This is a genomic window from Streptomyces mayteni (assembly GCF_054783955.1).
This window is the reverse complement of the sequence record NZ_BAAGPR010000027.1, coordinates 1-56,543: the sequence shown is the minus strand read 5'-3', so window position 1 is coordinate 56,543 and position 56,543 is coordinate 1. Positions and strand designations below refer to the sequence as shown.

Annotated in this window: 47 protein-coding genes and 4 pseudogenes (1 of these 51 running past the window's edge); 25 read left to right on the top strand and 26 right to left on the bottom strand. The window is 72.8% G+C overall.

Features of this window, described 5'->3' with window-relative positions; all coding sequences use genetic code 11:
- Window positions 1–751, top strand: partial view of a helix-turn-helix transcriptional regulator gene (locus ACYVPE_RS15170; RefSeq protein WP_461034095.1) — the 3' portion only. The gene continues 149 nt to the left of window position 1, outside the view; 751 of the gene's 900 nt are visible here — the last part of the coding sequence; the start codon falls outside the window, past its left edge; its stop codon occupies window positions 749–751.
- A 7-nt stretch (window positions 752–758) separates the two neighbouring features.
- On the opposite strand, the gene ACYVPE_RS15165 is transcribed toward ACYVPE_RS15170, so the two are convergent.
- The 3 genes and pseudogenes from ACYVPE_RS15165 to ACYVPE_RS15155 all read right to left on the bottom strand — a co-directional run bounded on the left by ACYVPE_RS15165 (window position 759) and on the right by ACYVPE_RS15155 (window position 2,237).
- Window positions 759–1,172, bottom strand: a complete 414-nt coding sequence (locus tag ACYVPE_RS15165) for a TetR-like C-terminal domain-containing protein (RefSeq protein WP_461034094.1) — start codon at window positions 1,170–1,172, stop codon at window positions 759–761.
- A gap of 6 nt (window positions 1,173–1,178) precedes the next feature.
- Window positions 1,179–1,250, bottom strand: a pseudogene (locus tag ACYVPE_RS15160) (TetR family transcriptional regulator); the annotation flags it as partial.
- Window positions 1,251–1,316: 66 nt separating this feature from the next.
- Window positions 1,317–2,237, bottom strand: a complete 921-nt coding sequence (locus tag ACYVPE_RS15155) for a GntR family transcriptional regulator (protein WP_461034093.1) — start codon at window positions 2,235–2,237, stop codon at window positions 1,317–1,319.
- A 137-nt stretch (window positions 2,238–2,374) separates the two neighbouring features.
- On the opposite strand from ACYVPE_RS15155, the gene acnA reads away from it, so the two are divergent.
- Complete coding sequence (acnA, locus tag ACYVPE_RS15150) at window positions 2,375–5,047, top strand: aconitate hydratase AcnA (protein ID WP_461034092.1); 2,673 nt, start codon at window positions 2,375–2,377, stop codon at window positions 5,045–5,047.
- A gap of 69 nt (window positions 5,048–5,116) precedes the next feature.
- On the opposite strand, the gene ACYVPE_RS15145 is transcribed toward acnA, so the two are convergent.
- The 3 genes from ACYVPE_RS15145 to ACYVPE_RS15135 are packed head-to-tail and all read right to left on the bottom strand — an operon-like array spanning window position 5,117 to window position 9,196.
- A complete protein-coding gene (locus tag ACYVPE_RS15145) occupies window positions 5,117–6,208 on the bottom strand; it encodes an ABC transporter ATP-binding protein (protein ID WP_461034091.1) in 1,092 nt (363 codons plus the stop codon).
- Window positions 6,201–7,976, bottom strand: coding sequence for an ABC transporter permease (locus tag ACYVPE_RS15140; protein ID WP_461034090.1), 1,776 nt, complete (start codon window positions 7,974–7,976; stop codon window positions 6,201–6,203). Before ACYVPE_RS15140 ends, ACYVPE_RS15145 begins: the two co-directional genes overlap by 8 nt.
- A gap of 47 nt (window positions 7,977–8,023) precedes the next feature.
- Complete coding sequence (locus ACYVPE_RS15135) at window positions 8,024–9,196, bottom strand: ABC transporter substrate-binding protein (protein ID WP_461034089.1); 1,173 nt, start codon at window positions 9,194–9,196, stop codon at window positions 8,024–8,026.
- A gap of 227 nt (window positions 9,197–9,423) precedes the next feature.
- Here ACYVPE_RS15135 and ACYVPE_RS15130 point away from each other — a divergent pair, with 227 nt between their 5' ends.
- Genes ACYVPE_RS15130 through ACYVPE_RS15120 form a run of 3 tightly spaced genes read left to right on the top strand, consistent with a single transcriptional unit; the run spans window position 9,424 to window position 11,548 of the window.
- On the top strand, window positions 9,424–10,485 hold the full coding sequence (locus ACYVPE_RS15130; protein ID WP_461034088.1) for an Ldh family oxidoreductase: 1,062 nt from the start codon (window positions 9,424–9,426) through the stop codon (window positions 10,483–10,485).
- A complete protein-coding gene (locus ACYVPE_RS15125; protein WP_461034087.1) occupies window positions 10,482–10,784 on the top strand; it encodes a putative quinol monooxygenase in 303 nt (100 codons plus the stop codon). The genes ACYVPE_RS15130 and ACYVPE_RS15125 overlap by 4 nt, the downstream gene beginning before the upstream one ends.
- 50 nt (window positions 10,785–10,834) lie before the next feature.
- Window positions 10,835–11,548 carry a FadR/GntR family transcriptional regulator gene (locus ACYVPE_RS15120; RefSeq protein WP_461034086.1) on the top strand — a complete coding sequence of 238 codons (714 nt, stop codon included), beginning with the start codon at window positions 10,835–10,837 and terminating at the stop codon, window positions 11,546–11,548.
- Window positions 11,549–11,575: 27 nt separating this feature from the next.
- Here ACYVPE_RS15120 and ACYVPE_RS15115 read toward each other — a convergent pair whose 3' ends face one another.
- A complete protein-coding gene (locus ACYVPE_RS15115; RefSeq protein ID WP_461034085.1) occupies window positions 11,576–12,583 on the bottom strand; it encodes a hydroxyacid dehydrogenase in 1,008 nt (335 codons plus the stop codon).
- Between the two features lie 134 nt (window positions 12,584–12,717).
- On the bottom strand, window positions 12,718–13,812 hold the full coding sequence (locus ACYVPE_RS15110; protein WP_461034084.1) for a LacI family DNA-binding transcriptional regulator: 1,095 nt from the start codon (window positions 13,810–13,812) through the stop codon (window positions 12,718–12,720).
- A gap of 153 nt (window positions 13,813–13,965) precedes the next feature.
- Between ACYVPE_RS15110 and ACYVPE_RS15105 the strand changes: the two genes are divergently transcribed.
- Genes ACYVPE_RS15105 through ACYVPE_RS15095 form a run of 3 tightly spaced genes read left to right on the top strand, consistent with a single transcriptional unit; the run spans window position 13,966 to window position 16,196 of the window.
- Window positions 13,966–14,997 carry an LLM class flavin-dependent oxidoreductase gene (locus ACYVPE_RS15105; RefSeq protein WP_461034083.1) on the top strand — a complete coding sequence of 344 codons (1,032 nt, stop codon included), beginning with the start codon at window positions 13,966–13,968 and terminating at the stop codon, window positions 14,995–14,997.
- A gap of 40 nt (window positions 14,998–15,037) precedes the next feature.
- Window positions 15,038–15,421 (top strand): VOC family protein, encoded by a 384-nt coding sequence (locus ACYVPE_RS15100; protein ID WP_461034082.1) that lies wholly within the window; start codon window positions 15,038–15,040, stop codon window positions 15,419–15,421.
- 28 nt (window positions 15,422–15,449) lie between these two features.
- Window positions 15,450–16,196, top strand: a complete 747-nt coding sequence (locus ACYVPE_RS15095; protein WP_461034118.1) for a methyltransferase domain-containing protein — start codon at window positions 15,450–15,452, stop codon at window positions 16,194–16,196.
- Window positions 16,197–16,252: 56 nt separating this feature from the next.
- On the opposite strand, the gene ACYVPE_RS15090 is transcribed toward ACYVPE_RS15095, so the two are convergent.
- Together ACYVPE_RS15090 and ACYVPE_RS15085 are read right to left on the bottom strand one after the other, a co-directional pair.
- Window positions 16,253–18,046 carry an ABC transporter ATP-binding protein gene (locus tag ACYVPE_RS15090; protein WP_461034081.1) on the bottom strand — a complete coding sequence of 598 codons (1,794 nt, stop codon included), beginning with the start codon at window positions 18,044–18,046 and terminating at the stop codon, window positions 16,253–16,255.
- 196 nt (window positions 18,047–18,242) lie between these two features.
- Complete coding sequence (locus ACYVPE_RS15085) at window positions 18,243–18,620, bottom strand: DUF2255 family protein (protein ID WP_461034080.1); 378 nt, start codon at window positions 18,618–18,620, stop codon at window positions 18,243–18,245.
- 205 nt (window positions 18,621–18,825) lie between these two features.
- On the opposite strand from ACYVPE_RS15085, the gene ACYVPE_RS15080 reads away from it, so the two are divergent.
- Window positions 18,826–19,707, top strand: a complete 882-nt coding sequence (locus tag ACYVPE_RS15080; protein ID WP_461034079.1) for an LLM class F420-dependent oxidoreductase — start codon at window positions 18,826–18,828, stop codon at window positions 19,705–19,707.
- 55 nt (window positions 19,708–19,762) lie between these two features.
- On the opposite strand, the gene ACYVPE_RS15075 is transcribed toward ACYVPE_RS15080, so the two are convergent.
- From ACYVPE_RS15075 to ACYVPE_RS15065, 3 genes are read right to left on the bottom strand one after another with little or no spacing between them, the layout of a single operon-like run.
- Entirely contained in the window at window positions 19,763–20,635 is an 873-nt protein-coding gene (locus tag ACYVPE_RS15075) for a carbohydrate ABC transporter permease (protein WP_461034078.1), read from the bottom strand.
- 20 nt (window positions 20,636–20,655) lie between these two features.
- Entirely contained in the window at window positions 20,656–21,618 is a 963-nt protein-coding gene (locus ACYVPE_RS15070) for a carbohydrate ABC transporter permease (RefSeq protein ID WP_461034077.1), read from the bottom strand.
- A 60-nt stretch (window positions 21,619–21,678) separates the two neighbouring features.
- Entirely contained in the window at window positions 21,679–22,959 is a 1,281-nt protein-coding gene (locus ACYVPE_RS15065; protein ID WP_461034076.1) for an ABC transporter substrate-binding protein, read from the bottom strand.
- Between the two features lie 118 nt (window positions 22,960–23,077).
- Between ACYVPE_RS15065 and ACYVPE_RS15060 the strand changes: the two genes are divergently transcribed.
- Window positions 23,078–24,100: a LacI family DNA-binding transcriptional regulator gene (locus tag ACYVPE_RS15060; RefSeq protein WP_461034075.1), complete on the top strand. Its 1,023-nt coding sequence runs from the start codon at window positions 23,078–23,080 to the stop codon at window positions 24,098–24,100.
- A 286-nt stretch (window positions 24,101–24,386) separates the two neighbouring features.
- A complete protein-coding gene (locus ACYVPE_RS15055) occupies window positions 24,387–25,562 on the top strand; it encodes an aldose epimerase family protein (RefSeq protein ID WP_461034074.1) in 1,176 nt (391 codons plus the stop codon).
- A gap of 238 nt (window positions 25,563–25,800) precedes the next feature.
- Here ACYVPE_RS15055 and ACYVPE_RS15050 read toward each other — a convergent pair whose 3' ends face one another.
- Window positions 25,801–26,985: an RNA-guided endonuclease InsQ/TnpB family protein gene (locus ACYVPE_RS15050; RefSeq protein ID WP_461034073.1), complete on the bottom strand. Its 1,185-nt coding sequence runs from the start codon at window positions 26,983–26,985 to the stop codon at window positions 25,801–25,803.
- A gap of 167 nt (window positions 26,986–27,152) precedes the next feature.
- On the opposite strand from ACYVPE_RS15050, the pseudogene ACYVPE_RS15045 reads away from it, so the two are divergent.
- Together ACYVPE_RS15045 and ACYVPE_RS15040 are read left to right on the top strand one after the other, a co-directional pair.
- A pseudogene (locus ACYVPE_RS15045) lies at window positions 27,153–28,180 on the top strand (alpha-L-arabinofuranosidase C-terminal domain-containing protein); the annotation flags it as partial.
- Between the two features lie 168 nt (window positions 28,181–28,348).
- The gene (locus ACYVPE_RS15040; RefSeq protein WP_461034072.1) at window positions 28,349–29,392 is read left to right on the top strand and encodes an NAD(P)-dependent alcohol dehydrogenase; all 1,044 of its coding nucleotides are present in this window, start codon (window positions 28,349–28,351) and stop codon (window positions 29,390–29,392) included.
- Window positions 29,393–29,576: 184 nt separating this feature from the next.
- On the opposite strand, the gene ACYVPE_RS15035 is transcribed toward ACYVPE_RS15040, so the two are convergent.
- Window positions 29,577–29,858, bottom strand: coding sequence for a hypothetical protein (locus tag ACYVPE_RS15035; protein WP_461034071.1), 282 nt, complete (start codon window positions 29,856–29,858; stop codon window positions 29,577–29,579).
- Between the two features lie 124 nt (window positions 29,859–29,982).
- On the opposite strand from ACYVPE_RS15035, the gene ACYVPE_RS15030 reads away from it, so the two are divergent.
- The 4 genes and pseudogenes from ACYVPE_RS15030 to ACYVPE_RS15015 all read left to right on the top strand — a co-directional run bounded on the left by ACYVPE_RS15030 (window position 29,983) and on the right by ACYVPE_RS15015 (window position 32,841).
- Window positions 29,983–30,870 (top strand): helix-turn-helix domain-containing protein, encoded by an 888-nt coding sequence (locus tag ACYVPE_RS15030; RefSeq protein ID WP_461034070.1) that lies wholly within the window; start codon window positions 29,983–29,985, stop codon window positions 30,868–30,870.
- Window positions 30,871–30,882: 12 nt separating this feature from the next.
- On the top strand, window positions 30,883–31,092 hold the full coding sequence (locus ACYVPE_RS15025; protein WP_461034069.1) for a DUF397 domain-containing protein: 210 nt from the start codon (window positions 30,883–30,885) through the stop codon (window positions 31,090–31,092).
- A gap of 55 nt (window positions 31,093–31,147) precedes the next feature.
- Window positions 31,148–31,597 (top strand): annotated as a pseudogene (locus tag ACYVPE_RS15020) (hypothetical protein); the annotation flags it as partial.
- Window positions 31,598–31,731: 134 nt separating this feature from the next.
- Window positions 31,732–32,841 (top strand): hypothetical protein, encoded by a 1,110-nt coding sequence (locus ACYVPE_RS15015; protein ID WP_461034068.1) that lies wholly within the window; start codon window positions 31,732–31,734, stop codon window positions 32,839–32,841.
- Between the two features lie 206 nt (window positions 32,842–33,047).
- Here the strand turns inward: ACYVPE_RS15015 and ACYVPE_RS15010 are convergent.
- Window positions 33,048–33,365 (bottom strand): annotated as a pseudogene (locus ACYVPE_RS15010) (uridine kinase family protein); the annotation flags it as partial.
- A gap of 213 nt (window positions 33,366–33,578) precedes the next feature.
- Between ACYVPE_RS15010 and ACYVPE_RS15005 the strand changes: the two are divergent.
- The 4 genes from ACYVPE_RS15005 (at window position 33,579) to ACYVPE_RS14990 (ending at window position 36,262) form a co-directional block, all read left to right on the top strand.
- Entirely contained in the window at window positions 33,579–34,406 is an 828-nt protein-coding gene (locus ACYVPE_RS15005; RefSeq protein WP_461034067.1) for a DUF3592 domain-containing protein, read from the top strand.
- A 189-nt stretch (window positions 34,407–34,595) separates the two neighbouring features.
- Complete coding sequence (locus ACYVPE_RS15000) at window positions 34,596–35,363, top strand: NPP1 family protein (protein ID WP_461034066.1); 768 nt, start codon at window positions 34,596–34,598, stop codon at window positions 35,361–35,363.
- A 108-nt stretch (window positions 35,364–35,471) separates the two neighbouring features.
- On the top strand, window positions 35,472–35,612 hold the full coding sequence (locus tag ACYVPE_RS14995; protein WP_461034065.1) for a hypothetical protein: 141 nt from the start codon (window positions 35,472–35,474) through the stop codon (window positions 35,610–35,612).
- Window positions 35,600–36,262 (top strand): DsbA family oxidoreductase, encoded by a 663-nt coding sequence (locus tag ACYVPE_RS14990; protein ID WP_461034064.1) that lies wholly within the window; start codon window positions 35,600–35,602, stop codon window positions 36,260–36,262. The genes ACYVPE_RS14995 and ACYVPE_RS14990 overlap by 13 nt, the downstream gene beginning before the upstream one ends.
- A 12-nt stretch (window positions 36,263–36,274) precedes the next feature.
- Here the strand turns inward: ACYVPE_RS14990 and ACYVPE_RS14985 are convergent, their stop codons facing one another.
- Window positions 36,275–38,185, bottom strand: coding sequence for a hypothetical protein (locus ACYVPE_RS14985; protein ID WP_461034063.1), 1,911 nt, complete (start codon window positions 38,183–38,185; stop codon window positions 36,275–36,277).
- Window positions 38,186–38,396: 211 nt separating this feature from the next.
- Between ACYVPE_RS14985 and ACYVPE_RS14980 the strand changes: the two genes are divergently transcribed.
- Window positions 38,397–40,544, top strand: a complete 2,148-nt coding sequence (locus ACYVPE_RS14980; RefSeq protein WP_461034062.1) for a tetratricopeptide repeat protein — start codon at window positions 38,397–38,399, stop codon at window positions 40,542–40,544.
- Here the strand turns inward: ACYVPE_RS14980 and ACYVPE_RS14975 are convergent.
- Window positions 40,492–41,811: a hypothetical protein gene (locus ACYVPE_RS14975; protein WP_461034061.1), complete on the bottom strand. Its 1,320-nt coding sequence runs from the start codon at window positions 41,809–41,811 to the stop codon at window positions 40,492–40,494. The genes ACYVPE_RS14980 and ACYVPE_RS14975 overlap by 53 nt on opposite strands.
- 808 nt (window positions 41,812–42,619) lie before the next feature.
- Complete coding sequence (locus tag ACYVPE_RS14970; protein ID WP_461034060.1) at window positions 42,620–43,978, bottom strand: NAD(P)/FAD-dependent oxidoreductase; 1,359 nt, start codon at window positions 43,976–43,978, stop codon at window positions 42,620–42,622.
- Between the two features lie 212 nt (window positions 43,979–44,190).
- On the opposite strand from ACYVPE_RS14970, the gene ACYVPE_RS14965 reads away from it, so the two are divergent.
- On the top strand, window positions 44,191–45,066 hold the full coding sequence (locus ACYVPE_RS14965; protein ID WP_461034059.1) for a hypothetical protein: 876 nt from the start codon (window positions 44,191–44,193) through the stop codon (window positions 45,064–45,066).
- A 21-nt stretch (window positions 45,067–45,087) separates the two neighbouring features.
- Here the strand turns inward: ACYVPE_RS14965 and ACYVPE_RS14960 are convergent, their stop codons facing one another.
- Window positions 45,088–45,678 (bottom strand): CGNR zinc finger domain-containing protein, encoded by a 591-nt coding sequence (locus ACYVPE_RS14960; RefSeq protein WP_461034058.1) that lies wholly within the window; start codon window positions 45,676–45,678, stop codon window positions 45,088–45,090.
- 385 nt (window positions 45,679–46,063) lie between these two features.
- Between ACYVPE_RS14960 and ACYVPE_RS14955 the strand changes: the two genes are divergently transcribed.
- Window positions 46,064–46,741, top strand: a complete 678-nt coding sequence (locus ACYVPE_RS14955) for a GntR family transcriptional regulator (RefSeq protein ID WP_461034057.1) — start codon at window positions 46,064–46,066, stop codon at window positions 46,739–46,741.
- On the opposite strand, the gene ACYVPE_RS14950 is transcribed toward ACYVPE_RS14955, so the two are convergent.
- The 5 genes from ACYVPE_RS14950 to ACYVPE_RS14930 form a co-directional block, all read right to left on the bottom strand.
- Complete coding sequence (locus ACYVPE_RS14950; RefSeq protein ID WP_461034056.1) at window positions 46,728–48,170, bottom strand: OFA family MFS transporter; 1,443 nt, start codon at window positions 48,168–48,170, stop codon at window positions 46,728–46,730. The two genes, ACYVPE_RS14955 and ACYVPE_RS14950, sit on opposite strands and share 14 nt — an antisense overlap.
- Before the next feature lie 112 nt (window positions 48,171–48,282).
- Window positions 48,283–50,490 carry an acetate--CoA ligase family protein gene (locus tag ACYVPE_RS14945; RefSeq protein WP_461034055.1) on the bottom strand — a complete coding sequence of 736 codons (2,208 nt, stop codon included), beginning with the start codon at window positions 50,488–50,490 and terminating at the stop codon, window positions 48,283–48,285.
- A gap of 3 nt (window positions 50,491–50,493) precedes the next feature.
- The gene (gene frc / locus ACYVPE_RS14940) at window positions 50,494–51,723 is read right to left on the bottom strand and encodes a formyl-CoA transferase (protein ID WP_461034054.1); all 1,230 of its coding nucleotides are present in this window, start codon (window positions 51,721–51,723) and stop codon (window positions 50,494–50,496) included.
- 11 nt (window positions 51,724–51,734) lie between these two features.
- Entirely contained in the window at window positions 51,735–53,429 is a 1,695-nt protein-coding gene (locus tag ACYVPE_RS14935) for a thiamine pyrophosphate-binding protein (protein ID WP_461034117.1), read from the bottom strand.
- 299 nt (window positions 53,430–53,728) lie between these two features.
- Window positions 53,729–54,463, bottom strand: coding sequence for a MerR family transcriptional regulator (locus ACYVPE_RS14930; protein ID WP_461034053.1), 735 nt, complete (start codon window positions 54,461–54,463; stop codon window positions 53,729–53,731).
- 101 nt (window positions 54,464–54,564) lie between these two features.
- On the opposite strand from ACYVPE_RS14930, the gene ACYVPE_RS14925 reads away from it, so the two are divergent.
- A complete protein-coding gene (locus ACYVPE_RS14925) occupies window positions 54,565–55,815 on the top strand; it encodes an erythromycin esterase family protein (RefSeq protein ID WP_461034052.1) in 1,251 nt (416 codons plus the stop codon).
- 162 nt (window positions 55,816–55,977) lie between these two features.
- On the opposite strand, the gene ACYVPE_RS14920 is transcribed toward ACYVPE_RS14925, so the two are convergent.
- Window positions 55,978–56,543, bottom strand: a 566-nt coding sequence (locus ACYVPE_RS14920) for a zinc-binding dehydrogenase (RefSeq protein ID WP_461034051.1), incomplete at its 5' end; no start/stop codon positions are given.

Below are 56,543 nucleotides of genomic sequence, written 5' to 3'. Positions count from 1 at the left end.
CACCCTGGCCGGGATCAGCATCGACTACTACGTCCGGCTGGAGCGGGGCCGGGAGACCCGGCCGAGCCCCAGCGTGGTGGACGCGCTCGCCCGCGCGCTGCGTCTTGACGAGGACGAGCACGGCCACCTCCGCAACCTGGCGGCCCGCGCCGCCCGGTACGCGCCAGAGCCGCCGGCCTCGCCCGGCCGCACGGTGCGCCCGCACCTGAAGCTGCTCCTGGAGACGCTGCGCCCCAACCCGGCCTACGTCGCCAGCCGCGCCATGGACCTGCTCGCCACCAACCCGGGCGGGCTCGCCCTCTACGCCGGCATCGAGGACTGGCCGGTCAAACAGCGCAACCTGGCCCGCTACCTCTTCCTGCACCCCGCCGCGCGCGACGTCTTCGACGACTGGGAGAACCAGATCCGGTACTGCGTCGCCGGTCTCCGGGCCCTGGCCGGCACCGACCCCGACGCCCCCGACCTGGCCAACCTCGTCGGCGAACTGCTGCTGAAGAGCCGCGACTTCGCGAGCCTGTGGGAGCGCTACGACGTCCGTGGCCGGCCCTACGGCCGCAAGAAGGTCTTCCACCACCCCACCGTGGGCACCATCAGCCTCGGCTACCAGGGGATGGAACTGGAGGGCACCCAGGGGCAGCGGCTCGGGGTGTACGTCGCGGAGCCGGAGACCCCCGACTACGACGCCATGCTGCTGCTCGACCTGACGGCGCCCCGGGCGGCCGCCGAGCAGCCGGCGGAGCGGCAGGGCTGAGCGCCGGTCAGTCCGGCCGCAGCGCCCTGAGGGCCTGGTCGACGAGCGCGTCGGCGTACTCGGGGGTGAGCGGCCCCGAGCGGAGCAGCCACCGCTGGAAGAGCGGGGCGTAGAGCAGTTCGAGCGCCAGGTCGAGGTCGGCGTCGGCCGCGCGCTGCCCGGCGCGCTGCGCGGCGCGCAGCCGCTCCCGCTTGGCCTCCTCGACCGGCGCCGCCAGCTTCTCCTGGTACTGGGCGGCCAGTTCTGGATCCGCGGAGATCTCCATGGTGAGCGCCCTGATCGGCCCCTCGAAGGCGGGGTCGGCGAACTCGGCGACGGTCGCGCGCAGCACGGCCCTGAGGTCGGCCTCGATGTCGCCGGTGTCCGGGAGCACGATGCCCTCCGCGCCCTGGCTCAGCGTCAGGAACGCGTCGAAGACCACCGCTCCCTTGGACCGCCACCACCGGTAGATGGTCTGCTTGCCGACGCCGGCCCGCGTCGCGATGCCCTCGATCGAGAGCTTGGCGTAGCCGAGCTCTACCGGCGTGGGAGCACCTCAGCCGGAAGGCCGCCGGCTGACGGGCGGTCAGTCGGCCGCGTCCCCGCCCGCGATGCCCGTCTTGCGGGCCCGGACGGCGTCCAGGTGGTCGCGGAGGAAGTCGGCGGCCGCCCGCCGCCGGCCGCTCTCCACCAGGTCGAGGAGGCGGAGGTGCTCCCTGGCCTGACCGACGAGCCGGGTGCGGTCGAGCTGGTGGCGGTACTCGATCAGCCGGCGCTGCCGGTTCTGGCGGCGCAACGCGTCGGCGAGGAAGGGGTTGTTCGCGCAGCCGACCAGCATCTCGTGGAACTCGGCGTTCACCTGGAACAGCTCGGCGCGCGGCAGCAGCAAGGCGTCCCCGGTGAGCAGCGCCTCCTGCCGCGCCCGGTGCCTGGCGAAGGCGTCGGCGTCGGGGGTGAAGCCGGGTTCGAGGAGCGCCGCCGGCTCGATGATCATCCGGAACCGGTAGCTCTGGTCGTGCGCCTCGGCCGTCGCGAGCACCGGCCGGAACTCCCAGCCGCGCCCCGTGCGGCCGCTGATCAGGTCCTCGCCGGCCATTCTGGTCAGCAGCCGGCCCGCCTGGCGGGGCGTCAGGCCGTAGCGGCGGGCCACGTCGGCGGTGGTGAAGGGGCCGGTGAGCCGGCCGCCCAGGTGGTCGTCCGCCAGTCGGAAGTAGGCGTCGTCCTCCGGCGCGGCCTCACCGGCGAGGCCGGCGCGGGCCAGCGACTCGGCCGGCCTGGCCAGGAAGTAGCCGCGGTGTGGCTCCTGTCTGAGGATGCCGAGCTCGGCGAGCAGTGCCATGGCCTTGCGCACCGGGGTCCTGGAGACGCCGAGCGGTCCCGCCGCCCACTGCTCCGTGACATGGGCGCCGGCCGGGAGCCCGCTCTCGTGGATGAGCTCGACGAGCCGGGTCGCGACGGGCGTCGTGACCCCCGGCCGCACCGCCCGCTCCCCGCCGTCCGCGGTCATTCTCGTCCAGCCTCCCTCGTCCGCTGCGGAAAGTGTACGGATCCGCCGGAGGGTACGGGTGCGGGATCGTCCGCCGTGCTGGGAAGGGGCGGGCCGCGGGGTTTTGTATCGATGTGCTCGTTCGTACAATCGGCCGCATGAACGCCACCGCCCCACCCCCGTCCACCGCCGTCCTGCGGGTCGGCGACCGCGCGTACCGCTACGTCCCGCTCGACCGGCTGCTGCCGCCGGGCGCGGCGGCAGCCGTCCCCTACGCGGTGCGGATCCTCCTGGAGAACGTGGCCCGCCGCTCGCCCGACGCGCTCGCGGCGGTGCGGGCGCGGATCCTGGGCGGGGCGGGGGAGTGCGAGGTGCCGGTGCTGCCCAACCGGGTGATGCTGCACGACACCACCTGCCTGCCGGCGCTCGCCGACTTCGCCGCCATGCGCGACAGCGTGGCCGAACTGGGCGGGGACCCGGCCGGGTTGCGGCCCGCCGTGCCGGTCGACCTGGTCGTGGACCACTCGGTGGTCGTCGAGGAGTACGGCCACGCCGGCGCGCTTGAGGGCAACCTGCGGGTCGACTTCCGGCGCAACCACGAGCGGTACGCCTTCATCCGCTGGGCGGAGCGCGCGCTCGACGGGTTCCGGGTGGTGCCGCCGGGCACCGGCATCATCCACCAGGTCAACATGGAGTCGCTGGCCCGCGTCGTGTGGACCGACGAGGCGGCGGACGGCGGCCCGTCGCTGCTCCACCCCGACCTGCTGGTGGCCACCGACAGCCACACCCCGATGATCAACGCGCTCGGCGTCGTCGGCTGGGGCGTCGGCGGGCTCGAAGGGCAGGCGGCCCTGCTCGGCGAGCCGGTGGCCATCCCCTTCCCCGAGGTGGTCGGGGTGCGCCTCACCGGGCGGCTGGCCCCCGGCGTCGGCGCCACCGACCTGGCGCTGACCCTCACCGAACTGCTGCGCGCCACCGGCGTGGTCGACCGGTTCGTCGAGTTCACCGGGAACGGCGTGGACACCCTCGGCTGGGCGGAGCGTGCCGCGGTCGCCAACATGGCCCCGGAGTACGGCGCCACCTGCGTGTTCTTCCCCTACGACGAAGAGACGGCCCGCTATCTGCGGCTGAGCGGGCGGGACGCCGGGCACCGCGAGCTGGTCGACGCCTACCTCACGGCGCAGGGGCTCAAGCGGCTGCCCGGCGCGCCGGAGCCGCGGTTCGACGCCGTGCTCGACCTCGACCTCGCCACCGTCGAACCCAGCCTGGCCGGCCCGCACCTGCCCCACCAGCGGGTTCCGCTCGCCCGGGTGCCGCGCTCCTTCCTGGCGGCCGTCGGCGAGGACCGGGGCGCGGCCCCGACCGCCGAGCCCGATCCGGTCTACGGCGAGCGGGTGCCGGCCGGTCCGGTGGCCATCGCGGCCATCACCAGCTGCACCAACACGGCCAACCCGACGCTGATGATCCAGGCCGGGCTGCTCGCCGAGCGGGCCGCCGCGGCCGGGCTGCGCCCCAAACCGTGGGTGAAGACCTCGCTGTCGCCCGGCTCCCGGGTCGTCGAGCGGTATCTGACCGCCGCCGGCCTGCTGCCGGCCCTGGAACGGATCGGGTTCCACGTGGCCGGCTTCGGCTGCATGACCTGCATCGGCAACTCGGGCCCGCTGGAGGCCCGGATGACGGAGCTGGCGGACGCCGGGCGGCAGCCCGTCGCCGTGCTCTCCGGAAACCGCAACTTCGCCGGCCGGGTCAACCCGCGGATCGCGTACTCCTACCTCGCCTCGCCGCCGCTCGTGGTGGCCTACGCCCTCGCCGGCACCGTGCTGCGCGACCTGGCGACCGAGCCGCTCGGCCACGACCGACAGGGCCGGCCGGTGTTCCTGGCCGACGTCTGGCCGTCGGACGAGGAGGTCGCCGAGGTGGTGGCCGCCGCCGTCCGCCCCGAGCTGTTCCGGGAGAACACCGAGCGGCTCCGCGAGGGCACCGCGCACTGGCGGCGGCTGGCCGGGCGGGACGGCGTCCGGCACGACTGGGACCCGGAGTCCACCTACCTCAGGCGGCCGCCCTACCTCGTCGGCCTCGCCCGCCGGGAGCCGGGCACGCCCGTCGTCCGGGGCGCGCGGGCGCTGCTGCGGCTCGGCGACGACGTCACCACCGACCACATCTCCCCGGCCGGCGCCATCCCCGAGGACAGCGCGGCCGGCCGCTGGCTCGCGGAGCGGGGCACGGCGCCCCGCGACCTCAACCAGTACGCCACCAGGCGCAGCAACCACGAGGTGATGCTCCGCGGCGCCTTCACCAACGCGGCGGTCGCCAACCTGCTGCTGCCCGAGGGGGAGCGCGGCCGGGGCGGGCACGCCCGCGCCGTCGACGGCGAGCGGATCCTGCCGGTCCACGAGGCGGCCGCCGGCTACCGGGCCGCCGGCGTCCCGCTCGTGCTGTTCGCCGGCCGGAACTACGGCGCCGGGTCGAGCCGCGACTGGGCCGCCAAGGCGCAGGCCCTGCTCGGGGTGCGGGCCGTGGTGGCGGAGAGCTTCGAGCGGATCCACCGGTCCAACCTCATCGGCATGGGCGTGCTGCCCGTCGAGTTCGCGCCGGGAGACGGCGCCGGCCGCCACGGGCTCACCGGCGCCGAGGACCTCGACCTGCTCGGCCTCGACGAGCTGTCGCCCGGCACCAACCCGGTGCTGCTCCTGGCGCGCCGGCCGGACGGCGGCGAGACGCGGATCCCGCTGCGGCTGCGGCTGTACTCCCGGCAGGAGGTGGCCTATCTGCGGCACGGCGGGATCCTGCCGTACGTGGTGCGCGCGGCCCTCGCCGGCGCCGACCGCTGAGGCGGCCGTGGGCGGGGGCGCGCGCCCCCGCCCACCCGGGCCCGCCCGGACCGCGGCCACTCAGACCGCTCAGGCCGCCGCGAGATAGAGGAAGCAGTCCTCGGGGCGGATCAGCAGGTTGACCTCGCGGGCGTCGTACGCCACCGGGCTCTCCGCCTGCACCGTCAGCTCCCCGACCGCCAGCTCGTACTCGAACCGCGCCCCGGTGTACGAGCGTTGGGTCACGGTCGCCCGCAGCACGTTGACGCCGGCCGGCTCGGCGTCGACCCGCTCGGCCAGGGTGATCCGCTCGGACCGCAGGCCCACGGTCGCCGCCCGCCCCGCCGTCGCGCCCGCCGCGCGCGGCACGTCGAGCCGCTGCCCGCTCGCGCCCAGCTCGACCCGGACGGTGGGACCGTCCGCCGGCGCCTCCTCGATCCGGCCGGCCAGCAGGTTGCAGCGGCCGATGAACCCGGCGACCTCGGGATCGGCCGGCGACTCGTAGATCTCGGCCGGCGTCCCGACCTGCCGCATCCGCCCGTCCATGAAGACCGCGATCCGGTCGGAGAGCGACATGGCCTCGATCTGGTCGTGCGTCACGTAGACCGTGGTGATGCCGACCTCGCGCTGCAGCGTCTTCAGCCACGAGCGGGCCTGGTCGCGCAGCTTGGCGTCGAGGTTGGACAGCGGCTCGTCGAGCAGCAGCACGCCAGGCGAGTAGACGATGCCCCTGGCCAGGGCCACCCGCTGCTGCTGCCCGCCGGAGAGCTGGTGCGGGTAGCGGTCGCGGAGAGCCAGCATGTCGACCTTCTCCAGGGCGTCGTCGACCAGCCGGCGCCGCTCCGGCTTCGGCACCCTGCGCAGCTTCAGCGGCAGGTCGAGGTTGGTGGCGATCGTCATGTGCGGCCAGAGCGCGTACGACTGGAAGACCAGGCCGAGGTTGCGCTCCTCGGGCGGCACGGTGCGGGAGCGGCCGTCGAAGAGGACCCGGTCGCCGACGCTGATGGTGCCGGCGTCCGGGTTCTCCAGGCCGGCCACGCACGACAGGGTGGTCGACTTGCCGCAGCCGCTCGGCCCGAGCAGCGTGAAGAACTCGCCGTCGGCGACGGTGAAGGTGATGTCGCGCAACACGGCGTTTCCGGCGAACGACTTGACGAGGTTCTCGACGACCAGCTCAGGCATGGCTGCGCCTTCCTTTCAGGAGGATTCCGGCCAGGCCGGCGACGACGGCGGTGACGGCGATCTGGAGGGTGGCGAGCGCGGCGACCGAGCCGGTCTCGCCCTGCGTCCACAGGTCGATGGCGGTGGTGCCGATCACCTGGGACTCGGTGCCGGCCAGGAACATGGCGGGCGCGTACTCGCGGATCATCTGCGTCCAGATCAGCAGGAACGACGCCAGCATCGCCGGCACGAGCAGCCGGATCAGCACCCGGGACACGGTGCGCCACCAGTCGGCGCCGGCGACCCGCGCGGCGTCGTCAAGCTCCCGGCCGAGCTGGAGCACGGAGGGGGAGACGGCCCCGAAGGCCGAGGGCAGCGCGCGGACGCCGAAGGCGATGATCAACGCCAGCAGCGTGCCGCGCACCAGGTCGCCGCCCGGCGCCCAGGCGAAGGCCCAGAAGAAGCCGATGCCGATGATCAGCCCGGGGATGGCGTGCGGGGCCAGGGCGGCCGTCTCCAGGGCCCGCGCGAACCTGAAGTCCGAGCGCCTGGCGACCAGGACCACGACGGTGCCGAACAGGGTGACGGCCACCGAGCCGATGAGGGCCACCGTGATGCTGTTGAGGATCGACTCGCTGTAGGGCCGGTAGGAGAAGATCAGCTCGAAGTTGTCGAGGGTCAGCACCGAGAAGGGGTTCACCAGCGGGGTCAGCAGCGTGGTGAAGGCCCGCAGGATCAGGGCGAGCATCGGCAGCAGCACGCCGAAGGCGAGGTAGCAGCCGACGAAGGCGAACCCGAGCCAGCGCCAGCGGCCCAGGTCGAGCAGCTGGGCGCGGTTGGCCTTGCCCCGCACCGAGACGAACCGCTGCGCCTGGCGGAGCAGTCGGGTCTGGAGGACGACCAGGCCGATGGTGCCCACCAGGATCAGGGTGGAGGCGGCGCCGAGCAGCCCGTAGTCCGGGTTGATCGAGTTGATGCCCTCGTCGTAGAGGAAGCTGGAGAACAGGGTGATGCCGGCCGGCTCGCCCAGGATCAGCGGCACCGAGAGCGTCTCCACCGAGGTGCCGAAGATCAGCAGGCCGGCGTAGAGCATCGGCGGGCGCAGCATGGGCACCACGATCGACCGCAGGATCCGGACCGGCCCGGCGCCCACCGTCCGCGCGGCGCTCTCCAGCGAGGTGTCGGACGAGGCCAGCGCGTTGGCGCAGAACAGGAACGCGACCGGCACCTGGGCCACCGCCTCGACGAAGGCCATGCCGTGCAGCGTGTACAGGTCCCAGGGCACGAAGCCGCCGTAGGTGCGCAGCACGGTGCTGACGAAGCCGGCCGGGCCGTAGACGACGATCCAGCCGAACGCGAGGACCAGCGGGGATATGTAGATCGGCCAGCGCACCAGCTGTTCGACGAGGCGGGCGCCAGGGAAGCGGGTGCGGGTCAGCAGGATCGCCATCGGCACCGCGATGGCCAGCGCGAAGGCCGTGGTCAGCAGGGCGAACAGCAGGGTGTCGAGGACGATCGCGCCGAAGCCGGCCTCGGTGAAGAGACGCCCGTAGTTCTCCAGCGTGAACACGCCGCCGGCCGCGTACAGCGGCTGGTCGCGCACCGACTGGGCCAGGATGGGCACCACGGGCGCCAGCACCAGCGCGGCGGTGACCAGGAACGTCAGGTAGTGGACGAGGACTTCGCGGCCGGCGCCGAGGAAGCGGCGGTAACCGGGGACGCCGAGCTCGCCGGCGCGTGGCGGTCCCGGGGGCGCGGCGGGCGGCGCCTGGCGGGTCTGGGTGGCCATGGGCTCTCCGTGAGGTGTCGGGGCGTTTCGTGCGGCGGGGGAGGGGATCACCCCAGGGCCTGCTCCCAGCGGTGCAGGTAGGACTCCTGTTCCGCCTCGTCCACCCGGTCGTAGGGGTGGATGTGGACGCGGTCCGCGCCGAGCCGCCGCCGCACGTCGTCGAGGCTGTCGACGTCCGACTGCTCGACGTCCGGCCGGTAAGGCGTCAGGACGCCGGCCGCGGCGGCCGCCTGGCCGTCGGCGGAGAGCAGGAAGTCGAGGAAGAGCCGGGCCGTGTCGGGGTGCGGCGCGGTCGAGACGATCGAGGCGGCCCGGGGCACGAGGACCGTGCCCTCCTCGCAGTACGTCCAGCCGAGCAGCCCGCCGCTGCGCTTGGCGGCGGAGACGGCGGTGGCGCCGCTGATGTTGATGGAGGCGTCGTACTCGCCGGACACCACCTTCTCGACCAGCGTCCCCGAGGAGTGCTCGGCCCTGGCGAAGGGCAGCACCCGCGCCATGTTCTCCCAGCCGCCGGGGACGCTTCCCGTGTAGCCGTGGTTGGTGGCGTAGCCGAACGCGTTGGACGGGTCGTAGGCGCCGATCATGCCGCGGAACCTGGCGGGTTCGGCCTCGCAGAGCTCGCCCAGGTGGGCGAGCCCGCGGGGGCGGCGCGACTCGTCGAGCGTGTGCCGGTTGTAGAGGATGACGACCGGGTCGACGGAGAAGGCCCAGATCCCGGGCAGGATCTCCGCGAAGTCCGGCAGCCGGCTCCGCTCGGGCGAGCGGTAGTCGGCCGCGATGGCGCGGGTGGCGTAGTCGGCCCAGTTCCCCGGGCCGTTGGAGACCAGCAGGTCGGCGGGGGAGGTGCCGATCGCGGCCTCGCTGTAGTAGCGCTCGTAGACGGCCGAGTTGCCGAGGTTGGTGGCCCGGACGTCGGTGAGCCACGGGTAGTGGTCGGCGAACGCGTCGAAGATGGGCTGCCAGACGGTCTGCGAGGTCTGCGAGTAGATGACCAGCTTCCGTTCCCGGCGCGAGCCGTCGACCAGCGAGGCGTAGTCGGCCGGGTAGTAGCCGGGGACGGGCCTGGCGGCCGCGTCCGCGTCCGGGGTGGAGCAGCCGCCGAGCGTGGCGCCGGCGGCGGCGAACAGGCCGGCCGCCGTGGCGCCGCGGAGGACGGCGCGGCGCGAGGGCCGGGGAGTGTGGGTGGGTTCGGGGCCTGAGCCGGGACCGGTGCGAAACATGGCGCTCTTTCCCAATCTGGCACGACGGCGCTGTCAGAGGTCGAACATGATGGCAACCGGTAAACCTGTCAACCTTCTGAACCGCAGGACTTTGCCGCCGGGCGTCTGGTGTGCCGGTTTTGCTGCCGTTCTGTCCGGAGCTGCTCGCCACGAAATCTGGTTTACCGGTTGACCTTGTGGGGGTGTGCGGGCATGCTCTCAGCTCACCGTGCGAGTGAGGAGCCGTCATGCCCTACGTCGTCGGCGCACCGGACCTGATCCGGTTCGCCACCGCCACCGTCGAAGCCCACGGCGTTCCCGCCCGGGACGCCGCACTGCTCGCGGACACGCTGGTCACCGCCGAGCTGTGGGGCCACCCGTCCCACGGCATGCTGCGGCTGCCCTGGTACCTGGACCGGCTGACCAGCGGCGCGATGGCGGCGGTCACCGAGCCCGCCGTCGTCGCCGACCACGGGGCGGTGCTGGTGCTCGACGGCCGGGACGGCATCGGCCAGGTGGTCACCGACCACGCGGTCGCCCTGGGCGTCGACCGCGCGCGCGAGCACGGGATCGGCGCGGTCGGCGTGCGGAACTCGGGCCACTTCGGCACCGCCGCCTACTTCACCCGCAAGGCCGCAGAGCGCGGCTGCGTGGCGATCCTGGGCACCAACGGCAGCCCCGCCATGGCCCCGTGGGGCGGCCGCGAGAAGCGGGTGGGCGCCAACCCCTGGTCCGTCGCGGCGCCCGGCGGCCGGTACGGCACGGTGGTGATGGACATCGCCAACACCGGCGTGGCGCGCGGCAAGATCTACCACGCGAGGGAGCGCGGCGAGCCGATCCCCGAGGGCTGGGCGGCCGACGCGGACGGGGTGCCCACCACCGATCCGGGCCGCGCGATCGAGGGCCTCATCCTGCCGATGGGCGGCCACAAGGGCTACGCCATCTCCTTCATGTTCGACGTGCTGGCCGGGGTCCTGACCGGCAGCTCCTTCGGCACCGGCGTCGCCGGCCCCTACGTGCCGGACGCCCGCAGCGGCTGCGGCCACCTGCTGATCTGCCTCGACGTCCGCGCGATGGCCGAACCGGCCGAGTTCGGGCGGCGGATGGAGACGCTGATCGAGGAGACCAAGGCCGTGCCGACCGCCCCAGGGGTGACCGAGATCCTGGTGCCAGGCGAGCCCGAGACCCGCACCGCGGAGCGGCTGCGCGCCGAGGGGATCGGCATCGTCGACGACACCTGGGCCTCGCTCGCCCGCGTCGCGGCCCGCACCGGCGTGGCCCTGCCGACCCCGGCGGAGGTGGCCGCGTGATCGCGCTGACCGTCTCGCTCCAGGTCGTCCCCGGCCACCGCGACGCGTTCCTCGCCGCCATCAGGGAGCAGGCCGAGCGGTCCTTCACCGACGAGCCGGGCTGCCGGTACTTCGACGTGGTCTGCGACCTCGCGGACGACCACCACTTCGTCTTCCACGAGCTCTACGCCGACGAGGCCGCGGTCGACGCGCACCGGGCCGCGCCGCACTACCCGGCCTGGCAGGAGGCGGTGGCCAGGCACGTCGTGCCTGGCAGCCGCGTCAACACCCTGTCGCGGCTGCTGTTCCACCACTCCTGACCGGACACCGTTCGGCTACGGTTCAGCAGGCGACCGAGGATGGGGTGACGATGGCGGGGTTGACGCGGATCGAGCGGGAGGAACCGGCGGCGCCGGCGGTCGAGGTGGCGAGGCGGCTGCTCGACCACCTGCTGACGTCGGGGCAGTTGCGGGCCGGCGACCGGCTGCCGCCCGAGCGGCAGTTGGCCGAGGACTTCGGGGTGGGGCGCTCCGCGGTCCGCGAGGCGCTGAAGTCGTTGAGCCTGTTGGGGCTCGTCGACATCCGGCAGGGCGACGGCACCTATGTGCGGAACGCCACCTCCGACCTGCTGCCCCAGGTGCTGGAGTGGGGGCTGCTGCTCGGCGACCAGACGGTGGAGGACCTGATGGAGGCCAGGGCCTGCGTCGAGACCGACCTGGCCGAGCTGGCCGCGCTGCGCCGCACCGGCAACGACCTGGTCGCGCTGGAGACCCACTTCTCCCGGATGACGGCGGCGCACGACGACCCGGCCGCCTACCTGGAGGCGGACCTGGACTTCCACCGCGCGCTCGCCCAGGCCGCCCACAACGCGACCCTGGCAGGTCTCCAGGCGCGCCTGGAGACCCTGGTCGCGGTGTGGATAAGGCAGAACATCCGCAAGCCGCGCGAGGGGCGGCTCGCCGAGCACACCGCCGTCCTCGACGCCGTCCGGGCGGCCGACCCGCGGGCCGCCCGGGAGGCCATGCGGGCCCACATGTCCTCGGCCACCCGGCGGCTGCGCGCCCGACTCGCCGCCGAGGAGTGATCAGAAGGCGTCAACTCCGCGCACGGCTCAGGCGGTGCGGTCGAGCTCCCCGAGCTCGACCGCGTGCCGCGGCGGGCTCCCGGCGAGCAGCCGCTCGATCTCCTGGACCATGCTGAGCCCGAGCCGGCGCAGCTCGTTGCCGAGCGAGCCCGCCACGTGCGGCGTCACGAACACGTTCGGCAGCCGGAGCAACGGCGAGTCGGCGGGCAGCGGTTCCGGGTCCGTGACGTCGAGCACGGCCCGCAGCCGGCCCGTCGTCAGCTCCTTCACCAGCGCCTCGGTGTCCACCAGGCTGCCGCGGGCGGTGTTGATGAGCACGGCGCCGTCCGGCAGCAGCGCCAGCCGCTCGGCGTCCAGCAGGTGCCGGGTCTCTGGGGTGGCCGGCGCGTGCACGGAGATGATCGCGCAACCCGTCAGCAACTCGTCGAGGGACACGGCGCGCACGCCGAGCGCCCGCGCCTCCGCCTCGTCCACGTAGGGGTCGTGGAGCAGCACCTCGTGGTCGAAGGGCCGCAACAGCTCGATCACCCGGCGGCCGATCCGGGAGGCGCCGATGATCCCGACCCGCGGGCCGGCGTTCCCGAAGTCCCGCACCACCAGGCCGCGCGGCGGCGCCCCGGTCTCGCGGTAGGCGTCGCGGAGGGCGAAGACGTCCTTGCCGCAGAGCAGGATCATGCCCAGCGTGTACTCGGCGACCGGCAGCGCGTTGGCCGCCGCGGCCGTGGAGACCACGATCCCCCGCTCCCAGACGGCCGGCGGGAGCAGCTTCTTCACCGTGCCACCGGTGTGCAGGATCGCGCGCAGCCGCGGCAGGGCGTCCAGGACGCCGGGGGTGATCGGCGGGCACCCCCACCCGGTGACGAGGAACTCCGCCTCGGCCAGCCGCCCGGCGAGGGCGGGGGCGGCGAAGTCCTTGACGGTGAGCGTGGGGTCGATGTCGACCAGCTCCGTCAGGCGGGCGAGCACGTCCGGCGGGAAGAGCAGCGGAAGATTGCGGTCGTCGACGGCGAACAGGGCAGTGGGGCGCATGGGCATCGCGGGGAAACACCTTCGGTCGGCTGGCTCACCGGCCAATAGAATGCGCCATACCGCTCACGATTAGCAATCATCATCCAGGATGCGCAACGACTGCGCGCGCGTGGGCGGTTCTGGCCCCGGGGGCTGGGGGGTCAGCCGGCGGTCGCGGCGCCGCAGGAGGCCCGGACGATCAGCCGCGGCTGGAGGACCAGCTGCCGGACCGCCGGCGGCTCCGCCGCGTCGAGCCGGTCGAGCAGCAACCGGGCCGCCAGCTCCCCCAGTTCGTGCTTGGCCGGGGCCACCGCCGTCAACGGCACGTCGGCCAGCGCCGCGATCTCGTCGTCGTAGGCGATCAGCGCCAGGTCCTCGGGGGTGCGCAGCCCGCGCGAGCGCAGCCGCCGCATCAGCTCGATCGCGTCGTGGTCGGAGTGGACGAGCGCCGCCCGGGCGCCGCCCGCCAGGCAGGCCGCCACGAACCGGTCGTGGCGCTCCGCGGCCTCCGCCGCGCCGGGCGACGGCTGGCCGCTGTCGTGAACCGGGGCCGACGGGTCGAGCCCGAGCTGCTCGACGGCGCTCGCGTGCCCCTCGCGGATGTGCCCGGCCGTCGGGCTGCCGTTGGTGAACAGGGCCACCCGCTGGTGCCCGAGCTCCGCCAGGTGCCGCACCGCGGCGGCCGCGCCCTGCCGGTGGTCGGAGGCCACGAACTCGTAGGGGCCGTAGCGGTCCTGCGGCTGCCGCTCCAACAGCACGAACGGCAGGCCGCTGTCCCGGAGCCGGTCGAGCGTCGCCTGCGGGACGAGGGGGCCGCCGGCCGAGGTGACCAGCAGCCCGGCGACGCCGGCCGCGCGCAGCTCGTCGATCTGCGTCAGGTCGTCCGGCCGCGCGTAGTCGCTGAGGCCGATCACGATCCGCGCGCCGCGCTCGGCGGCCGCCGCCCGAACGCCGGCGACGACCCGCGGGTAGTAGTAGGTGGCCGAGGGAACCAGCAGCCCCAGCGCCCTGGTCGGCGCGGTGGGGGCGGCGGAGAGCGGCGTCGCGGTCGCGCCGGCGGGCGGTGGCACGGCGAGCAGGGCACCGCCCCGCACCCGCGTCACCCGGCCGTCGGCCTCCAGGTCGGCCAGGTCACGGCGGATGGTGGCGCCGGAGACGCCGAGCCGGCTCACGAGCTCGGACACCTTCAGCCCGCCCGCCGCCTCCAACTCTCTGAGCAGCAGCTCGTGTCGCTGCGCGACCAGCATCTCCGCCATGGCCATCTCCCCCTGAACAGGTTCGAACATCCTAGGTGATCGACACCGGCGGCCCCGGGGCACGCGCGCCCCGCGCCCAGGGGGCGCCTCCGGGCTGCCCTGAACCGCGCGGGGAACACCGCGCGGCCGCACCGGCTGTTAGGCTCCCGCGCCATGGCGCGCACGCTGCGGAAGCTGGGCTTCCTGACGATCGGTCTGTTCGATCCCGCCGACCCGCGCGCCGGCCACGAGGCCACCCTCGGCCTCATCGAACTCGGCGAGCGGCTGGGCTTCGACAGCGCCTGGGTGCGGCACCGGCACCTCCAGTACGGCATCTCGTCGCCGGTCGCGGTGCTCGCCGCCGCCAGCCAGCGGACCAGCCGCATCGACCTCGGCACCGCCGTCATCCCGCTCGGCTGGGAGAACCCGCTGCGGCTCGCCGAGGACCTGGCCACCGTCGACCTGCTCGCCGGCGGCCGCCTCAACCCGGGCGTCAGCGTCGGCCCGCCCATGCGGTACGACGAGGTCAGGGGCGCGCTCTACCCGGACACCGGCGACGCCGAGGACTTCGGCCACGAACGCGTCAGCCGGCTGCTGTCGTTCGTGCGCGGCGAGCCGGCCACCGGCTTCAGCGGCACCCAGGGCTTCGAGGCGTTCTCCGACCGCGTCCAGCCGCAGGCGCCCGGTCTGGCCGACCGCATGTGGTACGGCGCGGGCAGCCTCCGCTCGGCCCGCTGGGCGGGCGAGCACCGGATGAACCTGCTGACCAGCAGCGTCGTCAAGGCCGAGGAGGCCGAGGGCGAGCCGGACTTCGCCGCGATCCAGCGCGCGCAGATCAGGACCTTCCGCGCCCACCACCCCGAGGGCGAACGGGCCAGGGTCTCCCAGGGCCTCGTCGTCGTCCCCACCGACTCCGCCACCCCGGCACAGCGCGCGCGGTACCAGGCGTACGCCGGCGAGCGCACCCCGAGGACGGCCACCCCGCAGGGCCCCGCCCGGCTGATGTTCGCCCCCGACCTGGTCGGAAGCTCGGCGGAGATCGCCGAACGGCTGGCCGCCCACGCCGCGTTCCGCGAGGTCGACGAGGTGGCCTTCGCGCTGCCCTTCACCTTCGAGCCCGAGGACTACGTCCAGATCCTCACCGACATCGCCGGCCACCTCGCCCCGGCGCTCGGCTGGCGCCCCGCCCGACCGGCCGCCGAATAATGCGCGGCGCGCCGGCGCGGGCCTCCCTACACTGACGCGCATGGCATGCCGCATCAGCGAACTGGTCATCGACTGCGCGGACCCCGAGCGGCTCGCCGCGTTCTGGGGCGAGGTACTCGGCTACGTCGAACTCGGCCGGGAGGACGACGGAAGCATCGAGATCGGGCCGCCCGACACCGGATTCGGCGGCCCCCAACCCATCCTCGTCCTCAGCCCGAGCGACGCCCCGCACACCGGGAAGCTCCCGCTGCACATCGACGTCAACGCCACCGACCGCGACCAGGAGGCCGAGCTCCAGCGGCTGCTCGCGCTCGGCGCCAAACCGGCCGACGTCGGCCAGACCGGCACCGAGAGCTGGCACGTACTGTCCGACCCGGAGGGCAACGAGTTCTGCCTGCTGCACGCCCGACTCAGCCCCCTCTGACCGCATGCCCCAGGAGAGCCGCCACACCGTGGAACTGCCCCGCGTCTTCACCATCCGCGAGAGCGGCCACCGCATCCACAACCCGTTCACCGCCGACCAACTCGCCGCCCTCGGCCGGGCGCTCCGGCTGCCGCCCGAGGCACGCGTCCTCGATCTCGCCAGCGGCTCGGGCGAGTTGCTCTGCACCTGGGCCCGCGACCACCTCATCACCGGCACCGGCGTGGACATCAGCACCGCGTTCACCGCGAGCGCCGAGGCCCGCGCCGCCGAACTCGGCGTCGCCGACCGGGTCGAGTTCGTGCACGGCGACGCGACCGGCTACGTCGCGGCCGAGCCGGTGGACGTCGCGGCCTGCCTCGGCGCGACCTGGATCGGCGGCGGCGTCGCCGGCACCGTCGAGCTGCTGCGGCGCAGCCTGCGCCCCGGCGGCATCCTGCTGGTCGGCGAGCCGTACTGGCGGCGGCCGCCGCCCGACCAGGAGACCCTCGCGGCCTGCCACGCCACCGCCGAGGACGACTTCCTGCCGCTCCCCGAGCTGATCGAGCGGTTCGGCGAACTCGGCTACGACGTCGTGGAGATGGTGCTGGCCGACCAGGAGGGCTGGGACCGCTACCGGGCCGCCCAGTGGCTCAGCATCCGCCGCTGGCTCGACCGCAACCCCGACGACGAGCTGGCCCCCGAGCTGCGGGCCGAGCTCACCACCGCCCCCGCCAGCTACGCGCGGTACGAGCGGGAACACCTCGGCTGGGGCGTCTTCGCGCTGCTGGCCCGCTGACGCCACCGCCCCGGGACCGGGGAGGAACCCGACCGGCCAGGGGCGGTGGCGGTCGGTCAGGCCGCGTGGCCCGGCTGCAGCTGGCGGTAGAGCCCGCCGAGGGCCACCAACTCGTCGTGGGTGCCGGTCTCCCGGATCCGGCCGCCCTCCAACACCAGGATCCGGTCGGCGTTGCGGATCGTGGAGAGCCGGTGCGCCACGACGAACACCGTGCGGCCGCTCATCAGCCGGCCCAACGCCTCCTGCACCAGGGCCTCCGAGCGCCCGTCGAGCGCGGAGGTCGCCTCGTCCAGGATGAGCACCCGCGGGTCGCGGATCAGCGCCCTGGCGATCGCGAGCCGCTGCCGCTGGCCGCCGGAGAGCCTGGCCCCGTGCTGCCCCACGAGGGTGTCGACGCCCTCCGGCAGCCGGGAGACGAACTCCCAGGCGTTGGCCGCCTGGAGGGCGGCGCGCAGGGTGTCCTCGTCGACCTCCTCCGGCAGCCCGTAGGCCACGTTCTCCCGGATGGTGCCGGCGAACAGGATGGACTCCTGCGGCACGACCGAGAGGAAGCGGCGGTAGGTGCGCAGGTCCAGGTCGGCGGTGTCGAGGCCGTCGAGCAGGATGGCGCCCTCGGTCGGCCGGATGAAGCCGATCAGCAGGTTGAGCACCGTGGACTTCCCGGCACCCGACGGGCCGACCAGCGCGACGGTCTCGCCGGGCCGCACGGTGAGGTCGAGCTCCGCGACGGACGGCTCGTCGGTGCCCTCGTAGGTGAACCCGACCCGGCGGAACTCGACGCCGCCGGTGACGCCGGCGACCTCGCGCTTGCCGTCGTTGCTCTCCAGGTCGGGGGCTTGCAGGACCTCGCCGATGGAGCGCACCGACTCCAGCCCCCTGGTCATGGTCGGCGCCAGGCCCATCAGCGCGGTGGTGGAGGCGGTGAGGGTGGTGAAGAAGGTGCTCAGCATGACGACGTCGCCCGCCGTCACCGGCAGCCAGCCGTAGTAGGCGACCAGCGCCGCGCCGATCAGGCAGCAGACGCCCAGCGCGTTGAGCACGTTCCAGGCCAGCGAGGACACCCGCCCGTTGAGCAGGTCGAGCCGGAAGCCGGCGGTGCGCACCCGGTCGAGCACGCCGTCGACGCGGTGGATCGCGGTGTTCTCCAGGCCGTGCGCCCGGGTGATGTGGATCAGGCTGGTCATCTCGGTGACCCGGGAGGAGAGGAGCTCGATCTCCTTGCGGAAGGTCTCGTTGCGGCCGCGCAGCCGGCCGCGCAGCAGCCGGATGAGCAGCGCGGCCGCCGGCACGACGACCAGGAAGATGGGGAGGAAGGCGGGGGCGCGGATGCCGATGACGATCAGCCCGCCGAGCATCGTGGTGACCGCGCCGAGGCCGACCTCCGCGGTCTGCTTCAGGCTCTCCTCGATGGTGTCGACGTCCCGCACCACCTTGGCGTTCAGCACGCCGGAACTGACCCTGGAGTGGTAGCCGATGGACAGCTCCTGCATCCGCCGGCAGAGCGCGGAGCGCAGGGTGGTGCTGAGCCGGCGGATGGTGGTGCTCATCAGCCGGGAGTAGAGGACGGCCGAGGGGTAGTTGACGACGAACATGCAGGCCAGCACGGCCGCGTTGTACCAGAGTTCGGAGATCGGCCGCTGCTGGACGACGACGTCGATGATGTTCGCGGTGATCAGCGGCAGCAGCCACAGGGGGCTGTGCCGGACCGCGAACACGGCGACGGCGGCGACGAGCCGCGCCCGGTCGGGGCGCAGCAGGTAGGCGAGGGTACGGACGGGGTGTTCCCCCTGGTAGCGATGGTCGAGGGGGGTGCCCTGAGGGAAGGAGGAGGGGGAAAGCGCTTTCTCCATGGGGAGAAGTCAATCCCTCCCGCGCGCCGTGGAGCAACCCCGTTCCACGCCCCGTTCCGCGCCCCGTTCCACGCCCCGGTTCGCGCCCCGGTTCGCGCCCCGGGTCCTTCCCCCGGGCGCCTCGCCGGATCCTCCTCCCGGCTCCCGGCTCCCGGCTCCCGGCTCCCGGCTCCCGGCTCCCGTGGCCCCGGCGGGCTCAGTGCGGGACGAGCCTGAGGGTGCTGCCGCGCGCCGGGTCGGCCACCATCGGGTCGACGTAGGCGTCGCTGTAGCTGCGGTACTTGGTGCGGTAGGCGGAGTCGATCCGCTCGTTGAGCGCCGGGTCGGCCTCGTCCACGAACGTCACGTCCCGGTCGACGCCGCCGGCGCTGATGTGCCCCTCGTGCCGGGACTGCGCCGTGCGGAACCATGCGCCGCCGCGCCCCCGGTAGGAGCGCACGTAGAGGTCGTCGCCCTCCCTGACCACCCAGATGGGGACCGGGGAGCGCGTGCTCCCGTCCTCGCGGAGCGGGGCGATGCGCAGCTCGTCGGCGCGCTCGATGCGGCTCAGCTCGTCGTCGTTCCAGGTGCTCATCCGCTCGACTCCTTCGCTCGTGACGCGGGGTGACGGCCGGCACGGCCAGTATCACCCCCGAGGGCGCCGGCGACCACCGGGGCGGCGCGGCGCCGCGTCAGCTGGACGGCCCCTCCCGGTTCCCCTCCCGGCGGCGGTGCGCGGATCCTGGTCTGGTGGGCCGCCGGCGTCGGCGGGCACACCGCGAGGCAGACGGGAGACCGGAATGAGGCTCGGCATCCACATCATGGAGTTCGACGACCCGGCGGGGCCCGGGGCCCTCGGCCCCCAGCTGGCGGCGGCCGGGGCCGCCGCCGAGGCGGCCGGCGTCGACTGGATCTCCGTGATGGACCACTACTTCCAGATGGAGCAGTTCGGCGGCCCCGAGCGCGCCATGCTGGAGGCGTACACCACCCTCGGCTTCCTGGCCGCGCACACCTCGACCGTGCGGCTCGGCGTGCTGGTCACCGGGGTGACCTACCGCCACCCCGGGCTGCTCGCCAAGATCGTCACCACCCTCGACACCCTGTCGGGCGGCCGGGCCACCCTCGGCCTCGGCGCCGCCTGGTACGAGCGCGAGCACCTGGGGCTCGGCGTGCCCTACCCGCCGCTCGCCGAGCGGTTCGAGCGGCTGGAGGAGACGGTGCGGATCTGCCTCCAGATGTGGGACCCGGACGACGACGGGCCGTTCGCGGGCGAGCACTACCGGCTGGCCGAGACCCGGTGCGTGCCCCGGCCGATCAGTCGGCCCCACCCGGAGCTGCTGATCGGCGGTGGCGGCGAGAAGAAGACCCTGCGGCTGGTGGCCAGGTACGCCGACGCGTGCAACCTCCTGCCCACCACCCCCGAGGAGGTCGCGCACAAGCTCGACGTGCTGCGCCGGCACTGCGACGACCTGGGACGGGACTACGACCGGATCCGCAGGACCACCATCGCCTCGGGCGACGCCCTCGGCCGGGGCGACGTGGACGGCTTCGTCCGGGAGATGGCGGCCTACGCGGAACTGGGCGTCGAGAGCGTGGTGGTGCCCACCTCGGCCACCGACGCCGCCGGCTGGATCGAGGAGCGGATCGCGCCCGTGGTCCCGCGTCTGGTCCAACTCGGCTGAGCGCCCGGCGCCGTCCCGCCGTCAGAGCCGTACGGCGGGGCCGCCGAGGCCGTGGTCAGCCCTTGAAAGCGCCGTCCAGGATGCCGGCCACCATCCGGCGCCCGACGAACACGAACAGCACGAGCAGCGGCAGGGTGGCGAGGAACGAGCCGGACATGGCCAGGCCCAGGTCGACGCTGAAGTTGTTCTGCAGGGCCTTGATGGCGATCTGCACGGTGTACGTGTCGGGCGACTTGAGGACGACGAACGGCCAGAGGAAGTCGTTCCAGGCGGTGACGTAGCCGAAGAGTCCGAGTACGAAGGCGGCGGGGCGGACGATGGGGAAGGCGATCCGCCAGTAGATCTGCCAGCTGTTGGCGCCGTCGATCCGAGCGGCCTGCATCAACTCGTCGCTGAGGGTGGTGGACAGGTGCTGGCGCATCCAGAAGATGCCGAAGGCGCTGGCCAGTCCCGGCACGATCAGCGCCTGGAGGGTGTCCACCCAGCCGAGTTCGGCGATGATCAGGTACTGCGGGATGATCGCGAGCTGGGTCGGCACGGTCATGGTGAGCACCACGATCAGGAACAGCACCTCGCGGCCGCGGAACGCCAGCTTGGCGAAGGCGAAGCCGGCCAGCGAGCAGAGCACCGCGTGGCCCACGCCGATGGCGCCGGCCACCAGCACACTGTTGGCGACCGAGCGCAGGAACGGCACCGTGGTGAGCACGAGTTCGGCGAGGTGGAGGAAGTTGTCGCCCGGCACGACCTCGGGCGGCATCCGGGTCGCGGTGGCCGAGTCGGTGGTGGCGACGACGAACATCCAGTAGAGCGGGAAGAGGCAGACGACCGCGGCGAGGACGAGCAGGGCGTAGGTCCACCAGCGGACGCCGCCCGCGCGGCGGCGCCGGTGGCCGCCGGCGGGCGGTGTGCCGGGGCGCGGCGTGGTCATCGGCCCTCCTGGCGACGTGCTCATGTGCCCTCCTGGCGGGTGAGGGTGGCGGCGAGGTAGTTGAGCAGCGCGATGGCGACGACCATCACGAACAGGGCCACGCCGATGGCGGCCGCGTAGCCGAACTGGAACATGCCGAAGCCCTGTTCGTAGAGGAAGAGGGTGAGGGTCTGGCACTCGCGGGTCGGGCCGCAGGTCAGCGGCGCGGCGCGGGAGACGAGCAGCGGCTCGGTGAAGATCTGCAGGCCGCCGATGGTCGAGGTGACGACGGTGAAGACGATGATCGGCCGCAGCGAGGGCACCGTGATGTGCCGGAACCGCTGCCAGCCGCCGGCGCCGTCCACCGCGGCCGCCTCGTAGGTCTCGCGGGGGATCGCCTGGAGCGAGGCCAGGTAGAGCAGGGTGGTGTAGCCGAACCAGCGCCAGGTGACCATGACGGCGATCATCAGGTGGCTGCCCCAGCCGGACTGGACGAAGTCGACGGGCCCGAGGCCGACGAGGCCGAGCAGCCAGTTCAGCAGCCCGTAGTCGCGATCGAACATCTGGGCGAAGACGATGGTGGTGGCGGCCACCGAGGTGATGTAGGGGACCAGCATGGTCATCCGGAAGAACGCGGCCCAGCGCAGCCTGGCGTGGTGCAGCACGTGCGCCAGCAGGAGTGCCAGGGCGAGCTGCGGCACGGTGGAGAGCAGCCAGATGCTGAGCGTGTTGCGGGTCGCGTTCCAGAACCGCGGGTCGTCGAGGAGCCGGGTGAAGTTGTCGGCGCCGACGAAGACCTGGTCGCCGATGGGGTTCCAGTCGAAGAGCGCGATGTAGAAGGTGAAGAGCAGCGGGAAGAGGCCGAAGATCGCGAAGATCACGAAGAACGGCGCGATGTAGAGGTAGGGGGCGACCCGCTCGCCGAGCCGCTGGCGGATCCGGGTCGGCGCCGTGAGCGGGCGGGTGGCGGCCGGCGCGGGCGTCGGGCCGAGGAGTGTGGTCACAGGTCGTTCGCTTTCTGCCTCGGAGACTCGGGGACTCGGGGCCTCGGGCGGGTGGGGCCCTCACCGCCCGATGGCGATCCGGATGTTGTCCAGTGCCCGGTCCCAGGCGCGCTCCGGATCGCCGCCGCCCTGCTCGACGTCGGTGAGGGCGTTCAGGAACTCCTGGCCGATGGTCGAGCTGTCCCGCCCGACGGGGAACGGCCTGAGGCCGAGCAGCGATTCGGTGTAGAGCCGGCCGACCGGGGCGTCGGAGAAGAACGGGTCGGTGTACGAGGTCAGGGCCTCGTCCTGGTAGACCGAGGGCGTGGTGGGGAGGGAGCCCGCGTCGGCGAAGTGGTCGAGCTGGCCGGCCGGCGACTGGGTCTCCCTGATGTACTCCCAGGCGGCCTCGGGGTTCTCGGCGTTCCGCGGGATCGCCAGGTAGCTGCCGCCCCAGTTCCCGGCGCCGCCGGGGATCGGGGCGAGGTCCCAGGAGCCCGCGGTGTCCGGCGCGTTGGTGCGGATGCTGTTGAGCATCCAGGACGGCGCGGCCAGCGCCGCGTAGTCGCCGTGCTGCATCCCGGCGCCCCAGCTCTCGGCGAACGAGCTCTGCCCGGCCGTGATGCCGGCGTCGATCGCGGCCAGCGCCAGGTCGAACGCCTCGCGCACCGGCGGGCTCTCCCGGTACACCGGTTCGCCGTCCTCGTCGTAGTACTTCACCTCGCCCTGGTTGACCGCCTGGTAGAAGACGCTGGTGGCCGCGTTGTCGAGGAACGCCTCGCCGGTGGCCGCCGTGTAGCGGCGGCCGACCTCGATGAACTCCTCCCAGCTGGGCCACAGCGCGCCGACCTCGGCGCGGTCGGTGGGCAGTCCCGCGGCGGCGAACAGGTCGGTCCGGTAGGCGACGGCCAGGCCGCCGACGTCCGTCGGGACGCCGATCACCCGGCCGTCGGCGCCGGTGGACTGGGCGATCACCCAGTCCAGGTAGTCGCTCCTGATCTCGTCGGCGCCGAACTCCCGCAGGTCGTGGAAGTTGTGCGACGCCTCGACGAACCTGGGCAGGTCGTCGCCCTGGATCAGCACCAGGTCGGGGACCTTTCCGGCGGCCAGCGCGGTGACCAGCGCCTGTGCCGTCTCCACCGAGCTGCCCACCTCGGTGAGTTGGACGTCTATCTCGGGGTGGGCGCGCTCGTACTCCGCCACCGCGGCGGCCTGGTCGATCCCGGAGAACGACCAGAACTCGATCGACCGGCCGTCGCCACCGCCGGGTCGGGAGCGGTTGGCGCAGCCGGTGGCCACGACCACCGACAGGCAGAGGGCGAGCGCGAGCAGGGGGCGTCGCGCGGTGGGGCGTCTGGACAATTCCTTCGACTCTCTCGTGACGGGCGGAGGGCAGGCCCTGGGGCGGTCAGCGGGAGGCCGACTGTGGTCGGCCGCGGGCTCGAAACGTTCGAGATCCGGCGCCCGATAGACTTTCGGTATGAGCTCGACCGCCAAGGAGCCCCTGACCATCGCGCAGATCGCGCAGCGCGTCGGCGTGTCGGTGGCGACGGTCTCCAAGGTGGTCAACGGCCGGGCCGACGTGGCCCCCGGCACCCGCTCGTTGATCGAGAGCGTCATCCAGGAGCACGGCTACCGCCGCCAGAAGAAGGCCGCGGGGCCCGCGCCGCTGCTCGACCTGGTCTTCCACGAGGCGGAGGGCGTCTACGCGATCGAGATCTTCCGGGGCGTGCAGCGGGTGGCGAGCGACCACGGTCTCGCCGTGGTGCTCTCGGAGTTGAGCCGGCGCGAGACCCACGGCCGGGACTGGGTGGACGAGGTGCTGGTGCGCCGTCCCACCGGGATGATCGCGGTGTTCTCCGGGCCGAGCGGCGCCCAGGGCGACCAACTGCGGGTGCGCGGCATCCCGTTCGTCGTGCTCGACCCGACCGGCGAGCCCGACCACTCCTGGCCGTCGGTCGGCGCGAGCAACTGGAGCGGCGGCCTCTCCGCCACCCGTCACCTGCTGGAGCTGGGCCACCGGCGGATCGCCGTGATCACCGGGCCCGAGCACATGCTGTGCAGCCGGGCCAGGCTCGACGGCCACCGCGCCGCGATGGACATGGCGGGCGTCCCGGTCGATCCGGCCCTGGTGCGGGTGGGGGACTTCCGGCACGAGGGCGGGCTCCGGCACATGCGCGAGCTGCTGCGGCTGCCCGACCCGCCGACCGCCGTCTTCGCCGGCAACGACGGCCAGGCGCTCGGCGCCTACCGGGCGGCGGCCGAGGCCGGCCTCCGGGTGCCAGAGGAGCTGAGCGTGGTCGGCTTCGACGACCTGTACCCGGGGCAGTGGGCCACCCCGCCGCTCACCACGGTGCGGCAGCCGCTGGCCGGCATGGCGGCCACCGCCGCCACCATGGTGCTCGACCTGGCCGGCGGGCGTCGACTGCCGCAGACCCGCGTGGAGTTGGCCACCGAACTGGTCGTCAGGGGCAGCACCGGGCCGGCGCCGGCGCCCCGTTAGGACCGGTCTCCACGGAGTCATGGGCACGTCCCTCCCCAGCGTGTTCGGCAGGCCGGACGACGTTCGATCAGCAGGGCCCTGAAGGTAGGAGACGGCGCTGGGGTCGTCAATACTTTCGACCACAACCACCGAATCAATCGGAGTGGGTGGGTCGTTGCCGGACCGCTTGACGAACTCCCGGGCGCTCTCTAGCTTCTTGGCCCGAATGCCGAACCTTGTTCGAGATGTCGCACGTCCGCCGGGGATGCCCGGACAGAGCCGCCTCAACCAAGGAGCCGCCCCCGCCATGACTCCCGACCGACGAACCGTCCTCGCCTCGGCCGCGGCCGGCGTCGCCGCCACCGCCGCCGGCCTCACCGCCCCCGCGGCGGCCGCCGAAAGCCGCACCGCGACCACGGGGGAGCGCGGCGACAGCCGCCCACGCTCCGAAACGTTCGGGCACCTGCCCGACGGCTCCCGGGTCGACCGCTGGACCCTCGCCCGCGGCGGCACCCGCCTCGCCGTGCTCAGCTACGGCGGCATCGTCCAGGGCCTGGAGATACCCGACCGACGCGGCAGGACCGTCAACGTCTCGCTCGGCTTCGCCACGCTCGCCCCGTACCTCACCGCCACCACCTACTTCGGCGCGCTGATCGGCCGCTACGGCAACCGCATCGCCGGCGGCCGCTTCACCCTCGACGGCACCGAGCACCAACTCCCCGTCAACGACGGGCCGAACAGCCTGCACGGCGGCGACGCCGGCTTCGACAAACGGCTGTGGGAGATCACCCCGACAGGACCCGCCACCCTCACCCTGCGCAGGACCAGCCCCGACGGCGAGATGGGCTACCCGGGCACCCTCGACGTCACCGTCACCTACACCCTCACCGACGCCGGCGACTTCCGCATCGACTACGCCGCCGCCACCGACGCCCCCACCGTCGTCAACCTCACCAACCACACCTACTTCAACCTGAGCGGCGAGGGCACCGGATCCGTCCTCGACCACCGGCTGGAGATCGCAGCCTCCCGCTACACCCCGGTCGACGCCACCCTCATCCCCACCGGGGAGCTCGCCACCGTCTCCGGCACCCCCTTCGACTTCCGCCGTGGCAAGCCGATCGGCCAGGACATCCGCCGCGACCACCCCCAACTCGGCCACGGCAAGGGCTTCGACCACAACCTCGTCCTCGACAAGGGACTCACCGCCCGCCCCCGGCACGCCGCCACCCTCCACGACCCCGCCTCAGGACGCACCATGACCGTGGCCACCACCGAGCCCGGGGTGCAGTTCTACAGCGGCAACTTCCTCGACGGCGCCCTCAACGGCACCACGGGCAACGCCTACCGGCAGAGCGACGGGCTCTGCCTGGAGACCCAGCACTACCCCGACTCCCCGAACCAGCCGGACTTCCCCAGCACCGTGCTGCGCCCGGGCGCGACCTACCGCTCCACCACCGTGCACTCCTTCGCCGCCCGCTGACCCGAGACGTCCTGACCCCACCAGAGACCTCCCAACCCGAGGACAGTGGAGAGCAGATGAGACGCGGACACCGCCCACTCCTGGCGACCGCCCTGGCCCTGGCCGGCGGTCGGCAACGAGGAGAGCCCGGTCGATGAGTTTTTCGAGAACTTCGTCCGGTTCTGCGAGGTCATCGAGGTCGATGTTCCTCGCCGAGGCCGCCTTCTTGACTTCCTCCCTCCCGTGATGAAGGGGATTCCTACGGCTCGCGCCGTGGGGCTTTCTGCTTCGTCGCCGACTGCCCGCTCGGAGTTCTCCGTTGAGGTCTTACACCGGCTCCACAGACTGTCACCGCCAGCCCGGCGGCCTTGAGGTTCCTGGCCGCGTTCACGTCCCGGTCATGGGTCGTGCCACAGCCGTCGCACGTCCAGGTACGGACGTTCAGCGGCATGCTCTCGGCGAGGGTGCCGCAGTGGGAGCACAGTTTGGAGGAGGGGAAGAAGCGGTCGACCACCACCATGTCCCGTCCGTACCACGATGCCTTGTACTCCAGCATGTTCCGGAACTCCGACCACGCCGCGTCCGAGATGGCGCGGGCCAGGCTCCGGTTCTTGACCATGGTGCGCACGGTCAGGTCCTCGATCACGAGCGTTTGGTTCTCACGCACGAGCCGAGTCGACAGTTTGTGCAGGTGATCCCGCCTGCGATCGGCGATCCTGGCGTGGATCCTGGCGACCACGCGCCGGGCCTTGGCCCGGTTCGCCCCCTCGCCCTTGGCCTTCTTCGCCAGGCGGCGCTGCGCCAGGGCGAACCGGGCACGGTCGGCGCGTTCGTGCCTCGGGTTGGCGATCTTCTCACCGGTGGAGAGGGTCAGCAGGTGATCAAGACCGACATCGATGCCGACTGCCGCATCGGTCGCGGGGAGCGGCTTGATGGTGGGGTCCTCGCACAGCATCGAGACGAACCAACGACCCGCGCCGTCCTGGGACACGGTCACCGTCGAGGGGACGGCGCCCTCGGGAAGGGGCCGCGACCACACGATGTTCAGCGGCTGGCCCATCTTCGCCAAATGCAGCTCGCCGTCCCGGAAGCGGAACGCGGAGGTGGTGTACTCGGCGGACTTCCGCGACTTCTTCCGCGACTTGAACCGGGGATACTTCGCCCGCTTACCGAAGAAGCTCGTGAACGCTCCTTGTAGGTGCCGCAACGCCTGCTGGAGCGGCACCGAGGACACCTCGTTGAGGAAGGCCAACTCCTCCGTTCTCTTCCACGCCGTCAGCATCGCGGAGGTCTGGTTGTAGTTGACCCGCTCCCGCCGTGCCCACGCCTCCGTACGAGCGGCCAGCGCCAGGTTGTAGACCTTGCGGACGCAACCGAACGTGCGCGACAGCTCCACTGCCTGCGCATCAGTCGGATAGAAGCGGTACTTATACGCCCGCTTCACGCACGCCACAACCACGGTCGCAAACCAGTGTCGGATCAGGTGAAGATCAAATCCGTGGGGCAGAGCATCGCGATCCGCCTTGACAGCGCATCGCGGTCCCCTGCCCTGATCCGCAGCCGCCCGATTCCTCCCCCGCCTGAAGGCAGGGGTCCCCGTGGAGGGTGTAGATGACCGGCCTGGAACGCAACGCCGACGTCGTCCGCCTCGCCTCCTACGCCCCGCTGCTCGCCCACACCCAGGGCACCCAGTGGCGCCCCGACCTCATCTGGTTCGACAACGACGCCAGTTGGGGCTCCGCGAGCTACGAGGTGCAGCGGCTCTTCGCCACCAACACCGGCGACCGGGTGGTGCCGAGCCGCGCCACCCCGACCCCGGGCACTGACGACGACCTGAGCGGCGCCGTGGGCCTCGCCACCTGGGCCACCAGCGCCGCCTACGACGACGTCACCGTCACCTCGGCCGACGGTGAGACCCTCCTCACCGACGACTTCTCGAACGGCGCCGACCAGTGGACGCCCACCACGGGCGCCGGCAGCTGGGCCGTCCAGGACGGCGCCCTCGTGCAGGCCGACACCACCTCGACCGACAACATGCTCGTCGCGGGCGACCCCGGCTGGACCGACTACGACCTGGACGTCACCGCGACCAAGCGCGCCGGCGCCGAGGGCTTCCTCATCGGCTTCGGCGTCCAGGACACCGGCACCTACTACTGGTGGAACCTCGGCGGCTGGGGCAACACCCGCTCCGCCGTCGAGCAGGCCGTCGGCGGCGCCAAGGCGGAGATCGTCGGCGACGCCACCACCATCGAGACCGGCCGCGCCTACGACATCCACATCGAGGTCAGGGGCCGCGACGTCACGCTCTTCCTGGACGGCGAGGAGTGGGGCGGCTTCACCGAACCCACCCCCGAGCCCTTCCGGCAGGTCGTCACCCGCGACGCCGGACCGGCGAGCTGATCATCAAGGTCGTCAACGCCCAGGACGAGGCCGCCGTCACCGCCGTCGACCTCGGCCGCGGCACCCGGGTCGGCCGCACCGCCCAGGTCACCACGCTCACCGGCGACCCGGACGCCGTCAACGGCGAGACCGACCAGCCCATCGAGCCCGTGAAGTGCACCTTCCGCGGCGTCGACAACCGGTTCACCTACACCTTCCCACCCCACTCCGTCACCTTCCTCCGGGTGCCGCTCCGCTGAGCGCGGCCCCCGGCCAGGGCCGGGGCCAGGGCCGGGGGCCCGTGAGGGGGGCCCTGTCACAACCCGGAACGTCGCTCCCCGGCACGACGCGGTCTGCCTCGCGCCGTGCCGGCGGAGCACCATGGCGGTGTAGCGACGAACGACCCCTCACCCTCACGCTGGAGAATTGTGCTCACTGTCAAGGCCTACGCCGCGACGTCCCCCACCGAACCGCTGGCGCCCACGACCATCGAGCGTCGTGACGTCGGACCGCACGACGTGCTGATCGAGATCAGGTACGCCGGGATATGCCACTCCGACATCCACACCGTCCGCGGCGAGTGGGGCCCGGTCACCTACCCGCTGGCCCCCGGCCACGAGATCGTCGGAATCGTCGCCGAGGTCGGCCCCGAGGTCACCCGACACGCGGTCGGCGACCGGGTCGGCGTCGGCTGCATGGTCAACTCCTGCCGCGAATGCGTCAACTGCCTCAAGGGCGACGAGCAGTACTGCCTCAAGGGCAACATCGGCACCTACGCCGCGGTCGACGTCGACGGCACCCTCACCCAGGGCGGCTACTCCACCCACGTCGTCGTCACCGAGGACTTCGTGGTCCGGATCCCGGACGGCCTCGCGCTCGACGCCGCCGCGCCGCTGCTCTGCGCCGGCATCACCACATACTCCCCGCTGCGCCACTGGAACGCCGGCCCCGGCACCCGGGTGGCCGTCGTCGGCCTCGGCGGCCTCGGCCACATGGCCGTCAAGTTCGCCCACGCGATGGGCGCCGAGGTCACCGTGCTCTCCCAGTCGCTGAAGAAGCGCGAGGACGGTCTTCGGCTCGGCGCCGACGACTACCACGCCACCGGCGACCCGGAGACCTTCGAGAAGCTCGCCGGCTCCTTCGACCTCATCATCAACACGGTGAGCGCGAAGATCGACATCGACGCCTACCTCTCGCTGCTCGCCGTCGACGGCACCCTGGTCAACGTGGGCGCCCCGCCCGAGGCGCTGGCGATCAACGTCTTCTCGCTGCTCATGCACCGCAAGTCGTTCGCCGGCTCCGCCATCGGCGGCATCCGCGAGACCCAGGCGATGCTCGACTTCTGCGCCGTGCACGGCATCGGCTCCGAGATCGAGGTCATCTCCGCCGACCGGATCAACGAGGCGTACGAGCGGGTCCTGGCCTCCGACGTGCGGTACCGGTTCGTGATCGACGTCTCGACCCTGAACTGATCCCACCCCACCCCACCCGCACCCCGTGCGGGGCGCCGCCCCCCGAGCGCGGCGCCCCGCAGGGTGCGCCGCCCCGCCCCCGGCCCTCGCTCGGGGCGGGGCGGCGCCCGGCCCCGGGCATGCACACGACCGCGTCCGCCCCCGGCGGGCCGAAGTCACCAGACGCCCGAACCGAACTTGGCGTTCAGACCGGTTCCGCGTCCACCCACCGCACGCTGACCGGCCCCCGCGCGAGCCGCCGCACCATGCCAGCCGCGCGCTCCGCCGAGTCGCTGAACACCACCCGCCGCTCGCCGGTCCCCAGCAACACCGCGCCCCCATCGTCCGGATCCGCCAACCCCCACCCCGCCACGGCCGCGTTCCGCTCCCCGTCCTCGTCCACCCACTCCGCGACGACGGCGAACCGCCGCGGCACGTTGGCCATCACCAGATCCTGGATCTCCTCGTTGAAGCTGCTGGGCATCATGTGTCCCTCCGGTCGACGTAGCGTTGAGTAGTCCTCTCATCATGGAACGTAGAGGTCAATTCTGGCCTAGGTCAACGCTGGCCTAGAATCGGGTGGTTACTTTCCGTCGTGTGGGTGCCCGGTCGTGCACCTGACCGACACATGGGCAGTGGAGGGGCGCATGGCATCGCGCAGCATCACGACGGCACGTCAGGAGCGCCTCGGCACCGAACTCCGCAGAATGCGGGAACGGGCCGGTCTCACTCTTCGACAGGCCGCGAAGGGCCTCGGCATGGACCCGACCCGCATCTCCCACGCCGAAGCTGGCCGCGTCGGCATCGCGCCTGAGCGGCTGCGGTCGATGGCGGCCCACTACGACTGCGTGGATCAACGCTTCATCGACGGACTGGTGGCGATGACCGGCGAACGCACCCGAGGCTGGTGGGAGGAGTACCGCGACCGGCTCGGCCAGTCGGCCCTCGACCTCGCGGAGTTGGAGCACCACGCGCACTCACTGCATACCCACCAAGCCGCGTACGTGCCCGGCCTCCTTCAGACGGAGGACTACATGCGCGGCGTGCTGTCCTACGCCGTCCCGGAACCCGCCCCGGAAACCCTGGAAGCGGCCATCAGCTTCCGACTACGACGGCGCGACGTACTGGACCGCGGGCCCGGCTTCTCCCTGCTCGCGGTCACCCACGAGGCCGCGCTTCGCACGCGAGTCACCGACCGCAAGGTCGCCCGTGAACAACTGCTCTTCCTGTTGGCTCAGTCAGAGAGGCCCAACGTAACCGTCCGGGTGATCCCTTTCGACACCGATCACTTCGGCGGCGCTGGTCACTCGATCCTGCACGTGCGCGGTTCCGTGGCCCGGCTCGACACGGTCGTCATCGACGCCATGCCCGGCGCCGTCTGGCTCGACGCCGAGGCGCAACTCGCCAAGTACCGTGCTTCGATGGACAAGGTCACGCGCTCCGCACTCTCGCCATCCGCGTCGCGGGACCTCGTCCAACGCCTGGCCCATGAACTCTGAGAGGTGTGCTCCATGGAGGACTCGAACCTCGTTCGCTGGCAGAAGTCATCCTTCTCGGGCACGGAGCCCGACAACCACTGTGTGGAACTCGCGGCCTTCGGGAGCGGTTTGGTCCTGCGCGAAGGCGAAACGCCCGAGACGGTGTTGTCCGCGACTCCACTGCGGCTCAAGGCACTGCTCGACGCGATATCGGAGTCGGCGAACTGGCCGTCTGGGATCTGACATGCGAAGGGAGAACCATATGCCCCGTCGAGTGAGCTGGTAGAAGTCCTCTTTCTCCGGAATCGGCCCGGACAACGACTGCGTCGAGCTGGCTGTCCTGCCGAATGGTCCAGCGTTTCGTGAAAGCGATGCTCCGGCGAACGTCCTACACGCGACGGCGGAGAGGCTTGATGCGTTACTCCATGCGCTGAGGCATGGTCGAACAGCCACCCTGCGTTCGCGGAACACATCATTGAGGTTTTCTCAGCGAAACGATCTACGCGAAGCAGTGTGGAGCGCCTGCATTTGGGCGGATCGGGCAGGCCGGGCCCGGTGGCGGACAGACGTAAGACCCCTGGTAGGACGGTTCTCACCACAAGATCGTCCGCAACACCAGAGGTCTCACGTTGGTCACCTATGCTGCCACGCTCGATGTCCCCCGCGCACTCGTACAACACCTCAGTCGACTACTTCAAGCCGAGCGCCGCAGGCAAAGGCACTTTCTGCCTGCCTGATCACCAGTTGAACAGTCCGCTTCATGAAGGCGCGAGGCTAGGCTGACCCGCAGACTTCGGCAGGGTGTGCCTCACTCATGTGGCGCGCCCTGCCGCTGTGCTTCGCCTTTGCTGTCACCGAGATGCCTGGGAAACGAGCATGTGGATGCGAATCCCCACCACCTACCGAGCGGGGGCCGCGGGCGCCGCCATCCTGCTGCTGGCCGGCTGCGGCACGGACCAGGACGCGTCGGGGGGTGACGACGGCGCGGGAGACCGGGCGGATCAGGCGGCCGACGCCTCGCCCGAGCCGATGCCGCTTGATCTCACCCAGCGTCGCGCCACCTGGACGGAGGTCGGCAACGACGCCCCGGTCCACCAGGTCGAGATCACCCCGGTCGGCCTGGCCCGCGGCGCCAAGGCCGACTTGGAGCGGATCGACCTGGACGAGGACCGGGCGGACAGCGTCCCGTACTACTTCACCTTCCGGGTGACCGCCACCGGGGCCGACCCCGTGCCCGACCCCGATCTACGCGGATTTTTCGTCGTCGGCACCGACGGCGAGCGGAGCGACCGCAGACTGGAGGTGTACGCCAACACCCCGCTCATGAGCCGGGATGACCTCGCCGCAGCCATGCCGACCGCCTGCAACGCGCCTGCTCCGGACATCCTCAAGCCCGGCGACACCGCCGAGGTCTGCCACGTCCTCCTCGCCCCGCCCGACCTGGTCCCCGCCTCCGTCTTCTACGAGGACGACAGTGGCGAAGCGATCTACTGGCTGATCGAGCAGGACCCGTCGGCCGCCACCAGGGACCTGCTGCCCGCCGACCAGCCAGCGGACGTCGTCTGGGAATCGCTGGTTGACGGCCCCTTCCCGCTGCACGTCAGCCCACCGCGGGTGACCGAGGCCAGCTCGGCGGACCTCCAGGCCACGGGCTACGCCGACCGTCTCGAAGAGGAGGACCTGAACCGGATCCCGTACTTCGTCACCTTCGAGTACCGCAACGACCACACCGAGCTGGACCTCTACCCCGAGATGTCGGACGGCGTGGAGCTGCTCACCACCAGCGGCGAGCCCGGCTACGGCCGCAACGCGGGTATGCGGGACGCCGAGCCCGGCGACCCGTGCCCCAGCGTGGTCCCCTACGCCCTGATAGCCCCGGGTGACACCGTCCAGCGCTGTACTGTCCACCTGCTCAACCCGGGCGACTCCCCCACCGGCGTGTCGTTCGACCCGCAAGGCGACGCGGAACCGGTGCGCTGGGCCCTGCCGTAGACGACGGCAGCGGCGTTCAATCGGACGGCCGGGCGCACGCGGCGCGGCTCCGTCGTGCCACCCCGCCCGGGCCCACGGGTGGTGCCGCAGTTCCAGCCGTGCGATCGGCGTGTGCTGAGTGTTGGTCGCGAAGCAGGTCGGTCGCATGCCGTCGGTGTTGGGGGGTCGTAGTAGCAGGCCAGTTCCGGGCGGGTGGTGTAGACCCCTTCGACGATGATGGTGCCGGACCGGGGAACACCGATTTCGTCCGTGGTCAGCGCACCCGTCGACCAGTCGTAGCGCGGGTAGGACGCTGCCTTGCCTGTGGCGAGCGGAATGAGTACGTGGTCGCGCAGTCTCTGCCAGTCGAAGTACTGCTGGTAACCCTCTTCGGGGGTGAGGCGTAGCCGTTCTTCCGGGGCCATCGGGCGGTAGAAGTCGTCGCCGTGGACGATGGTGGCCTGCGGTGCGTCGCCCAGAGCTTCGGCGAGCCTTGTCGCGAGCGTGCTCTTTCCGGCTCCGCCGAGGCCGTTAAGGGCGATCACAGCGAAGTTGTCATGCGTGTACTTCGCAATGGCTGAGGCGATTCGTGTGGTCTCGCTCTGCTGTGTCGTCACGGAGTGATTGTGACGTTCGGTACGGTTTCCGGGCTGTTTCCGTGCCTGGCGTCACAGTAGACGTTCCATCGCCGATGTGATTCAGCCGACAACCTTGTCCTGCGGTGCAACCTTCCCCCCATTGCGGAGAGTCGTATCCCCGTGACGACGACTCCTCCGCCCTCCTCGCTCGTGCTCCGTGGAAGCGGCGCCACCGCCCACTTCGACGCCGGCTCCGGCCAGGTGAGATGGGAGAGGGACGGGCGGGTGGCGCGGATCCCGCTGGCGGCCGTGGCGGAGGTTCGGGGCATGAGCGGCACCGTCGAGGTCGTGCTGACGAAGGCGAGCCCTGACCGGCCAGCGGTGGTGTACGCGCTCCACGAGGCCGACGCCGGGACGGCGACCGCCTTCCGCGCGGCACTCGCGGCCCGCCTCGCGGGCCGGCCGCCCGGCGAACGGCCGGTGGACGGCGAGGAGTTGGTCAGCACGATCAGCACCGCCGCCGCGCGGGTCGCGGAGCGCGGGCCCGCGCTGCTGGTCATCGGTGTGGCGACGGTGGCGGTGCTCACCGCCGTCGACGTCACGGTGGCGGTGCGCCGCGACTCGGAGCTCGCTGTCGCGCTGCCGTTCTTCCAACTCCTGGCGGCCGTCGGGGCGTTCATGGTGGCGGTGGTCGGCCGGGGGCTGCGCGAAAGCCAGCGGCTGACGAAGCACGGCATCACCGTGGTGGGCGAACTCGACCACCACACCGACACCATGAAGGTGTACCGGTACACCGACCTCACTGGGCGGGTCCACCACTACCGGGACTCGATCGGCGGCGAATGCCTGGAGATCAGCTACGACCCGCGAGAGCCGAGCCGCGCCGCCGCCCGGCTCTCGCCCTATGTCCGGGCCATGATGGCGTTCACGACGCTGACCGGCCTCTGCATGGCGGCCGGCGGAGTCACCTTCACCTGCTACCAGTTCACCCGGGCGATCGCCGGCTGAGCCGGCTTGCCCTGCGGGGGAGGGGCAACCATGCGGCGGCGGAACGCCGGGCGCCCGTCCCGTAGTTCGTCGATCCGTCACCAGGGCGACACGCGCGGGCACTCGACGCCGTCGCCCATCTCCCCGACGATGGTCCGGTCATGACAAGTCCGGCGTGGGTCCCCACCCCACCGCCGAACGGGAGGACACATGAAGACGAGTTCGCGGATCCGCCGGGCAGCCGTCGTCATCGGCGGCGCGCTCGCGCTGGTCGTCGGTCTGCCGGGCATCGCCCTCGCGGACCCGCCGTCCGCGTTGCCCGCCAACGCGGACGCGCTGGAGCGGACCTGGCAGCCGGCCTTCGACTACGACACCGACGGCTGCTACCCCACCCCGGCCATCGGCCCCGACGGCACCCTGAACGGTGGCCTCAACCCGAGCGGCGCCCTCAACGGCCAGTGCCGCGACGCCTGGGACCTCGACAACACCAACGCGTACTCCCGCACCAAGTGCGACAACGGCTGGTGCGCCGTGATGTACGGCCTCTACTTCGAGAAGGACCAGGCCGTGGCCGGCAGCGGCCTCGGCGGGCACCGGCACGACTGGGAACACGTCGTCGTGTGGGTGCAGAACGACCAGGCCAGGTACGTCGCCACCTCGGCGCACGGGCAGTTCGACATCTACCGCAGTGACCAGATCCGCTGGGACGGCACCCACCCCAAGGTCGTCTACCACAAGGACGGCATCAGCACCCACAGCTTCCGTCCCGCCAACAACAACGACGAGCCGCCGGAGAACCACGAGGGAACCTGGCAGTACCCGCCGCTCGTCGGCTGGAACGGCTACCCGGCCGGGCTGCGCGACCGGCTGAGCCAGGCCGACTTCGGCTCCGCCTCCTTCGGCCTCAGGGACAGCGCCTTCGCCTCCCACCTGGAGCGGGCCCTGCCGGCCGGCGTCCCGTTCGATCCCTACGCCTGACCGCCGCGTTCCCCGGCCTCCCCTCCCGCCGGCGGAGGAGGCCGGGGGAATACGTCCCCCCGGGCCGGGGTTACGCACGAGAAGTAACCATCGGCCGCGGGAGTCACCATGTCGACCTCTCCACCCCAGGAGACCACCCCACCGCCCGCCGCGTCGGCGGCGGAGCCGCCGGACGCCGAGGCGCCGGCCCTCGTCATCGTCGGTTCGGACGCCGGGCCCGTCTGCGAGGACGGGGTGTGCCACCTGTGAGCGCGCTGGTGATCGACGTCTGGTCGGACGTGGTCTGCCCCTGGTGCTACATCGGCAAGCGCCGCCTGGAGCGCGCCGTCGACTCGTTCGAGCACGCCGACGAGGTCGAGGTGCGCTGGCACAGCTTCCAGCTCGACCCCTCCCACCCGGCGGGGTTGCGCGAGCCGACCAGCGAGATGCTGGCCAAGAAGACCGGCGCCGCGCCGGCCCAGGTGCGCGAGATGACCCAGCGGGTCACCGACCTGGCCGCCGCCGAGGGGCTGAGCTACCGGCTCGACCGCGCGATCTCCGTCAACACGCTCGACGCCCACCGGCTCGCCCACCTGGCCGCCGCCCACGGGCTCGGCGACGCGATGCACGAGCGGCTGCTCGCCGCCCACCTGGGCGAGGGCGAGACCGTCGACGACCACCAGACCCTGGTCCGGCTCGGCGCCGAGGTCGGCGTCCCGGAGGACGAGATCCGGCGGACGCTGGCGGGCGACGGCTACGCCGCCGAGGTCGAGGCCGACTTCCAGCAGGCCAGGCGCTTCGGCATCACCGGCGTACCGTTCTTCGTGCTCGGCGGCGCCTACGGGGTCTCCGGCGCCCAGCCGGTCGAGACCTTCGCCGGCGCGCTCCGCCAGGCGTACGGGGCGGCTGCCGCCCGCTGAGCCGGCGACCGCTCAGCCGAGCAGCAGCCGCGCCACCACGGCGATCACGATCGCGCCGAGCACCACGGGGCCGATCGGCATCCCGTGGTCGGCCGGCCGCGAGTCGCGCTCGGGCCGCAACTCCGGCCTGCGGTGCAGGGCGCGGATCTCCTCGACGGCGTGCACGGCGCGCGGCAGGTGGCCAAGCCGCCGCTCCAGCCAGGCGGCGCCGGTGAAGCTGAGCGCGATCGACGGGGCGCGGCCGATGCCGAAGCGGATGTCGTCCCCCTCGTGCCGCACGGCGGTCAGCCGCTCCCAGGGGATGTGCCGCACCCGCCAGGCGCCGGTCACCCACAGGCCCTGACGGTCGGCGGTGATCCGCCAGTTGAGCGCGGTGGCGCAGGAGCCGACGAAGACGGGCAGGCCGAGCAGCAGCACCCAGGAGAGGCCGGGGCCGCCGGAGAACACCGTGGCCACCATGCCGAGTTGGGCGAAGAGCAGGAAGAACCCCACGCCCCGGGAGACGGCTCCCGCCGACCAGCTCAACGGCTCGGCGCTCGGGCCGAGCCGGGCGGCCGTCGCCTCGGCCGCGGCGCTCACGTCGACGACACCGGCCCGCCGCCGCGAGCGCCGCGGGCGCGGCTGCGGGCTCCTGCCGCGATCCCCGTTCTCCTCCCTGGCCGGCCGGACCGGGCTGGTGGAGAGCTCCAGCATCGGCTCGCCGAAGGCGTGGGCGACGAGGCCGAGTTCGCCGCCGGGCCGGGGGACGCCGTAGAGCACGCCCTCGCGCACCGGCGGCACCTCGTCCTCGCCCTTCAGGATCGCGGCGACGTCCTCCATCGCGGCCCTGGCGGCCGCCCGCCGCTCCTCGGACGAACTCTCCTCGCCCCATTCGTCGCCGTCGTTCCCGTCCTGTCCGTCCGCCGGCACCGCGAGCGAGTTGAAGGACAGGACCGGCCTGGCCAGGGCGGGGTCGTCGACCGCGTAGACCACGGTGCGCCCGTTCTCGTGGCTCTCCGCCACCAGCACCCGCAGGGTGGGCAGCGGCGCCCCGCGCAGCGCGTGGGCGCGGACCCGGCCGTCGAGCCCGTTGCCGAGGAAGGCGAGGCCCGGCACGCCGAACAGCAGCATCAGCGTCTGCCAGCCGAAGGCGTCGTAGGGCTCGGCCACCAACCCCAGCCAGTCGCCGTCGACCAGCACCGCGACCTCGGAGCCCACCGGGTAGTCCTCGGCGTAGGCGCCGACGACGCGTTCCTCCTCCGCACCGGGCAGCAGAACGGCGATCTCGCCCTCGTCCTGCCCGGCGACCTCGGCCCGCAACACCGTGGCCCGGTCGGCGCGCGCCTCGTGGTCGGCCACCTCGCGCTCGCCCTGCCAGCCGGCCAGCGCCCCGACCGCGAGCAGCACCGAGCCCACGGCGAACGAGAGCCGCCCCCGGCTGAAGCCGGCCGCCTCCGGTGGCAGGGCGTACCTGGCCGGACCCGCGAGGTCCAGCGCGAGCCGCTGCTGCCGCTGGTGGGCGGCCACCCGGTGGATCGTGCCGAGCAGCGCGAAGCCGAGGGCGAGCAGCACCGCGACGCGGGCGGGGCCCTCCGCCGCCCCGAGCGCCGCGTCGGAGAGCACGCAGAGCAGGCCGATCGGCGCCAGCGTCAGCCGGGCCAGGTCGGGCAGCCGGCACACCCAGTAGAGCTGGAGCAGCGCCAGGCCGGCCAGCCAGCTCCCCGTCCACGCGGGGCCGCAGGGCGCCGACTCCGAGCACACCGGCACCGGGGTGCTCGCGATGGCCCAGAGGCCGGCCCCCAGCAGGGCGAGCACGGCCCACCACGGGCGCGACCAGCGGGCGGGGCCGGCGTCCAGCCAGCGCCGCGCGTCGCTGGCGCGCCAGTCGCGGGTGCCGTCGGGTATGTGGTCGGACGGCAGCGGCAGGAAGGGGCGATCGCTCACCCGCGCATTATGGGGGAGGCGATCGTGAACACCTCATGGAGGGATGGGAAAGGGACCACGCCCGGTCGGCGGCGGGACGGCGTTCGCCACGCGTCAGGGACGGCCGACGCCCCGTCACCTCGCCGTCCCCGGGACGGGCTTTCCCGCTACCGTGGAGATCCGCGACCGGGCCGCCACGGGCTGGTCGGGTCCTGAGGAGGGGGATGGGGCGGTGGTGGATCCCTTGTCGCTCGCGGCGATCACGGCGATGCTCGGCGCGGTCGGCCTCGGCATGGGCAACGAGGCGGGCAAGCAGCTGTCGTTGTTGATCGGCGGCCTGTTCCGGCGCGGCACCAGGGCGCCGGCCAGACCCGTCGACCTGGACGAGCTGGCGCGGCTGCTCGACGAGCGGCAGCGGGACGACCCGGCCGTGGCCCGGCAACTGGCGGACGTCGCGCGGCTCGTCAGCCGGACGCTCACCCCGGCCGGGATCCGCGCGACCCCTCAACTGCCGCCCGGCCCACGCGCGTTCCACGACCGCGAGGAGCCACTGCGCCGGCTGCGCGCCGAGGCCACCAGGCGGGCCGACGGCCGCCCGCGCCGGGTGCTGCTGCACGGCCTGGAGGGCATGGGCACCACCGCCGTCGCGCTGCGGTTCGGCGCGCGCGAGCGCGGTCGGTTCCCCGACGGCCAGCTCTACGTCGACCTGGAGGGCGAGGGCACCGGGCGCGGCCTCACCGCCGCGGCCGCCCTGCGGCACGGGCTGCGGCGGCTCGGGGTGGACCCCGAGGAGATCGCGCCCGGCACCGCCGAGCGCACGGAGCTGTTCGGCCGCCTGCTCGCCGACCGCTCGCTGCTGCTCGTCCTCGACCACGCCACCTCCGCCGCCCAGGTCGGCCCGCTGCTCACCGCCGCGCCCGACGTGCTGACCGTGGTGGTGGCCAGAAGCCGGCTGACCGGCGTCGACGCGGAGCCGGTAGCCGTCGCGCCGCTCGGCGACCGGGACGGGCGCCGGCTGCTCGCCGACCTGCTCGACGAGCGCACGCTGGCCGGGGCCAGGGAGCTCGTGCCCGAGCTGCTCGACCGCTGCGGCGGCCGGCCCTACGCGCTGCGGGCGGCGGCCGCGCGCCTCGCCCAGGGCGACCGACCAGGAGGAGGTTCCCCCGTGATCCCAGGCGACCCGGTGCGGGCCGTGCTCGACGAGAGCTACCAGAGCCTGGAGCCGGCCGCGGCCCGGCTCTACCGGCTCGCCTTCCAGTGGCCCTGGCCGGCCGTCCGCCCCGGCCTGGCGGCGGCCGCGGCCGGGCTCTCCGAACCCGAGGCCGAGCGGTCGCTCGCCGAGCTGGCGGAGCGCGGCCTGGTGGAGGCCCTGCCGGACGGCGGCCACCGCTGCCGGCCCACGGTGCGCGAGCACGCCGCGCTGACGGCCGTCCGGCAGGACGGCGTCGCCGGCGCGGCGCGGGCCGTGCGGCGGTCGGTCGAGTGGTGCCTCGACTTCGCCGCGCGGGCCAACAAGGCCGCGCTGCCCGAGCGTTGGTGGATCGCCCAGGCGCTGCGGGACGCCCCGGCCGGCGACTACCCCAGCACGGGAGCGGCCCTGGCCGCGCTGGGCGCCGAGCTCGGCAACCTGGTGCAGGCGGTGCTGGCCGCCGAGGAGTTCGGCCTCGGCGACGTCGCCTGCGCGCTCTGCGAGGCCATGTGGCCCGCGCAGCTCAAGGACGGCCGGCACGAGGAGGTGCTGCCCGCGCTGCGGGCCGGCGCCCGGGTGGCGGACGAGGTGTGCCCCGGCACCAGGATGGCGGCGCGCATGCACGTCTTCCTGGCGTTCGCGCTGATCGAGCGCCGGGAGTTCGACGAGGCCGACCGGGAGGTCACCGCGACCCTGGAGGCCGAGACGCGGGCCGGCCACCTGCGCGGCCGGGCCACCGCCGTCGAGACCCGGGGCCTGCTGCGCCTCGCGCGCTGGGAGTTCGAGGCGGCCGACGAGCTGTTCGCCCAGGCGGACGCGCTGCTCGACGGCATCGGCCCCGACGACGAGGGCGCCGCCGACCTGCCCAGGTCCCGCGCCCTGCTCCAGCGCCACCGCGGCCGCGCCCAGCGGGGCCTGGCCCAGCGCGGGCGCGACACCTGGGCCGAGGCCGAGGAGCGACTCGAGGCGGCGCTGCGGTTCTTCCGGGCGAGCAACGAGCCCTACAACACGGCCAGGACCCTGACCGACCTCGCCGAGCTCCGGCTGTTCCACGACCGGCCGGCCGACGCCCTGCCACTGATCGACGAGGCGCTGGCGGCGCTCACCGAGGAGGGGGCGCACTACCACCTCGCCCACCTCAGGGCGCTGCGCGAGCGCTGCCTCGACGCCGGGGATCCCGGGTCACCGTGACCCGGTGCGCGGTGGAGCCGGTCACCACGGTCAGCCCGTCCGACAGCTCGGCCACGTCCTTGCCGGCGGCCAGCCAGGCGTGCAACGCGGAGGCGAAGGCGGCCGGTTCCGCCCCGTCAGGAGCCGCCGTCAGCGTCAGCGGGTCGCCGCCCCTGGGCAGCGCCACGCAGGACCCGGGCCCGGTGACGTAGGCGGCCAGCGCACAGTAGGGGTGGCGGTCGAGCACCTCGGCGGCCCAGCGCTCGGGCGGCCCGAACCGGACGTCGTCAGGCGCGCCCTCCCGGAAGATCACGTCGGCCAGTTGCAGCCGGCTCGGATCGAGGGTGTCCTCGTGCACGGCCAGGTGTGACTCGCCCACCGCGGCCGGCTCGTGGGCCGGCTCCGCGTGCCGGGTCACCGCCACCTCGCCGGCGCCGAGCAGCCTGGTGCCCACGTGCAACGGCGCGGTGCGCGCCGGCGGTTGGTGGGCCGGCAGCGGCAGCGGGTCGAGGAGCGCGGGCGCCGCCGGCTCCGGCAGCCCCAGGAACCGGTAGAAGAGGCCGCGCAGCAGCTCGGCCGAGCGGCCGGGATCCGAACTCGTCAGCTCGGCAGGCCCTGGCGCCGGCCGGTGCTCGGCCAGCGCCGCCGCCACCTGCGGCAGCAGCGGCGCCCCGGCGTCCAGCCGTGGCGCCGCGCGGACGAACGCCGCGACCGGGGACTCCGGGTCGAGTCCTGCCTGGTGGGGCGCGCCGATCAGCACGGGCGTGCCGAGGGCGGCCGCGTAGTAGCTGACGGAGCCGAAGTCGCCGAGGACGACGTCGGCGGCGATGAGCGCCTGCCGCCAGTCGTGCACCGGCTCGACCAGGGTCAGTCCGCCGCGTCGCGCCCGGTCGAGCCAGATCCGGATCTGACCTGGGCCGTGGCCGTGCCAGATGTTGGGGTGCAGCACGGCGGCCACCCGGTACTCGTCGGCCGGCAGCTCGCCGGTCAGCCGCGGCAGCAGGAACGGCAGCACGTCGTCGCCGCCGTCGCCGAACAACGACTCCGGGTTCCAGGTGGAGTTGAGCAGCACGAGGCGCTGGCCGCGGCGGAGGCCGAGCGCGCGGCGGAACCGGTCCCGGTACGTCGTGCCGGCCAACAGCCGGTCGTAACACGGGTCACCGGCCAGCACCGCCCGTGGCGCGGCCAGTGGGGAGGTGGCGCGCAGCCGGTCGTGCTGCTCGGGGTGGGAGAGGACCATGGCGTCCGCGACGGGCGCGCCGTCCGCCAGCGTCCACTCCTCCGCCATCCCGAACACCGGCGCTGGCCGCTGGCCGCTGGCCGCTGGCCGCTGGCCGCTGGCCGCTGGCCGCTGGCCGCTGGCCGCTGGCCAGTCTCTTATTGTAGCCAACCCCATGCGACAGTACGACCAAATGCCCCCCAAATGACCGGAGTTGGCCACCGAAGCTCGCCGACACCGCCAGGTCGACCGGCGTCTCGACCGCCTGCTCCCACGGCAGCACCGGAACCCCGACCTCGGCCAGCAGTTCGTCGACCCCGGCCCCGAACGGCGAGGACCCGACGTGCGTCGCCAGCAGCTGCACCCGGAGGTCGTCGCGGAAGAGCGGCAGCACGTCGAGCAGCCGGGTCGCCGAGGTCACGTTGTGCACGATCAGCAGCACCCGCCGGCAGCGCCCCCGGCTCGCCCAGCGTTCCGCGCCCGCCCCGACCGGCACCCGGAGCCACCCGGCCAGGTCCCGCACGTCGCTCGCCACCCGGCATTCCCCCCTCGTTCGCTCCCGGGGCACAGCCCGGCCAGACGCGCACCTAGGCCCTGTCCTGCCGATCTTGCCGGGCCCGCGACGCCAGCTACGGCGCCTCACTGCGTTACCGAATCGCGCGAATACGGCCAAGTATGAGCTGCGCTGCGGTCGATGTGCGGCTCCGCCGCGTGGGGCGCCTTGCGATGCACCGCATCTGGGGGTACTCCCCCAAGCACTCCGTGCAGGGGGCACCCCCACCCAGGCCGCCAGGCCTGGGGGAGCCAAGGGCTGATCCGACAAGATCGACAGGACAGGACCTAACCGGATCCGCGCGCCCCGCCGCCGGCAGGGCCGTCAGCGGCGGGTGCGGGCTCGGACCTCGGCCGGGCTGAGGTAGGCGTCGGTCTGTTCGAACTCGCGGACGGTGCCGGAGTGTTCGCCGAGGAAGCCGATGCGCACGAAGTCGTCGCCGAACGCCGCGTTGAGCAGCCAGTTGGCGCCGGTGCGGAAGCGGGCCGCGCCGGTCGGCAGCGTCGCGAGGTGGTAGCCGCGGGCGACCAGCTGGGCTGGCGCTCCGGTGAGTTGGATGCCGAGCGGCTTGGAGACGGCCTCCCGGCCGCCGAGGTCCACGACCAGGCCGAGGTCCCGGTGCCGGTAGGGGGTGAGCGGGCGGCCGCGGAGTCGCGCCGTCAGGTTCTCGGCGGCGTGCCGGCCCTGCCTGGCGGCGTGCTGCGCGGTGGGGACGCAGACCGCGCCGTCGCCCTTGACCAGGTCGGGCACGGCGGCCGCGTCGCCGAGCGCCAGCACCCCGGCGAGCCCCGGCACGGTGAAGTCGGGGTTGGCGGCGATCCGGCCGCGCACGGTCTCGCAGCCGAGCGAGTCGACGAGCGGGCTGGCGGCCACCCCGGCCGTCCAGACCAGGGTGCGCGAGGGCAGCGTGCGCCCGTCGGTGAGGGTGATCGCCTCCGGCGTGACGGCCTGGACCGTGGTGCCGAGCGAGACGTGCACCCCGCGCTGCCGCAGCAGCCGCAGCGCGTCCGCGCCCAGCTTCTCGCCCAGCTCGGGCAGCAGCTTGGGGGCGACGTCGACCAGGTGCCAGCGGATCAGGTCGCCGTTGAGCCGGGGGAAGTAGCGCCGGGCGGCCGCGGCGGTGACGCGCTGCAGGCCGGCCAGCGTCTCGGTGCCGGCGTAGCCGCCGCCGACCACCACGAACTGGAGCCTGGCGGCCCGCTCGGCCTCGTCCATGGTGGCGGCGGCGAGGTCCAGCTGGGCGATGACGTGGTCGCGCAGGAAGGCCGCCTGGGCGAGCGTCTTCATGCCGCGGGCGTTCTCCCGCAGCCCTGGGATGTCGAAGGAGCGGGTGACGCTGCCCGGGCTGAGCACCAGGTGGTCGTAGCGGAGGTCCACCGTGTCGCCGGTGATCTTCCTGACCACGACGATCCTGGCGCGCGGGTCGACGCCGATCGCCCGGCCGGGCACCAGGTCGGTGCGGCGCAGGATCCGGCGCAGCGAGGGCGCGACCGACTGCGGGGTGACCACGCCGGCCGCCACGTGTGGCAGCAGCGGCAGGTAGAGCTGGTAGTCGGTGGGGCTGATCAGGGTGATCATCGCCTCGTCGACGCGCAGCCGGCGTTCGAGGCGCCGGGCGCACTCCACCCCGGCGAAGCCGCCGCCGACGATCACGATGCTCGGCCTGCCGTTCGGTGTACCCATAGCTGGTTCCCTCTGCGCCGGTGCCGCTGGCGGGCGGTGCCCTGGGGCCCAGGCTGACACGGGGGCGCGGGCCCTGCCAGCGCAGCGCGGCCGGCCCGGGGACCCCGCGGGCCGGGTGCCGCGGACTGTGGGCAAGAGGAAGGCAACCCTTTGCCCCCTCGGCGGCCACTCACAGATGGCCGTACACCCCCACCCCACAGAGAGGAACACGCATGCCACGACGCACCCGTGCCCGCCTCCGCCGCTTATGGCGATCGGGCCTGGTCGCGGCGCTGACGATGGTCGTCGCCGCGGTGTTCGCCAGCCCCTCGGCGGCCGCGAACCGGCAGGCCGACCACCCATCCCCCGACTGGACCCCGCCGACCCAGTACGCGCAGGGCCTGGACGAGGTCTGGCGCCACATGGAAAGCACCTACGGCAACCTGCTCGGCTTCCGCAACTACGGCTGGGACCAGCTGATGGCCAACGGCGGCCGGCTCCAGTACTGCGTCCGCTGGGAGTCCAACACGCCGGTGACGGCGCAGATGCGCGACCAGATCAACGCGTCGATCCAGCGGCAGTGGTCCAAGTGGTTCGACGGACTGCGCGGCTGGGGGAACTTCCCCTACGCCTCGGTGCCGGTGCAGGTGGTCGGCTGGGCCGCGCGGGACCGCTCGCTCCTGCAGTGGAACGACAACTCGGTCGACCTCTACATCGGCAACCTGGACGGCGCCGGCGCCCCACGCTGCGCCCCGGCCTGCGACCGCTTCTACCACCAGGACGGCAACTACTCGCAGTGTCCGGGCGGCGCGGCGCGCCACTTCGACCAGTCGCTGTGGCTGACCGACGGGTTCGGCGGCGGAGCCGGCGGCGACTGGGGCCAACGCATGGGCCGCGAGTACTACATGGGCGCCATCAACCAGGACAACATCCATATTCTGCTCCACGAGATGGGGCACACCCTGGGGCTCGACGACTTCTACGACTGGACGCCCACCGGAGTCAGCAACTTCCTGATGCGGGCGGGCAGCGCGACCCAGATCACCGAGTTCGACCGGTGGATGTCCCGGGACTTCTGGCGGCATCTGCGCAGCCGCTACGGGCTCTAGCCCGGGGCCCCTCGGGGCCGTTCAGACCCGCGCCGAGCCGTGCCTGGCCTGATGACGGCGGGCCTTGAGACGGTTTCCGCAGCGGGCCATCGAGCACCAGCGGCGGTTGTGCGCCGGGGAGCGGTCGAGGAAGCGCAGCGCGCAGCGCTCCGCGCCACAGACCCGTACCCGGCGCACGGCCGGCGCCAGCACCAGATCGATAGCGTCCTGGGCCACCAGGCCCAGGGCGGCGGCCGGGTCCCCGGCCGCGCTGGTCGCCGTACCGGGCGTCAACCCTTCCCTGCCCATGACGAGTTGACGCACCGGTGCGGGGGCGGCCGAGCCCGCCTCGTTGATCAGCGCGACATCGCCGGGGCCCGGCAGTCCGCCGTCCCGCACGGCCAGCACGGTGCGGTCGATCGCCTCCCGCAGCCGGTGCGCCAGGGGCAGCAGCCCGGTGGGGGGCTCGACGGGCGACCGTTCGGGGAGCAGCCCGGCGCCGGCCAGCCAGCGCTCCAACTCGGCGGGCTCGGGCAGCGTCTCGCGCGGGGCCCGCCAGCGGTCGGCCAGCGTGTTGACGAAGTCGAGGCAGACCCTGCCACCGTCCCGGATCCACCTGTCGCCCGCCACCATGTCCCCCATTCTGCACGGCCGTTCGCGGAGTTGGCCGGGCGTGGAGTTGGCGGGGCGCGGAGTTGACGGGGGCCGGACGGCGCAGGGGGCGCAACCCGCCGTCCGGCCCCCTCCGGTGTGCGTGGACGGGGAAGCGGCGCACCGAAGGCGCCCCCGGCCGCGTACACGATCTGGGGAGTGGCCTCCCGAAGCCGACCTGGTCGGCCACGAAAAGCGTCTACGGTATTCAGAAAGTGCGAGTGAAGCGTGTGCGTGTGAAGCAGATCACGCGTCCGTCCCGGCCCGTGAGGTCCGTCACCCTCGTACCCTGGAGTCACAGGATCCTGTAGACGAAATGCAATCGGGAAGCATGGTCGGTTCGCTGGCCTTCGGGAGGGATGCGGCGATGCTGTCCAAGGGCCTCACACAGGGCACCGTCCCCCGGCTCGAGCGGCCAGGCCCGCTGCGCGAGCGGGTGTACGAGACCCTGCTCGAGCTCATCACGACCCGGGCGCTCCGCCCCGGACAGCACCTGGTGGAGAGCGAGTTGGCCACCCACCTCGGCGTGAGCCGGCAGCCCGTGCGCGAGGCGCTGCAACGGCTCAGCACCGAGGGCTGGGTCGATCTGCGGCCCGCCCAGGGCGCGTTCGTGCACGAGCCGACCGACGAGGAGGCCGACCAGCTGCTCACCGTCCGCACCCTGCTGGAGGGCGAGGCCGCCCGGCTGGCCGCCGGGCGGGCCGACGCCGAGGGCATCGCCGTCCTCGAGGAGCTGTGCGACCACGGCGAGGCCGCCGCCCGCGCGGCGAACGTGGAGAGCGTCATAGAGCTCAACACCCGCTTCCACGCCGCCGTGTTGGAGATCGCGGCCAACGCCGTGCTGGCCGAGCTGATCGGCCAGGTGGGCCGCCGGGTGCGCTGGTACTACGCGCCCGTCGCGCGGCAGCGCGGCATGGCGTCGTGGATCGAGCACCGCGAGCTGATCGCCGCCCTCAGGGAGGGGGACGGCGAGGGCGCCACCCGGATCATGCGCCAGCACACCGAGCACACCCGGCGTTCCTACCATGAGCTCAGATCCTCCTGACCTCCTCGGGCACCGGCTCGGCGAGCTCGGCCCCCTCCACGTCCCGGCTGATGGGTTGGGGGTTGGGCGCGATGTCGCGGAGCCGCTGCCGGCCTGGCTGGCCCGGCTGTCGCAGCGTCAGGGAGAGCGCCGCGGAGAACAGGCCGATGGAGCCGGCCATGATGAACGCGCCCTCGTAGTCCCAGGCTCCGATCACGATGGCGCCCATGCCGGAGCCGAGCAGGCCGCTGACCAGCTTCGAGCTGTACACCATCCCGTAGTTGGTGGCGTTGTGGTTCTCCCCGAAGAAGTCCGCGGTCATCGCGGCGAACAGCGGGAAGATCGCGCCGCCGCCGAAGCCGGAGATCATCGAGAAGAACAGGAACAGCGGCATGTTGCCGATGGATCCCGACCACAACACGCCGAACTGCGCGAGCCCCAGCACGACGCAGACGAACGTCAGGGTCTGGCGCCGGCCGTAGAGGTCGGATATCCAGCCGATGACGCCGCGCCCGGTGCCGTTGACGATGGCCTTCAACGACATCGCCGTGGCCACGATCCCGCCCGCGAAGCCCATGTCGTCGCCGAACGGCACCTGGAAGGCGATGCCGAAGATGTTCACGCCCGCGGTGCACAGCAGGCAGAACCACATCAGGTAGAGCACCGGCGTGCGCCTGGCCTCCGCCGGGGTGTACTGCCGCACGGCCGGCGGGTTCTTCCGCAGCGCCCTGGCGGTCCTGGCGTCGGTGTGCTTCTGCAGCGGGTCGACGTGCTCGGGCCACCAGTTCTTCGGCGGGTCCTTGAAGAACAGGCCGCTCACGCCGACCACGAGCAGCGCGTACACGCCGACCCAGTCGAGCACCACGGTGTAGTTGTCGGCGTCCATGTACGAGGTGAAGATGAACACGAAGGGCACCGCGCCGTAGGCGAAACCGCCGTTGACGAAGCCGGTCTTGCCGCCCTTCCGTTCCGGATACCACTTGCCCACCATGTTCACGCTGGTCGCGTAGACGAAACCGGCGCCGGAGCCACCGAAGAAGCCGAAGCCCAGGTAGGCCCAGAACACGTTGGGCGCGTGGCTCAGCGCCAGGAAGCCCAGGAAGGCGCCGAGCGCGCCGAGGAGCATCGCGGAGCGGGCCGAGAGCTTCTCGCTCTCCCGCCACTGCCCCACCGGGAAGGCCACCGCCGCCTGGAAGAACACCCAGACGCTCAGCAGCCAGAAGATGTTGGTCGAGGACCAGCCGTGCGCGTCGTGCAGAGTGTCCTCGGCCGCGCCGAAAGCGTACTCGCAGATGCTGATGCCCATCATGGCGATCCACGGCAGCAGCACCATCGTCCAACGCGGCCGGCCCATGATGTCCCGGTCGGACTCGCCGACCCGGTAGACCCGCCCGTTGGCGTCCGTCACTTCGCGGAATCGCGCCGTCGCCGGCGCGTTCGCTGTGCTCATAACGATTCCCTCGCGTCCGAAGAGTCTGGTCAGCGCCCCCTGTCCGGTTCTCTTCGCCGCCGGCTCCCCGCGCGTGGCGCGCGCGGGGGGCCAGCATGCTGAGGTGGTGCCGTCAGCCCGAGGGGGTGGCCCCCTTGGGCAGCAGCAGCCCCGCCGCCCGTGCCCACTGGTACTTCGCACCCAGCGCGGCCACGGGCTTCTCCGTGGTGTACGGATAGGCGACGACGCCGCGCTCGAAGAGGTAGGCGGAGGCCGCCTCCACCTCGGTGTCTCCGGCGAGCGACGCCACGACGGGCTTGGTGATCCCCCGGTCCCTGAACTCGCCGACCACCCGCGCCGTCAGCTCCGCGAAGACCATGGGCGGAGTGACGATGGTGTGCCAGTAGCCCAGGACCAGGGCGTGGATGCGCGGGTCCTCGAGGCCGAGCCTGATGGTGGCCTCGTAGGTGGACGGCGGCTCGCCGCCGGTGATGTCCACCGGGTTGCCCGCTGCCCCGAAGGGCGGGATGAACCTGCGGAACGCCTCGTCCAGGTCGGGCGGGATCGTCATCAGGCTCAGTCCGTTGTCCACCACCGCGTCGGACAGCAGCACGCCCGAGCCGCCCGCGCCGGTGATGATGACGACGTTGTCGCCCTTGGGTGCCGGCAGCACCGGCAGTGCCCTGGCGTACTCCAACATGTCCGCCAGGCCGGGCGCGCGGACCACGCCCGCCTGCCGCAGGATGTCGTCGTAGACCGCGTCGTCGCCCGCCAGCGCCCCCGTGTGGGAGCCGGCGGCGCGGGCGCCTAGCGCGGTGCGACCGGCCTTGAGGACCACGATCGGCTTCCTCGGCACCGTCGCCCTGGCAGCCTCCACGAAGGCCCGGCCGTCCTTGAGGTCCTCCAGGTGCATCGCGATGCAGTCGGTGTTCTCGTCCTCCCCGAAGTAGGTGAGCAGGTCGTCCTCGTCCAGGTCCGACTTGTTGCCGAGCCCGACGATCGCGGAGACACCGGTGTTGGTGGTGCGGGCGAACCCGAGGATCGCCATGCCGATGCCGCCGCTCTGCGAGGTCAGCGCCACCCCGCCCTTGACGTCATAGGGGGTGCAGAAGGTGGCGCACAGGTCCTGCCAGGTGGAGTAGTAGCCGTAGATGTTGGGGCCGAGCAGCCGGACGCCGTGCTCCTCGGCGATGGCCACCACCCGGTCCTGGAGCTCGTGTTCGCCGGTCTCGGCGAAGCCGGAGGGGATCAGCACCGCGTTGGGGATGCCCTTCCTGCCCACCTCCTCGAGCGCGGCCGGCACGAACTTCGCCGGGATCGCGAAGACCGCCACGTCCACCTCGGCCGAGATGTCCAGCACGCTGCGGTACGCCTTGCGGCCCTCGATGTCGTCGGCCCGCGGGTGCACCGGGAGGATGTCGCCCGCGAAGCCGCCGTCGATGAGGTTGCGCATCACCGAGTTGCCGATCTTGCCGCGCTCCGCCGAGGCGCCGATCACCGCCACCGCGCGGGGCTTCATCAGCCGCCGCATGGTGGACAGGATCTCCTCCCGCGCGTACCTGCGGCGCTGCTTCGGCATCTCGCCGGCCAGCACGATCCGCACGTCCGCGACCACCGCGCCGGACGGCGTGGCGATCACCGGGTTGAGGTCCACCTCGGCGATCTCGGGGAAGTCGTCGACCAGCCGGGAGACCCGGACGATCTGCCCGGAGAGGGCCTCCCGGTCGACCGGCGGCGCGCCCCGCACCCCGCGCAGCACCTCGGCCGCGCCGATGCCGTCGAGCATGGACAGCGCGTCGGCGCGGGTGGCGGGGGCGAGCCGGAAGGTGATGTCCTTCAGCACCTCGACCAGCACCCCGCCGAGCCCGAACGCGACCACCTTGCCGAACGTCGGGTCGGTCACGGCGCCGACGATGACCTCCTGTCCTGGCGGCAGCATCCGCTGCACCTGGACGCCGGCGATCCTGGCCTCCTGGTCGTAGGCCCTGGCGTTCGCCACGATGGTGGCGAACCCCTTCCGCACCTCGGCGCCGTCGATCACGTCCACCAGCACGCCGCCCGCGTCGCTCTTGTGCGAGATGTCGGGGGAGACGATCTTGAGCACCACCGGGAAGCCGATCCGGTCGGCGAGCGCGACGGCCTCGTCGGCGGTCTCGGCCACCCCCTCGGCCGGGGTGGCGATCCCGTAGGCGTCCGCGATCAGCTTCCCCTCGGGGGCGGTGAGCACGGTCCGGCCCTCGGCGCGCACCGCGTCGAGCAGGTCGCGTACGGCCTGCCGCGCGTGCGGATCCGGCGACACCGATTCGTCGGGTTCCGCGTTCTCCGTGGTCTCGGTGGTCATCGGTCAGATCACTCCATTCGCCGCGAGGAGCTGGAACTCCTCGTCGTCCAGGCCGAGTTCGCCCCGGTAGATGTCCTCGTTGTGCTCGCCGAGCAGCGGGGAGCGCTCGACGTCGACGGGGGAGTCGGAGAGCTTGAGCGGGCTGCCGACGGTGGTGAACCGGCCGCGCTGGGGGTGGTCGACCTCGACGATCATCTCGTTGTCGGCCAGGCTGCCGTCGGCGATGATCTCCTCGGTGGAGAGGATCGGGCCGCAGGGGATGTTGTGCGCGTTCAGCCGCTCCAGCACCTCCCACTTGGGCAGGGTGCTCGACCACTCCTCGATCAGCTGGAACATCTTGGCCAGCTTCGGCAGCCGGGCCGCCGGGGTGGCCCACTCCGGGTCGTCCCTGAGCTCCGGGCGGCCGATCAGCTCGGTGATCGGCGCCCAGCCGACCGGCTGCACGATCACATAGACGTAGTCGTTGGGGCCGCCGGGCGCGCACCTGACCGCCCAGCCGGGCTGCCCGCCGCCCGAGGCGTTGCCGGAGCGCGGCACCTCGGTGCCGAAGTCCGTGTTCGGGTACTCGGCCAACGGGCCGTGCGCCAGCCGCTGTTGGTCGCGGAGCTTGACCCGGCAGAGGTTGAGCACCGCGTGCTGCATGGCCACGTTGACCCGCTGGCCGCGCCCGGTGGCGTGCCGCTGGTAGAGGGCGGCCAGGATGGCGGCCACGCAGTGGATGCCGGTGCCCGAGTCGCCGATCTGCGCCCCGGTGGCCAGCGGCGGGCCGTCCTCGAAGCCGGTGGTGGACATCGAGCCGCCCATCGCCTGGGCCACCACCTCGTACGCCTTGAACCTGGTGTACGGGCCCTCGCCGAAGCCCTTGATGCTGGCGTAGACCAGCCGCGGGTTGATCTCGCTGATCCGCTCCCAGGAGAAGCCGAGCCGGTCGAGGGCGCCGGGGCCGAAGTTCTCCACCAGCACGTCGAACCGGCCGATCAGCTCCGTCAACAGCTCCTTGCCGCGTGGGGACTTGAGGTTGAGGGTGATGCTGCGCTTGTTGCAGTTGAGCATCGTGAAGTAGAGGCTGTCCACGTCCGGCAGGTCGCGCAGCTGCTGCCGGGTGATGTCGCCCGTGAGGGCCTCCAGCTTGACCACGTCGGCGCCGAGCCAGGCGAGCATCTGGGTCGCCGACGGCCCGGACTGGACGTGCGTCATGTCCAGGATCCGTACGCCTTCGAGTGCCTTGGCCATCGTCGGCCTCCTCACTTGTACATGGTCTGGTTCATGGTTCCGGGGGCGTAGGCGTCCGGGTCCACCCACACGTTGATCAGCGACGGCTTGCCGGACTCGCGGGCGCGCCGCAGTGCCGGCGCGATGTCCGCCGGGTCCCTGACCTCCTCGCCGTAGCCGCCGAGCATCCTGGCGAACTGGTCGAACGGCACGTCGCCGAGCGTGTTGCCGACCCGCTCGCGGGCGTCCCCGTACTTGGCCTTCTGGCCGTAACGGATCTGGTTCATCGACGAGTTGTTGCCGACGATGCCGACGAACGGCAGGTCGAAGCGGACCAGCGTCTCGAAGTCCCAGCCGGTGAGCGAGAACGCGCCGTCGCCGAAGAGCGCCACCACCTCGGCCTCCGGGCGGGCGTGCTTGGCGGCCATCACGAACGGGATGCCGACGCCGAGCGTGCCGAGCGGTCCTGGGTCCATCCAGTGGCCTGGCGTCTTCGGCTGCACCACCTGCCCGGAGAAGGTGACGATGTCGCCGCCGTCGCCGATGTAGATGGAGTCCTCGGTGAGGAAGTCGTTGATCTCGCTGACCAGCCGGTACGGGTGGATCGGCGAGGCGTCGGAGCGCAGCTGCGGCAGCCGCTTCTCGATGGCCTTGGCCTCCACGGCGCGCAGCTCGTCGAGCCACTCCTTGCGGCGCGAGCCACCGCCGTTGAGCCGGCCGCTCGCGGACTCGGCCACGGCGGCCAGGATCAGCCCCGGGTCGCCGACGATCCCGAGGTCGACGTCGCGGTTCTTGCCCACCGTCCGGTAGTCGAGGTCGATCTGGACCACGGTGGCGGCGGGGGAGAGGCGCTTGCCGTAGCCCATCCGGAAGTCGAACGGGGTGCCGACGATGACGATGACGTCCGCGTTGGTGAACGCGTGCCGGCGGGAGAGCTGGAAGTGGTTCGGGTCGCCGGGCGGCAGGGTGCCGCGGCCCGCGCCGTTCATGTAGGCGGGCAGGTTGAGCTGCCTGACCAGGTCGATCGCCGGCTTGGTGGCCCGCGACGTCCACACCTGGCTGCCGAGCAGGATCGCCGGCTTCTCCGCGTGGACCAGCAGGTCGGCCAGCCGCTCCACGGCGGCCGGGTCGCCGGCGGTCCTGGTGGAGGCGCGGTAGCCGCCGGCCTTGGGCACCCTGGCCTTCTCGACCGGCACCCTGGCGTCCAGCACGTCGCGCGGGATCTCCAGGAACGACGGCCCGGGCGCGCCGTGGTAGCACTCGCGGAAGGCCATCGACACCAGGTCGGCCACCCGTTCCGTGACCGGCACCGTGGCGGCGAACTTGGTGATGGGGGTCATCATGTCGACATGGGGCAGGTCCTGGAGCGAGCCCATCTTGTGCTGGCTGTGGGCGCCCTGACCACCGATCAGCAGCATCGGGCTCTCGGCCCGGAACGCGTTGGCCACGCCGGTGACCGCGTCCGTGGTGCCGGGGCCCGCGGTGACCACCGCGCAGCCCGGCTTCCCGGTGATCCGGGCGTGTCCGTCCGCGGCGTGCGCGGCGACCTGCTCGTGCCGCACGTCGATGACGTCGATGCCCTCGTCGACGCAGCCGTCGTAGATGTCGATGATGTGGCCGCCGCAGAGGGTGTAGATGGTGTCCACACCCTCGTTCTTGAGGGCCTTGGCGACCAGGTGCCCACCTGATATGAGCTGTTCCGAGGTGTCCGGGGTGTCCTTGGGCATGACCAGTTCCGTCCCTTCGTTCGACGCGATGGTCGGGGCCATGGTTTATTGCATACAGTCGACGAATACTGTATGTACCCGTTATCTCGCATCGACTGGGCGGTGTCCAGGGGCTGTTGGCAGATTCTCGCCAGAGCTTTGCCGAGACGGCCTGCCGGCCTGAGCGGTTCGAAGGCCCACGCGTTCGCGGCGGGTTGGCCGACCAGGCGCGCCCCTGGCGCGGGGTGCCGCGCCAAACTCCGCGCTGATGCGGGGGCGTTGAGCCGGCGAACGCGCCCCGGAGGGCGCGCTGGCCGACGTCACATCGGCCGGTCGCGTTCCTCGGCCACGTCCGACCTGCCGTTGGCTGTCCGCGTTTCCAGCGGAGCGCTGAGGTATCGGTCGAGCTCAGCGGCAGCGTTGAGCATGGCCAGGGCGCGGGAATGGAGGCGGTCGCGGCGTTCGGCGATCGCCGCCGCGGCCGAGGTGGGGGACGGGGCGTCGCGCAACTCGGCGAGCAGCGGCGCGATCTGGGGGAGAAGGTACCCGCTGCGCCGCAGTTGGTGAACCAGGTGCGCGTCCCGCACGTCGCTCGGCGCGTAGACCCGGTAGCCGGTGGCGGGATCCCGCGCCGGGCGCAGCAGGCCGCACCGCTCCCAGCGGCGCAGGGTGGCGGGCCGCAGGCCGAGCTGGTGGGCCAGCGCACCGACCGTGGCCGGCCGCCCGCGCGGCGCCGGGGCCAGCTCGCGCAGCGCCTGCTCGATCGCGTCCAACGTCCGCCGGTCGGTGAGCAGCTCGGCGTGGCCGCGGTCCACCACGGTCAGGGCCTCGGCGGTCCGCCCCGCGTTGACCAGCGTCATGATCTCCCGCGCCGACGCGTGGCCATGGGCCGGGACCAGGGCCAAGAAGGCCCGCAGCGCGGCCGCGTGCCCGGACGTGTAGCGGCGGTAACCGGACGGGCTGCGCTCGGCTGGCGGCAGGATGCCGGCCGCCTCGTAGTTGCGGACCGCCTGCCCGGAAAGACCGTACGGCCGAGCCAGGTCCACCGGCCTCATGAGCGCCCCGCCTCTCTCACCCGGGTTGAAGCTTTTCGCCGTTGTTACCGGCTTTTCGCGGACCAAGTTTAAACCGTTACATCAACGATAGCGTGAAAGCCATGGCAACCGACGAGTTGATATACCCGGCCCTCGCGCGCTTCCTCGACGAGCGGCCGCACCCGCCCCGGGTGCTGGGGCTCGGCGAGCCGGTGCACGGCGTGGACACCTTCCTGCGCCTCCGTGACGAGCTGCTCCACGGGCTCGTCGCGCGCCGGCGGACCCGCTGCGTGGCTCTGGAGTCCGACTGCCTCGCCGGACACCTGGTCGACGACCACGTCCGCGGCGGCGACGGTCACCTCGACCAGGTGCTGGCCGACGGCATCACCCACGGCTGGGGGGCCTGGGCCGGTAACCGGGCGCTGGTGGAGTGGCTCGCCGCGCACAACCGCGCGCGGCCGCTGGCCGAGCAGGTGCGGTTCGCCGGCTTCGACGCGCCGACCGAGATCACCGGCGCCGAGAGCCCCCGCGCAGCCCTGTGGTCCCTGCACGCCTTCCTGACCGCACACCTTCCCGCCGAGCCGCACCCCTGGAGCCGGATCGACGCGCTGCTCGGCGACGACGACCGGTGGACCAACCCCGACGTGATGTACGAGCCCACCCGGGGCGTGGGCCGGTCGGCGGAGGCCCGCGAACTGCGCGCGATCGCCGACGACCTCCGCTGGCTGCTCGCCTCGGCGGTGCCCCGCCTCGCGGCCCAGGGCGCGGACGGCACGGCGGAGGCGCTGTTCGACGCCGAACTCGCCGCCCGCACCGCCGCCGGCCTGCTCGCCTACCATGCCGTCCTGGCCGGGACCGACCACCACGAGCGGCTGACGAACGCCATCGGAATCCGCGACACGATGATGGCGGCCAACCTCGAAGCGCTCGCCGCCCGCGACCACGACCATGGCCCCGTGCTGGCCTTCGCCAGCAACCAGCACCTGCGGCGCGGCACCGCGTGGATGCGGATGGGCGGCGTGGACCTGTGGTGGAGCCCCGCCGGCGCCCACCTCGCCCGCGCACTCGGCCCCGAGTACGTCACCATCGCGATCGCGATCGGCTCCGCGCCGCACCTCGGCATCCACGAGCCGCCGGCCGACACCGTGGAGGGCCGCCTACTGGCCGCCGGCCCTTCGGCTCCCCGGCTGGTGCCCGCCGCCGAACTGGTCGAACTGGTGGCCGGGGCCACAGCCCTGACGAAGCGCCCAGCCGAGTACTTCGCCTACTTCCCGCTCGACCCGGACGCGCTCGACGACTTCGACGCGGTGCTGTTCCTGCCGCGCCTCGAACCGTCGGAGGACGACGTGGTGTTCCGGCCGGACGGGTCCTAGGGCCTGTCTTTTGGATCTCCGTGGATCAGGCCGCGGCGTCAGATGCGGTGCATCGCAAGGCGCCGGATCGCAGCTCATACTTGGCCGTATTCGCGCGATTCGGTAACGCAGCGAGGTGCCGTGTATGGCGTCGCGGCCCCACGAAGATCCGGAAGACAGGCCCTAGGGGCGCAGCACGATCTTCCCGCGCGCGTGGCGGCTCTCGCTCAACTCGTGGGCGGCGGCCGCCTCGGCCAGCGGGAAGACCGCCGCCACCGGCACCCGCAGCCGGCCCTCGGCGGCGAGCGCCACCGCGGCCCGCAGCCCGTGCACGGCCAGCGGGTCGGCCTCGCCCACGGCCTCCCCGTCCATCTCCTTCACCGGGGCCCCGTGCGACAGGTGCACGCCGTGGGCCGCCGCGCCGAGGTCGGCGACGGTCACCACCCGGGCCGTGTCGCCGGCGATGCCGATCAGCTCGGGCAGGGCGCCGCCGGCGCAGTCGAGCACCGCGTCCACCCCGGCAGGCGCCAGCGCCGCGACCCGCTCGGCCAGCCCTTCGCCGTAGGTGGTGGGGGTCGCGCCGAGCGACCGCAGGAGGTCGTGGTTGCGCTCACTCGCCGTGCCGAGGACGGTCGCGCCGCGCGCCGCGGCGAGCTGGACGGCGACGGTGCCGACCCCGCCGGCCGCGCCGCGCACCAGCACGGTCTGGCCGGCGCCGGCGCCGGCGCCGAGCCGGTCGAGGTGACCGG

Coding starts and splice junctions, on each gene's coding strand:
- ACYVPE_RS15155 (WP_461034093.1), bottom strand. CDS start 2,237: ATGACCGCGGACGGCGGGGAGCGGGCGGTGCGGCCGGGGGTCACGACG.
- acnA (WP_461034092.1), top strand. CDS start 2,375: ATGAACGCCACCGCCCCACCCCCGTCCACCGCCGTCCTGCGGGTCGGC.
- ACYVPE_RS15145 (WP_461034091.1), bottom strand. CDS start 6,208: ATGCCTGAGCTGGTCGTCGAGAACCTCGTCAAGTCGTTCGCCGGAAAC.
- ACYVPE_RS15140 (WP_461034090.1), bottom strand. CDS start 7,976: ATGGCCACCCAGACCCGCCAGGCGCCGCCCGCCGCGCCCCCGGGACCG.
- ACYVPE_RS15135 (WP_461034089.1), bottom strand. CDS start 9,196: ATGTTTCGCACCGGTCCCGGCTCAGGCCCCGAACCCACCCACACTCCC.
- ACYVPE_RS15130 (WP_461034088.1), top strand. CDS start 9,424: ATGCCCTACGTCGTCGGCGCACCGGACCTGATCCGGTTCGCCACCGCC.
- ACYVPE_RS15120 (WP_461034086.1), top strand. CDS start 10,835: ATGGCGGGGTTGACGCGGATCGAGCGGGAGGAACCGGCGGCGCCGGCG.
- ACYVPE_RS15115 (WP_461034085.1), bottom strand. CDS start 12,583: ATGCCCATGCGCCCCACTGCCCTGTTCGCCGTCGACGACCGCAATCTT.
- ACYVPE_RS15110 (WP_461034084.1), bottom strand. CDS start 13,812: ATGGCGGAGATGCTGGTCGCGCAGCGACACGAGCTGCTGCTCAGAGAG.
- ACYVPE_RS15105 (WP_461034083.1), top strand. CDS start 13,966: ATGGCGCGCACGCTGCGGAAGCTGGGCTTCCTGACGATCGGTCTGTTC.
- ACYVPE_RS15100 (WP_461034082.1), top strand. CDS start 15,038: ATGGCATGCCGCATCAGCGAACTGGTCATCGACTGCGCGGACCCCGAG.
- ACYVPE_RS15090 (WP_461034081.1), bottom strand. CDS start 18,046: ATGGAGAAAGCGCTTTCCCCCTCCTCCTTCCCTCAGGGCACCCCCCTC.
- ACYVPE_RS15085 (WP_461034080.1), bottom strand. CDS start 18,620: ATGAGCACCTGGAACGACGACGAGCTGAGCCGCATCGAGCGCGCCGAC.
- ACYVPE_RS15080 (WP_461034079.1), top strand. CDS start 18,826: ATGAGGCTCGGCATCCACATCATGGAGTTCGACGACCCGGCGGGGCCC.
- ACYVPE_RS15075 (WP_461034078.1), bottom strand. CDS start 20,635: ATGACCACGCCGCGCCCCGGCACACCGCCCGCCGGCGGCCACCGGCGC.
- ACYVPE_RS15060 (WP_461034075.1), top strand. CDS start 23,078: ATGAGCTCGACCGCCAAGGAGCCCCTGACCATCGCGCAGATCGCGCAG.
- ACYVPE_RS15055 (WP_461034074.1), top strand. CDS start 24,387: ATGACTCCCGACCGACGAACCGTCCTCGCCTCGGCCGCGGCCGGCGTC.
- ACYVPE_RS15035 (WP_461034071.1), bottom strand. CDS start 29,858: ATGATGCCCAGCAGCTTCAACGAGGAGATCCAGGATCTGGTGATGGCC.
- ACYVPE_RS15025 (WP_461034069.1), top strand. CDS start 30,883: ATGGAGGACTCGAACCTCGTTCGCTGGCAGAAGTCATCCTTCTCGGGC.
- ACYVPE_RS15015 (WP_461034068.1), top strand. CDS start 31,732: ATGCGAATCCCCACCACCTACCGAGCGGGGGCCGCGGGCGCCGCCATC.
- ACYVPE_RS15000 (WP_461034066.1), top strand. CDS start 34,596: ATGAAGACGAGTTCGCGGATCCGCCGGGCAGCCGTCGTCATCGGCGGC.
- ACYVPE_RS14995 (WP_461034065.1), top strand. CDS start 35,472: ATGTCGACCTCTCCACCCCAGGAGACCACCCCACCGCCCGCCGCGTCG.
- ACYVPE_RS14975 (WP_461034061.1), bottom strand. CDS start 41,811: ATGGCGGAGGAGTGGACGCTGGCGGACGGCGCGCCCGTCGCGGACGCC.
- ACYVPE_RS14970 (WP_461034060.1), bottom strand. CDS start 43,978: ATGGGTACACCGAACGGCAGGCCGAGCATCGTGATCGTCGGCGGCGGC.
- ACYVPE_RS14965 (WP_461034059.1), top strand. CDS start 44,191: ATGCCACGACGCACCCGTGCCCGCCTCCGCCGCTTATGGCGATCGGGC.
- ACYVPE_RS14960 (WP_461034058.1), bottom strand. CDS start 45,678: ATGGTGGCGGGCGACAGGTGGATCCGGGACGGTGGCAGGGTCTGCCTC.
- ACYVPE_RS14955 (WP_461034057.1), top strand. CDS start 46,064: ATGCTGTCCAAGGGCCTCACACAGGGCACCGTCCCCCGGCTCGAGCGG.
- ACYVPE_RS14950 (WP_461034056.1), bottom strand. CDS start 48,170: ATGAGCACAGCGAACGCGCCGGCGACGGCGCGATTCCGCGAAGTGACG.
- ACYVPE_RS14945 (WP_461034055.1), bottom strand. CDS start 50,490: ATGACCACCGAGACCACGGAGAACGCGGAACCCGACGAATCGGTGTCG.
- frc (WP_461034054.1), bottom strand. CDS start 51,723: ATGGCCAAGGCACTCGAAGGCGTACGGATCCTGGACATGACGCACGTC.
- ACYVPE_RS14935 (WP_461034117.1), bottom strand. CDS start 53,429: ATGCCCAAGGACACCCCGGACACCTCGGAACAGCTCATATCAGGTGGG.
- ACYVPE_RS14930 (WP_461034053.1), bottom strand. CDS start 54,463: ATGAGGCCGGTGGACCTGGCTCGGCCGTACGGTCTTTCCGGGCAGGCG.
- ACYVPE_RS14925 (WP_461034052.1), top strand. CDS start 54,565: ATGGCAACCGACGAGTTGATATACCCGGCCCTCGCGCGCTTCCTCGAC.